The organism is Rhodobacteraceae bacterium IMCC1335, from assembly GCA_039640495.1.
Lineage (GTDB): Bacteria > Pseudomonadota > Alphaproteobacteria > Rhodobacterales > Rhodobacteraceae > Thalassovivens.
Genome location: CP046864.1, coordinates 3,093,686 through 3,150,881, shown reverse-complemented (window position 1 = coordinate 3,150,881; position 57,196 = coordinate 3,093,686). Strand labels below are relative to the sequence as shown.

The window sequence follows — 57,196 nt, the reverse complement described above, 5'->3', positions numbered from 1 at the left end:
CCATCTTGCCCATTTTTTTCATCATATCGCCCATTTGGCGCTGCATCTTGAGCAGTTTGTTCAATTCGCTCACTTCCAGACCCGCGCCGGCGGCAATTCGTTTTTTGCGGCTGGCTTGGAGAATTTGGGGATTGGCGCGTTCTTTTTTGGTCATGGATTTGATCAGCGCGATTTGCCGCTTGAACACTTTATCATCCATACCCGCTTCGCTGGCCTGCTTGGCCATTTTGCCCATGCCCGGCATCATGCCCATGATGCTTTCGATGCCGCCCATTTTCATCATTTGTTCGAGCTGGGATTTCATATCATTCATGTTGAATTGGCCCTTTTGGAACCGTTTCATCATGCGCTCGGCTTGTTCAGCCTCGATCGTTTCTTGGGCTTTTTCCACCAGCGCGACGATATCGCCCATGCCCAGAATGCGGCCCGCAACCCGTTCGGGTTCGAACAGCTCTAGCGCCTCCATTTTCTCACCTAAGCCCACAAACCGGATTGGTTTGCCGGTAACGGCGCGCATAGAAAGCGCGGCGCCGCCGCGGCCATCGCCATCCATGCGGGTCAATACAACGCCCGTGACGCCAATTTTATCATCAAATTCGGTGGCCACGTTCACAGCGTCTTGACCGGTTAAGCCATCGACAACCAATAATGTTTCGCGCGGCTGGGCAACATCGCGCACCGCGGCGGCTTGCGCGATCAATTCCTGATCGATATGCAACCGGCCTGCTGTGTCCAATATGTAAACGTCATAGCCACCTAAACTGGCTTGTGTTTTAGCGCGTTTGGCGATTTTTACAGGATCTTCGCCCTTTACAATCGGCAATGTGTCGACACCGATTTGCCGGCCTAAAATCTGCAATTGTTCCATCGCCGCGGGGCGGTTGACATCGAGCGACGCCATCAAAATGCGCTTGCCGTCTTTCTCTTTCAAACGCTTTGCGAGTTTTGCCGTTGTGGTCGTTTTGCCCGAGCCTTGCAACCCCACCATTAAAATCGGGGCTGGCGCGCTGTCAATTTTCAACGCACCGGGATCTTCGCTTCCGGCCAGCACGTGAACCAGTTCATCATGAACGATTTTTACGACTTGCTGGCCCGGCGTCACCGATTTTGTGACCGATTGCCCGGTGGCCTTTTCTTGGACGGCTTTCACAAAGTCACGCGCGATGCCCAACGAAACATCCGCTTCAAGCAGGGCAACCCTAACCTCGCGCAATGCAGTTTTAACGTCGTCTTCTGACAACGCACCCTGTTTGGTCAGCCGATCGAAAACACCAGAGAGGCGTTCGGACAGGTTTTCAAACATTGCGCGCTCCTTCATTGCTGCGCGGCTCAGGCCGGTCCTTTTACGTGTTCTAAAACCAAAATTGCCCCCGTGGGCGAAACCTCGCTGACGGGGGGCGATCCTGAACAAGCCTTGGACCGGAAGTATACCGCTTCCTATAAGTTGGGAGGGCATTAATCGTTAAATGCCGCAGTGTCAACCAAAGCTGCAGGTTGCGCATGAAGAGCAAACAAATTTTAGGCAAATCAAGATGCAGTTGGTGGATGGCCGACAATGCGCCTTTTTCCAAGCGTCAAAAATCGCTTGTGGGCAATTCTGATTTGAGAAACTGTTCGAACTGGTCAAGATCTACCGCGTCAAACTGCCCAAACCCTTGCAACCATATACTGGCAGCGCGCAGCGCATCTGGTTCAAGTTTGCACCATTTCACCCGGCCGCGTTTTTCTTGGCTTATCAACCCAGCGCGCGTTAAAATAGCCAAATGTTTGGATACGGCCGCCAAAGATATCGCGAAAGGTTCGGCGACATCGCTCACTGCCATGTCATCTTCGAGCAAAAGCGTTAGAATGCTGCGCCGCGTGGCATCCGCCATCGCTGCAAAGATCAAATCAATTTGTTGGTCCATACGCCTATTTAAAAGTTGCTGGTTAGGATCGTCAACCAAATGGTTGAATATGCAAAATCCATGTTTTTAGGCATTTTTCATTCAAAGTAGGCTCGCTAGGTGATGCGGGCTAAAAATAAAAATATGAATAATCAGTAGTTTAATGGCTATTTTCGGGCTTGAATCAGGCGGTTGACTCGGCGCTGCACCCAGACTACACCCAGCGGGAATTCTGCTGGAGTGCGAAGGTGACTGGCCCCGATGAGAAAGATCCGCTTGAAGCGCTGACGGCGCGTATAGAGGCGGCAAAATCGGGGAATAAACCGGAGAAGAAGGCAGAAGATCATCACAAGGCCGCGCAGCTTGCATGGCGAATGGTGATTGAGTTGGTGGCCGGTCTTGGGATTGGTTTTGGTATTGGGTACGGGCTGGATGTTCTAGTTGGAACGATGCCCGTGTTCTTGGTAGGTTTTACGATGTTGGGTTTCGTAGCCGGAGTGCGCACGATGTTGCGATCTGCAAAGGAAATCCAGGAAAAGCAGATGGCCGAATTGGCCAAAGATGAAGAAGAGGATTGATCGTGGCAAGCGAAGCGCAAAGTGAAGGCTCTGGTCTGGCGTTCCATCCGATGGATCAGTTTGTTGTGCAACCATTGTTTGCGGGCAATGAGGTGCATTGGTACACCATCACAAACGTAACCTTATGGATGGCTTTGACCGTGGTTGCGGTTTTGGCGATTATGGTTTTTGGCACCTCGCATCGCGGAATCGTCCCCAGCCGTAGCCAGTCAATCGGTGAATTGGCCTACGGGTTTGTCTATAAAATGGTTGAGGATGTCGCCGGAAAAGACGCGGTTGGTTATTTTCCCTACATTATGACGCTCTTTATGTTTATTGTGTGCGCCAACTTTTTGGGGTTGCTGCCGATGTCCTTTACGACCACATCGCACATTGCGGTGACAGCGGTCATGGCGATGGCGGTATTTCTGGCCGTAACCATCATTGGGTTTGTCAAGAATGGCGCGTCTTTCCTGTCGCTGTTTTGGATTTCTTCGGCGCCTTTGCCGTTGCGGCCGGTTTTGGCGCTGATCGAAATCATTTCGTATTTTGTGCGCCCTGTGAGCCATTCGATCCGACTGGCTGGCAACATGATGGCGGGGCACGCCGTGATAAAGGTTTTTGCAGCATTTGCCGGTATAGCCGCGATAGCGCCATTATCAGTGCTTGCCATTACGGCCATTTACGCGCTCGAGGTTTTGGTCTCATTCATCCAAGCCTATGTGTTCGCGATTTTGACATGCGTTTATCTGAAAGACGCACTTCACCCCCATCACTAATTTTTAACAACGAACCAAAATAAACACGAAGGAGAGAGCCATGGAAGGCGATATCGTACAAATGGGTGCTTACATTGGAGCCGGGCTTGCCTGTACAGGCATGGGCGGAGCCGCAGTCGGTGTTGGGCATGTAGTCGGAAACTTTCTGGCGGGTGCCTTGAGAAACCCATCAGCTGCAGCGGGGCAAACAGCCACGATGTTTATCGGTATCGCGTTTGCCGAAGCATTGGGTATTTTCTCATTCCTCGTTGCTTTGCTGTTGATGTTTGCTGTTTAAGCACACGACGCAAGAACCTAAGAGCGGGATGAACGCGAGGCGCGTTCATCCTATTGGTTTCGCGTAGGACGGAGAACGAGATGGCATCATCTACCACCACTGCCGCATCCAAAGCTGTCGAGGCATCCGAGGGCGGTTTGCCCCAACTGGATTTCTCAACATTTGGAAACCAGATTTTTTGGCTTCTGGTCACTTTAATTGTCATTTACCTGATCCTATCGAAGCTTGCTTTGCCACGGATCGCGGCCGTATTGGCCGAACGTCAAGGAACGGTCAGCCACGACGTTGCGATGGCAGAGGAACTGAAAGAAAAAGCAGTCTCAGCCGAAGCCGCTTATAATAAAGCTTTGAATGATGCGCGGTCTGAGGCAGCGCGGATTGTTGAGGCAACCAAAGCCGAAATCAAAGCAGAGCTTGATGCGGCGATTGCAACGGCCGATGCGCAAATTTCTGAAAAGGCAAAAGCCGGAGAAGAGGCGATCGCCGAAATTCGCAGCAATGCCCTTGCCAGTGTCAAGGAAGTCGCCGCGGCAACGACCGCCGATTTGGTCGTGGCATTGGGCGGCAAGTGCGATACGAAAGCCGTTACTGCTGCTGTGAAGCAAGAGATGAAGGGTTAAGAACATGCGTTATATTACACCTCTTCTCTTTGCGGTTCTGTCGAGCCCAGCTTGGGCTGCCTCTGGCCCGTTTGTGTCGTTGAAAAATACCAATTTCATCGTTTTATTGGCGTTTATTCTGTTCATTGCGGTTTTGATTTATCTCAAAGTTCCCGCGATGATCGGGAAATTGCTGGATCAACGCGCCGAAGGCATTCAAGCTGACTTGGATCAAGCGCGTCTGTTGCGCGAAGAAGCCCAAGGAATTTTGGCCGAATATGAGCGGAAGCAAAAAGAGGTTCAAGAACAGGCTGATCGTATTGTAGAAGCAGCCCGGGCAGAAGCTGCAAGCGCCGCTGAACAAGGCAAAGCGGACCTGCAAGCGTCAATTGAGCGGCGTCTGGCCGCTGCTGAGGATCGGATCACATCTGCGCAGGCTGCGGCCGAGCGGGAAGTGCGCGATCAAGCGGTCAGCGTGGCAATCGCGGCGGCGCGCGGTTTGATTGCTGAGCAGATGAGCGCGGCGCAAGCTAATAAATTGATCGATGGATCAATTGCGGAAGTCGGACAAAAGCTCCACTGATACGTTTTTAAGCTTCAAAATATGAAAAAGCCCGAAGCGCCTCTTCGGGCTTTTTTGCTTTTAAAAGCGTTTATGCGCTGAACAATCGCGCGCTTGTACAGCGCCAAGGCGCTGCCCGTGGGATCCAACGATAGGAGGCCGGCGCCCGGGAAAAGCCATTTGCGCTATGAAAGGTGCAGGAAGCTGGCTTTGTCTTGATGACGTCGCCTTTATAGTAAGGTCTAACGCTCCGACATTCTCCGCAAGCGCTTTTTGCAACCTTCAGCGCGGGTTAAGGCTGTCGTTCAACCTACCTTTGCAAGCTGGCCAACTTTGGGGATAGCGCGTGTTTTAAACTGCTGTGGCAGTCAGGCCCCCATAGTCAACTATCACGAGCTGATCTTATGCTTTAATCAAGATGTTATGCCCAACCTGCCCGATCAATAAATAACCCAGATGCGGGCATCCCAACAGCGGCGAAACCGGCGCTACATTTGGAGTTTGGGTTCCGGAACTATCGTTTTCCGTAATATAATCCAACAACATGTTCCGCCTGAGCAAAGAACAGCCAACGTGAGGTGAAAACACCCGCGATATGGGTTGCCACGGCGCCAAGCGCGAGCCAGTGGTTAAAGGGTAGCGATAGAAATAAGGTTGGCGTACCAATCATCAAAATAAGCGCGATGACGCGTAGCTTTGCGGCATGTTTGCGGCCCACGATATGGACAAATTCTCGGAGCAGATAATTGGTGCCGGTATGGGGTGGTTCAAAGGCTTTGACCGTTCCCATGGCACCCAACCCCGTGGCGCTGGCCATGTCGGTACCAGAGCGGGCCAAAGCTTGATCGCCGTTGATCCAATACACGATCTGAACGATACCGGCAGAAATTAACATTAAAAGCGCCGTATCCACAGATCCAGACAGGATCGCCCCTCCGGTTAAAGCCAGTGTGATAAACAGCAATGGCGTGAGAGCGGTGTTCCAGCGGGGTACAGTTTTTAATTGCGCATAAATCATCGCCGTTGAAAACACGGTGGCCAAGGATAAGGCCGAACCGATCGCGCCCAATATGCCCCAGCGCGTATCAAGAAACACCAAACCTGCGCCGTAAACGGCCATCACGAACAAAGAGGCGACTGCCAGCCACGCTTCGCGGCTCAACCAGCTGCTGCGCCATTGCGAAAAGGCTTTTATTGCGCGTTCGGGGCGCCCCAAATGGAATGTTGAGGAAATCAAACCGCCAATCGCCAGCAGATAAGCGATTGCAAAGAAGACAAAGGCCACCACTCCAGAAGTATCAGGCAGGCCAAGCCCTAAAAAGACCAAAAGCCCAAAGCCAAGGCCCGTCAGCGACGTGAAAATAATTACGGAAGGCGCTGGATGCATCAGATTTTCTCCAAAGTTTTATCGAGCCAAGCCATAAAGCCCGTGGTCTCTTTTGCCACGGGCTCTAAGAACGGGGCCAAAATATCAATTTCTTCCATCGTATCTTTTGGCCGCGGTGGCAGATATTTATTCACCGGCTTTGTTCCTTGTTCGGGCATTAAATCCATACCGCCGCGCGCCGAGCTCAGCTGGCTTACATGGCTGTTGGGATCGGCGAAATCACCAAAATGCCGGGCGCCTGCAGGGCAGGTGCGCACGCAAGCGGGTTCGCGATCTTCTTCGGGTAGGTTTTCATTATAAATCCGATCCACGCAGAGCGTACATTTCTTCATGATGCCAGCGGCCGCATCCAATTCGCGCGCGCCATAGGGGCAGGCCCAAGCGCAAAGGCCGCAGCCGATACAATCGCTTTCATTCACCAAGACAATGCCGTCTTCAACGCGCTTGTAGCTGGCACCTGTCGGGCAGACTGTAACGCAAGGGGCGTCTTCGCAATGCAGGCAGGATTTTGGAAAATGTACCAATTGCGCGGCGCCCCCCTGTTCGGGTTGCATTTCGTAGCTATGGACGCGATTCAAAAAGGTACCGCTTGGATTGCCGCCATAGGCATCTTGATCACTGAGCGGGGCGCCATAATTTTCAGTGTTCCAGCCTTTGCAGCTGATCACGCAGGCATGGCAGCCAACGCATGTATCAAGATCAATCACAAGCCCCAGCTTGCGGTTGGTTTGCGTGGGTAAGGTTGTCATTCTCCCACCTTCCATTCTAGATTTTTCGGTCCTTGCTGAACAGGAGAGTTCAGTGTGGGTAAAGCCGGTTGACTTTCACTTGGTGGCGGTGCTTTTTCAATTTTCACGCGCAAATCGAACCATGCGGCTTGCCCCGTGATCGGGTCTGAATTGGCCCATCGCAAACCATCGCCCTTGGGGGGCAATAGCTCGTGAATCAGATGGTTGAGCAAAAACCCTTTGGTGGCTTCGGGGGCTTTTTCATCCAGAGCCCAGGCCCCTTTGCGCTTGCCAATCGCGTTCCATGTCCAGACGGTATTTTCGTTTAACGCGGCCATTTCCATCACCGGGACGGTAATACTGCCATGGACTGAGCTTACTTTTGCCCATGCGCCATCAACCAAGTTATGTTCTTGCATCAATTTGCTCGGCACATATAGCGGGTTCATCCCATGGATCTGCCTTAACCAGGCATTTTGCGTGCCCCAGCTATGATACATCGCCATTGGGCGCTGGGTTAAGGCATGGATCGGATATTCTGTCAGGTCGATATGTGAATCCTCTGCGGGCGCGTACCAAATTGGCAGGGGATCCAGCGTTTCTTTGATCCGATCGCGCAGATGCTCTGGCGGTTGTCTGTCGCCATGGCCTTCTGCCGCGCGTTGGAATTTACGCATTGGCTCGACATAGAGTTGAAATAAATAGGGTTGTGGGCTGTCAATAAGGCCCATTTTCATAGCCCAATCCTGATAGGCGCTGTTCCAGGGCTTATAGTAATTGGCACCTTCGGGAACATGTTCGACGAAAAAGCCGCCATTTTCGATATAGCGCTCAAGCTGTTTGGGATTTGGCGCGCCGCGCCCGGCATCGCTGCCATCTCCGCGAAAGCCCGCCAATGGGCCAATGCCCGGTTTGCGCTCATGCGATACGATGTAATCTGCATAATCGGCATATTTCTGGCTGCCATCCTCATTCACAAAGCCTGGTAAATCCAGTTTTGCGCCAAGCTCGCAAAGCACGGATTGGAAGCCGCGCACATCGCGGTCCGGCTCGATCACCGGCCAACGGATTGCATCTGCCAATCCGTCGGCTTCACAAATCGGGCGGTCAAGCAAGCTGATGCAATCATGGCGCTCTAGATAAGTGGCATCGGGCAGGATCAGATCGGCATAGGCAACCATTTCAGAAGAATACGCATCCGAATAAATGATCCTGGGGATCACATAATCGCCGTTTTCATCCTGATCGGTAAGCATATCGATCACGCCACGGGTGTTCATCGAGCTGTTCCAGGACATATTGGCCATATACATGAACAAAGTGTCGATCTTATAGGGATCTCCGGCATGCGCGTTGGAAATCACCATATGCATCAAACCATGCGCGGACATTGGGTTTTCCCAGGTGAAAGCCTTATCAATCCGCGCCGGGCTGCCATCGTCTTTCAAACAAAGATCTTCTGGCCCATGCACAAAACCCAGATGCGGACCGTCAAGCGGTGCACCCGGAGTGGTTTTGCAATGCGGCTTTGGATGGATTGTTGCCGGCTTTGGATAGGGAGGTTTAAAGCGAAAGCCGCCCGGGGCTTCGACGCTGCCTAGAATGATCTGCAAAATATGCAGCGCACGGCATGTTTGAAACCCGTTCGAATGCGCCGAAATCCCGCGCATCGCGTGGAAACTGACGGGCCGCCCGGTCATTTTTGTATGGGTTTCACCGCGAAAATCGGTCCATTCTTGATCCAGCTCAATGGCTTCGTCAAAGGCCACCCGCGCCAGCTCATTCGCGATAGCACGAATTTTACCAGCTGGGATACCGACGTCTTTGGCCACCGCTTCGGGGGCATATTGCGGGTCAAGATAGCGTTCGATCATTGCATGAAAAACCGTCCGATGCGTGGTGCCGCCAATACGGCGGCTGCTGTTCAAATCGGGTTTCACGCCTTTTTGATCGAAGGGGGCGGGTTTTTTGGTGCTGCGATCAATGACCAGTTCTTTGCCATTTTCATCGCGCATCAAAAGCCCGGTTTCCGCATCCAGCAGAACCGGCGCATTTGTATATTGTGACAGATAATGCAGATCGATTCTGCCGGCTTTTAACAGCTCATGGATTAACGATAGGATGAACAACCCATCCGTGCCCGGGGTAATGCCCACCCATTCATCGGCAACAGCGTTATAGCCGGTGCGGATGGGATTAACGCCAATCACCTTGGCGCCGCGTTCTTTCAACTTGCCAAGGCCCATTTTGATTGGATTGCTGTCATGATCTTCAGCCACGCCAAAGAGCATAAACAATTTGGTATGGTCCCAATCTGGTTGACCAAACTCCCAAAACGCGCCGCCCATCGTATAGATGCCCGCAGCCGCCATATTAACGCTGCAAAAGCCGCCATGGGCAGCATAATTCGGGGTGCCAAAATTTTGAGCCCAGAAACTGGTAAAGCTTTGCGATTGATCACGGCCCGTAAAAAAGGCCAATTTTTCGGGATTTTCGTCGCGGATTGGCTTGAGCCAGCCCGCTGCCATATCGAGCGCCTCATCCCAGCTGATTTCCTCAAACTGGCCAGAACCGCGGGGTCCAACCCGTTTGAGCGGCGCGTTTAAGCGAGACGGGGCATTGACCTGCATAATGCCGGCACTGCCTTTGGCGCATAAAACGCCTTTGTTCACAGGGTGGTCACGATTGCCCTCGATATAGGCAACTTTCCCCTCTTTCATATGAACATTGATGCCGCAACGGCACGCGCACATATAACAGGTGGTTTTCCGTATTTCGTCTGAGACTTTTGGCGATGTGTCCAGATATGGTTGGTCTTTCATGTGACGCTTTCCTGATTTTACGCGATGAGTCTCACCAATCCTGCGCCTGACAAGATGATCAACAGAGTCAAACAAAAGGGTCGGTAAAAATGTTCCCACTTCGGGATAAAGAATTTCGTTCCAAGATGCACCCCGATTATTGCCGGAACAATAAAAAATATACCGCGAAACACGGCGATTTGGGTCATGACATCAAATAAAAAATAATTTGCCACGCTGAGGCCGCTGCTGAGCAGCAAAAATAAGATAACCGTTGCGCGCATGGTTGCGGGCGAGCCTTTGAAAGACAGCATGAAAATTGCGACCACCATGCCCCCCACGCTGGCCAAACCTGTGCCCAAACCAGCGCCGATTCCAGCAAAAACCGTTCCAAGGGGTCTGTGCAAAGCTTCAAGGCGCAGACCCATCAGCAGCAGCGTCGCAAGAACCATGATCAGCAATAAGGCGATATTCTGCGACAGCGCTACCGGCACATTTGTGGTGAGAACCAGACCCAAAGGCAGCCCAATCAATGTACCAATTGAAAGCAGTAAAACAGTTTTTTTCGCGCATTATACCAATTGCCTCGAATTAAAAGCGCGCTGGCTGCAATCTCCAGCCACCAACATAAAGGGATCAATTCGACCGGTGGGATAAAGCTTGCTGCAGAGGCCATGGCCACAGCCGAAAGCGCAAAACCAGAGAAGCCGCGCACCAGTCCTGCGGCAAAACAAATCAACGCCAGCGTGATTATATCTGACTTTGTAAGGGCCAGCGCGCTGCTTAAGGTTTCAAACATTTAAGCGTCTGACCTTACGAAGCTGGCAAGCCCCTCAAAACGTTGATATGATGAAGTTCTATCGATCATCGAGGCTCACATAGTCGCGCATTTCGGGGCCATTATACAAGGTAAGTGGGCGAATTAATATATTTCCCCGCAATTGCTCAACGCATTGGATTATCCATCCTGGCATGCGGCCAATGGCAAAAATTGGAACGTAAAGATCCATCGGAATACCGTGCAACTGGTAAATCACGCCTGAATAGAAATCGACATTCACGTTTAGGCCATGGCGTGCATAGGGTTTCATCGCGCCAACCACGCTTTGCAATATTTCATACCATTCCGGAGCGCCCATTTCTTCGCCCAATTTACGCACACCTTCGCGCATGTGACGCGCGCGCGGATCCTCGGCGCGATAAACGCGGTGGCCAAATCCGGTCACCGGCTCACGTTTGCCGCGTTTCTCTTTAACATAAGCGGCCGCATTCTCAGGCGTGCCAATTTCCTGCACCATTTTCATCACATCTTCTGCCGCGCCGCCATGCGCCGGCCCCGCCAGTGTGGAAAGCGCAGTGACGATGGCGCCATGCAAATTGGCTTCGGTTCCGATCGTGACGCGGGCGGCGAAGCTGCTGGCATTGCTGCCATGCTCAGCATGGAGGATGAAATCGACATCCGCCAATCTCGCCGCGTCTTCAGACGGCACTTCCCCCTTCAACATCCATAACCAATTGGCGGCGTGGCTCAGCGTTGGATCTGCCGCGATGGGTTGGCGCCCGTTGCGGATATTTTCATGCGCGGCGATGATCATCGGCACTTGTGAGGTCAGGCGGATACCATTTTCGATAAAATCTTCCTCGCTGACATTTTGGCTGTCGGGCTCTAACGCGGCCAAGCTTGAAACGGCGGTGCGCAACACATCCATCGGGTGCCCGGCGCTGGCGGCTTTGATGATGTCATATACTGCGGGGGGCAATTGGCGCGCCGCTTTCAATTTATGATCAAACTCTGCCAGTTGGGGCGGTGTCGGCAATTCCCCATAGATCAAAAGATAGCTGACCTCTTCAAATGTGGATTTGGTGGCCAAATCATGGATCGAATAACCGCGGTAACTGAGCTCGCCCTTCGCGCCGTCAATATGGCTCACGCCAGATCTTTCAAAATAAATACTTTTTAGACCACGGTTGATCTTGACGTCTGTGCTCATTTTAGGCTCCTTGCTCGACAGATGGAGGTCATCATGTCGGTTCTTGAAAATATATTTGACCGCGCGAAAGCGCGTGCCGCGCGGGTGGTGTTGCCGGAAATAGAAGATCCGCGGATTGCCGAAGCGGCGCAACAGCTGCGCGCAAAAGGGCTGGCGGATCCGGTTCCACTAAGCCCAGTAAGCGATGCGATGGTCGCGGGTTTGGTTGAACGCCGCGGGCTTAAAGAGGCGATTGCGAGGCGCATGTTGGCCAAGCCGATGTTCAGGGCTGCCGCGATGGTGGCCTCGGGGGCGGCGGACGCGATGGTGGCTGGCGCTGACAGTCCAACAAAACGGGTGATTGAAGCGGCCAGCATTGTGATCGGGCTGCGCCCTGGCGTGCGCACGCCTTCTTCATTCTTTCTGATGCTTTTCCCTGATGGCCGCGATATGATTTTTGCCGATTGCGCGGTGAACCTAGCGCCTGATGCGGGGCAATTGGCGGATATTGCGCGTGCTTCTGAACACTCGGCTAAGGCTTTGCTGGATCGCGTTGATATGGCGTTGCTCTCGTTTTCAACGGGTAAATCGGGCAGCGGAGAAAGCGTTGATATGGTTGCCGCTGCCGCCCAGGAAACGGGTTTCTTGGGCCCAATCCAAGCCGATGCGGCGTTAAACCCTGCGATTGCAGCGAAAAAATCATTGGGCCAAGGGCAGGCCAATGTATTGATTTTTCCCGATCTTAATGCTGGCAATATTGCATATAAATTGGCCCAAGAACTGGCCGGCGCGCAGGCGATTGGGCCAATGTTACAAGGGTTTTCAAAGCCGGTTTGTGATCTTAGTCGCGGGGCCAGCGTGTCGGATATTGTAGCCGCAACGGCGGTGACTGTGGCGCTGGGGTAAAACATCTATTGCGCCTGAATCAGCGCCAGTGCATCTGCCGCGATGGTTTCTTCTTCTCTGGCGGGTACAACCCATATTGATACTTTTGAACTTTCCGCCTGCAAGCGTGGCTTGTGGCTGTGATTGGCATCTGGATTCATCCGAACGCCAGCCCATTCCAAACCCCGCAAAATACGCGCGCGGACCCCGAGAGCGTTTTCACCAATCCCGCCGGTGAAAGCAATCGCATCAAGCCCCTCCATGGCCGCGATTAAGGATCCGGCATGGCGCAAAGACCAATAGCAGAAATGTTCGATGGCAAAGGCACTGTCAGCGCTTGGATCCAGCATCAAATTGCGCATATCTGATTTGCCGCCCGACAATCCAAGTAAGCCGCTTTCATGGTTCAGAATCGCTTTGGTTCGCAAAAGGCCATTATCTTCCACCAGGCGCAAAACCGCATTTGCATCGATCCCGCCTGAGCGGGTGCCCATGGTCAAGCCATCGAGCGGTGAATATCCCATTGTGGTGGCAACAGACTGGCCGTTTTTAATCGCGCAGAGGCTGGCACCATTGCCCAAATGAAAGGCCAGTAAACGCGAGGGAAGCTTTTCCCCTGATATATGCGGCAACTGACGCACCAATGAGGAAAAGGACAGCCCGTGAAACCCGTAGCGCCGGATGCCTTTGGTTTCGATCATGCGGGGAATCGCATAGCGCGTGGCGACTTCGGGGTTGCTTGCGTGGAACGAGGTGTCAAAGCTGGCATATTGGGGCAGGTCAGGCGCCAGTTCGGCCAAGGTGTTAATGGCGGCCAGATTATGGGGGTTGTGCAAAGGTGCAAGAGGTGTGCAATTGCCGATTTCAACGCGGATATCCGGGGTAAGGCGCACCGGTGCGGTCAGCTTGCGCCCGCCGTGAACCACCCGGTGCGCTGCCGCCGAAAATCGCTCTAAACCGTAATGATGTTCCGCCAAGGACGATAAGATACCGCTGAGCGCCGATTTGTGATCGATGAAGGGTATCGCGCGCGATTGATCGGCGATCTTAATCGTTGAGGCCCCACCGATCCCTTCAACAATGCCACCAATTTCTTGCCGAAGATCGGTATCAAAAACGGCGAATTTAATCGAAGAAGAACCCGCGTTCAAAACCAAGATCAAAGCGGTGTCTTTGGCTTTCGGCATGATCTGCTTCCTCTCAATAAAACGGCTCTCCGCCGGTGGAATTTGGTGCATGCCAAATCAGCCCATCGGCGAAAATTTTATCACAAAGGCCGGAGACGCCCCGCTGGGGGCGTTTCCTTTGATTTAGACGGTTTGTGGTCGCATATCCGAGGCGCTAATGCCCGCAACCGCAACCGGTTTCTTCATCGCATCGCGGCGGAACGGTTCGCCCAGCTCTTGGTTGATCATGGCTTCAATCAGGGTGGTTTTGCCATGTTTCATTTGATCCTCAATCGCCTTGTTCAATGCGTCGCGCAACTCATCCATCGTATGGGCTTGAACGCCTTGCAGAGCGCATGCTTGCGCGATGCCGGCATAAGACACTTGCGTATCAAGCTCGGTTCCCACGAAGTTATCTTCGTACCATAAGGTTGAGTTACGCTTTTCCGCGCCCCATTGATAATTCCGGAAAACGATCATGGTGACGGCGGGCCATTCTCCCCGGCCAATTGCGGTTAGCTCGGTCACTGCAATACCAAACGCGCCATCGCCCGAGAACCCAACAACGGGAACGTCTGGACATCCAATTTTAGCACCTACGATTGAAGGAAGCCCGTATCCACAGGGGCCAAACAAGCCCGGCGCAAGATATTTACGGCCGTCTTCAAAGCTGGGATAGGCATTTCCGATTGCGCAATTATTGCCGATATCAGAGCTGATCACAGCATCTTTGGGCAGAGCGCTTTGGATTGCACGCCAGGCCATGCGGGGGCTCATCCAATCGGGCTTGGCAGCGCGCGCGCGCTGGTTCCATGTGGTGCCGGGATCATCTTCTTCGTGATCCATGCTCGAAAGTTGTTGCGCCCAAGCAGATTTGGTTTGTGCAATGGTGGCTTTGCGTTCGCTGCGCCCGGCATCCCCGGCCGATCGCGAAAGTTGTTCAAAAATGCCCTCGGCCACTTTTTTCGCATCGCCAATAATTCCAACACTGACTTTTTTGGTCAATCCGATTCGGTCAGCATTGATATCGACCTGAATGATTTTTGCGTCTTTTGGCCAGTAATCAATGCCATATCCCGGCAGTGTGGAAAACGGGTTTAAGCGGGTGCCAAGGCATAAAACAACATCCGCTTTTAAAATCAGCTCCATCGCGGCTTTTGATCCGTTATACCCGAGCGGGCCTGCGAAAAGAGGGTGCGAGCCGGGGAAGGCGTCATTATGCTGATAGCCCACGCAAACGGGTGCATCGAGGCGCTCGGCAAGCTTTTTGCTTGCTTCAATCCCATCTGCCAAAATCACCCCTGCACCGTTTAAAATCACCGGAAACGCAGCTGAATCCAGAAGCGCTGCTGCCTGTGCGATGGCATCGCTGCCGCCATTGGGCCGTTCAAAGCTTACGATTTCGGGCAGATCAATATCAATCACTTGCGTCCAGAAATCACGCGGCATGTTGATTTGCGCCGGTGCAGAGGCGCGCTTGGCGTTCAATATCACCCGGTTTAGAACTTCTGCCACGCGGCTGGCATCGCGTACTTCTTCTTGATAGGCCACCATATCTTCAAACAGGGCCATCTGCTCCACTTCCTGAAACCCACCTTGTCCGATGGTTTTATTGGCGGCTTGCGGCGTTACCAAAAGCAAAGGCGTGTGATTCCAATAGGCGGTTTTTACGGCGGTTACGAAATTTGTAATACCGGGGCCATTTTGCGCGATCATCATCGACATTTTGCCAGAGGCGCGGGTGTAGCCATCCGCCATCATGCCGCCTGAACCTTCGTGAGCACAATCCCAGAAAGAGATACCTGCTTGGGGGAAAATATCCGAAATGGGCATGAAGGCCGAGCCGATAATACCAAATGCGTGCTCTATGCCGTGCATTTGTAGGGTTTTTACAAAGGCTTCTTCGGTTGTCATTTTCATCTTGCTGGGTCTCCTGAGGGAACGATTTCGAATCTGGCATCATAGCCATAATTTGCATCGCCTGTTTACAAAGGCGTCGTCGTGACTGTTAGGGCCAGTTTGGCGCACGAAATAGGTCCAGATTAGCGCAGGATTGCGGCTATTCCTGCGATACCCGCGTTAATTTTATCTGCGGAAATTGAAGAAAACGCCAAACGATAATAGTTTTTGGGTGGTGTGCTATCGTTAAAAAAAGCTTGCCCTGGTTCGATCAACACGCTTTGCTTTCTGAGCGTAATGGCCAATTCAGTGGTGTCACATCCATTTGGCGCGCGCATCCAGAAAGAAGAGCCGCCATGCATGCCTTTCCCGGCAATTTCAAGGCCATGGTCTGCGATTGCTTGCTCCATCATTTTGCTGCGCTGTAAATATGTTTTTCCCATGCGTTTGATCAGCGCATCATAATGGCCAAGGCGCAGAAAATAGGCCGCGGTTCTTTGAATATGGCCCGGGGGGTGGCGCAGAACGCTGGCACGCAGCGCCCGTGCTTCGCGGATAAAAGCCGCAGATCCGACCAAATATCCAAGCCGTAGCCCAGGAAAGAGCGATTTGGAGAAGGACCCAACGTAAATAACGCGGCCATCTTCATCCAATGATTTCAAGGCTGGAGATGGCGGCGTCAAAAACGACATTTCGAATTCGTAATCATCCTCGATGATTAAAGCGTCTAAGGCTTGCGCTTTGGACAATAGGGCTTTGCGGCGTTGCAATGGCATGGTGGCCGTTGTCGGACATTGGTGGCTTGGAGTCGTGAATATAACCGAGCTGTCATTTGGGATCCGATGCGGGGGCAGGCCATAATCATCCACATCCACCGCGGAAATATGGCAGCGCGACTGGTACAGAATATCGCGCAAGGCCGGGTAACAAGGGTTTTCGATCACGGCTTTGCGGCGCTGGTTGAGCAACACTTGGGTTGAAAGCCATAAAGCATTTTGCGCGCCCAAGGTGACTAAAATTTCGTCTGGAGCTGCAATAATCCCACGTCGGGGCAAGGTTTGCCGGGCGATAAATTCAATAAGCTCGGGATCATCGCGATCAAAGTAATCGGCGGTTAAAGATGGGAAGTCTTTCGCTCCAAGCGCTTTCATTGCGCAGGCGCGCCAATTTGCGTGATCAAAAAGCGAGGGATCGGTTTGGCCATAAATGAAGGGAAATTTATAGCGCGCCCAATCTTCGGGTTTTTCAAAAGTGGATGTTTCCGAGTAATGCTTGGCGATGGCGCGTGTCCAATCCACCTTTTCTTCCGATTTAGGCAGCGGTTTAAACTGGGGCGGTTCGGGCGCCTCGGGGGACACATAATATCCTGAGCGTCCTTTCGAGGTCAGGTATTCATTGGCCAGTAATTCGGTATAGGCCAATGTAACGGTAATGCGGCTTATGCCCAAATGCGTCGCAAGGCGCCGCGTTGATGGCAATTTTTCAAATTTTTGAAATCGCCCCGATAGGATGCCTTCCGCGATCATTTGTTGAATGCGGCCCTGCAGCGTGCCCTCGGCGTCTGGATCTAAAAAGAAAGTTTCTATTGGGATGGGCATAAGTCCAGTTTAGACTGTTTTTTTCAGAAAGGTAAACGCAGAATACTGCGCTTTCATATGGTGCATAAAAGGCGTGGGGTGGGCCTTTCGGTTGGCCTAAATGCGGGCCCAATGGCGCGCCTCTTGCCCCTTACCTGGGGCAAGAGAATGGCTTTTGGGGCTGGCTTAGCTTGCGAATACGCGCCCCAGCGCTTGATCAACCGCCTCGGTGATGTGGTTGATATCGTCTTTTGTGGCGATGAGCGCAGGGCTGAAACACAGCGAGTTGTTAAAGCCCGGCAAAGACCGGTTGGTGGCTCCGATGATCACGCCTTGGGCCATACAATCGGCTACAACAGCCTGTACTTTCTTCTCATCAGCAGGTTCTTTGCTGGCGCGGTCGGCCACCAGTTCGGCGCCGCAGAACAGCCCTTTCCCGCGCACATCACCGATCACAGGATGTTTTTCGGCCAACGCATTTAGGTTTTCGATCATATGCGCGCCCATCGCCAGCGTATTGTCGAGCAGCCCCTCATCTTCGATGATCCGCATATTTTCGATCGCCGCAGCCGGGCCGGCGGTACAGCCGCCAAAGGTTGAAATATCGCGGAAATAATTCATCTTATCGCCGGCGTCATCTTTGAACATATCGAAAACGGCTTCGGTGGTGACCATGCAGGCGATTGCGGCATATCCCGAGGCCACGCCTTTTGCCATCGTAACCATGTCGGGTTTGATCCCATAATTTTGATACCCGAACCAGGTGCCGGTGCGCCCGATGCCGCAGACAACTTCATCAATATGCAGCAAAATATCATATTTTATGCATATTTCTTGCACGCGTTCCCAATAGCCTTCCGGGGGGTGATAATACCGCCGCCAGCCGTCACGGGCTCAAGGCACAAGGCGCCAACGGTTTCAGGTCCTTCTGCCAAAATCACCTCCTCAATCGCGTCAGCGGCGCGTTTGCCGTAGGCTTCGCCTGTCAGATCCCACTGGGCGCGGTATTCCAAGCAATGGGGAACCCGGATGAATCCAGGCGCAAAGGGTCCGTATTGGGCGTTACGCTCATCTTGGCCACCGGCGGACAGCGTTGCGATGGTGGTGCCGTGATAATCGCGGTCACGATACAAGATTTTATGTTTTTTGCCGCCATAGCGCTTATGTGCGATCTGGCGCACCATTTTAAAGGCTTTTTCATTCGCCTCAGATCCAGAGTTGCAATAATAAACCCGGCTCATACCTGGCATTTTGCTAATCAGTTTTTCCGAGAACAGCGCCCCAGGAATCGACCCCGCAGAGCCAGCAAAATAGTTAAGCTTGATCAATTGGTCGCGTACCGCGTTGGCGATGCTTTCGCGCCCATAGCCGACATTAACCGTCCAGACGCCGCCAGAGACACCGTCAATATGTTCTTTTCCGTTTTGATCCCAAACCTTAATGCCTTTGCCTTCGACAATAATCCGGGGGTCATTGGTTTCAAAAGGTTTGTGCTGGATAAGGTGATGCCAGACATGGGCGCGGTCAGCTTCGACCACATGGGAAATATCGTTATCGTAAAGCGCTCCGTCCATTTGACGTCTCCTTGTTCTATATGCGCCCGATCGCTCGGCAGACTTTGTTTTCTCTTTGGTTCATTCAGCCTAATTCTTAGGCTTTCGATAGGGCCAGTTGATAACTGATTTTAGGTCCAAAATTGAAATTTTGGAAGTTTAGATCGCAAGGCTGGCTCCGAATCGAGTCAACAAAACCATAATATGCGGATTTTTGATGCAAAAAAGTTTTTAACCATCGCCCCGTTTGATCGGTCTTTTCATGGCGAGGCTAAGGTGGATTGGCGCTGGGATTTGCGCTTGAAATTTATTTTGCCTTTCTTTCTTTACCCTGTGCTGCCTTCAGGCTAGCAAATAAGCATGATACAAGATCCAAGAAACCTGTTTGAAACGCTGTTTGGGGTGGCGGTAGATGCTGCGGATGCCAAATCGGTGCTGAAACATCATTTGCCGAGCCCGCCGAAGGGCCGAACGGTTGTGGTGGGGGCTGGAAAAGGCGCCGCGCAATTGGCCGCTGCCTTTGAAGAGCTTTATGAGGCCCCGGTCACCGGCGTTATCGTGACCCGATATGGATACGCAACCCCCTGTCAGTCGATCACGGTTTTGGAGGCTGCACATCCTGTGCCGGATGCCGCGGGCGAGCGGGCCAGCGCCGCGCTGCTGAATGCGGTTGCGGGTTTGACGCCGGATGATTTGGTGGTGGCGTTGATCTGCGGCGGAGGATCCTCATTGTTGCCTTGCCCACCCGAGGGGTTCACCCTGGCCGATGAACAGGGTTTAAACGCAGCTTTATTGGCCTCGGGGGCGCCCATCTCTTCGATGAACGCGCTGCGCAAACAATTCAGCAAAATCAAGGGCGGGCGGCTTGCGGCGGCGGCTTATCCAGCGCCGGTTCTGTCTTTGGTATTATCCGATATTCCGGGCGATGATCTGGCGCAAGTGGCTTCTGGGCCAACCCTTCCCGATCAACGCGGGGCCGCAGAAGCCTTGGCGGCAATTGATAATTATCGCCTTGATTTACCAAAGCGCATGCGCGACGCGATTGCCACAGCGCAGGCCCCTTTGCCAGATGATCCTGTATTTAAAGGGCATGATGCGCGGTTGATTGGATCTGCGCGCTTATCGCTGGAAGCGGCGGCGCAGCGCGCCAGTGCGCTGGGCATACCCACAATGATTCTGTCTGATGCTATTGAGGGCGAGGCGGCGGATATTGCCCGCATGCATGCGGCCATGGCACGTGAAATTGCGCTGCGAGATCGGCCGTTTCGCAAACCTGTATTATTGTTGTCAGGCGGGGAAACCACCGTCACGTTAAAGGGCAATGGGCGCGGCGGGCGCAATACAGAGTTTCTTTTGGCTTTGGCCATTGCGCTTGATGGGATGGCAGGCGTCTACGGCTTTGCCGCCGACACTGATGGTATTGATGGTTCTGAAAGCAATGCTGGGGCCTTTATTGGCCCGGATACGTTGGTACGGCTGCAGAAACTGGGCCTTCAGCCAAGGGCCTCGCTTGCCAATAATGATGCGTTCAGCGCTTTTGAGGCCTTGGGTGAATTATTTTCGCCAGGGCCGACAGGCACCAATGTGAATGATTTCCGCGCGCTTTTAATCGTTTGACGCGGGCGGTTTTGTAAAGCGGTTGTCGCGCGGGAATCCGCGCGGTGCCATGCGGCCCGCGCTGGCCCGTTTTGAGGTCCATTCCAGCAGATCCGTTTCGGTGCGCGTGCGTCCTGCCGGATCTAGCCAGCTGAGACCCGCGGCCATATCAAAGGTGGTTACGTCTGACAGGCCGCCATCTTTATATTTTTGCAGCCGCACGCCTTTGCCGCGGTTCATTTCGGGAAGCTCTTCAATCGAAAATACCAAGACTTTTCGATTTTCACCCACAACCGCGACGTGATCCCCTGCAATCGGCAAGCAGGTCTTTGCCTTGATATCGCCGCGGACGTTCAGCACTTGTCTGCCGCTGCGCGTTTGGGCGATGATTTCGTCTTCTGGTACGATAAACCCATCCCCTGCAGAAGAGGCCACCAACAATCGGCGCCCGGGTTTATGAATTAAAATATCCAGTATTTCGCAGTCATTGGGCAAATCTATCATCAACCGTAGTGGCTCGCCCATACCTCGCCCTCCGGGCAGATTGGCGGCCGAGATTGTGTAGAAGCGGCCGTTGCTGGCAAAGACCAAAAGCCTATCGGTGGTTTCAGCGTGGAATATAAAGGCGCTTTCGTCGCCATCCTTGAATTTAAGCTCGCGGGCAAGGTCGATATGCCCGGTCATTGCGCGGATCCAGCCCATTTTACTGCAGACAACAGTGATTGGTTCGCGATCGATCATCGCTTCCATCGGCACATCTTCAACGTCTCGTGCTTCTGAAAAAACCGTACGCCGCGCGCCACCAGCATAGTCTTTGCCGAATTGTTTTTTTGTGGCTTTGATTTCTTCGGACACTTTCGCCCATTGCAGCGCCGTATCATCCAGCAGGGCCTGCAAGCCCGCACGCTCGAGGGTCAATGCCTCGCGCTCATTCACCAATTGCACCTCTTCCAAGCGCCGTAACGAGCGAAGGCGCATGTTTAAGATAGCTTCCGCTTGAACTTCGCTGAGGCTGCCAATTTGTTCAAGATTTGGGCCGCGATAATCGGCCTCAGAGGTGGCGCGGGGTTTTGAGGGATCCCAGATTTCGGCCATCAGCGCGGCTTTTGGATCCTCATCATAGCGGATAATATCGATCACCCGATCCAGATTCAAAAATGCGATGATCAAGCCGTTTAAAACTTCCAACCGATGATCTATTTTATCAATTCGGTATTTGCTACGGCGCAAAAGCACCTCTTGGCGGTGATCCAAAAAGGCCCGCAACACCTCTTTCATGCTGCAAACTTTTGGGGTCAGCCCATCGATCAAGACATTCATGTTCATCGCAAAGCGAATTTCCAGATCCGAGTTGCGATACATCATACCCATCAACATATCCGGATCGACGTTTTTCGACCGTGGCTCGATGATGAGGCGGATATCTTCTGCGCTTTCATCGCGCACATCACCCAAAATCGGTAGCTTTTTCAGTTGGATTAATTCAGCGATTTTTTCGATTAACTTGGATTTTTGAACTTGAAACGGAATTTCCGTTATCACAATTTGCCATTGCCCGCGCCCAAGGTCTTCGACATGCCATTTGCACCGCAACCGAAAGGAACCGCGGCCGCTACGATAGGCTTGCGCCATCGCTTCAGGGGTTTCTACGATCACGCCACCGGTAGGGAAATCGGGGCCTTTTACATAGGTCAAGAGCGTATCGTCTCGGGCGTCTGGTGTTTTGATCAAATGCAAGCAGGCATCGCAAAGTTCGGCAATATTGTGCGGTGGAATATTGGTTGCCATGCCAACCGCGATGCCGCTTGAGCCATTGGCCAGAAGGTTGGGGAAGCTGGCGGGCAGCACCACGGGCTCGCTCAAAGTGCCATCGTAATTTTCGCGAAAATCAACCGCGTTTTCGTTCAAACCTTCCAAAAGTGCTTCGGCAACTGCGGTCATGCGCGCTTCTGTATAGCGGCTGGCCGCAGGGTTATCGCCGTCAATATTACCAAAATTTCCCTGGCCATCGACAAGCGTGTAACGCACATTGAAATCTTGGGCCAAGCGCGCCATCGCATCATAGATCGCAGCATCGCCATGGGGATGATAATTGCCCATCACATCGCCGCTGATCTTGGCCGATTTACGAAACCCGCCAGTTGCGCTGAGGCGCAATTCGCGCATCGCATAAAGGATGCGGCGATGCACTGGCTTCAAGCCATCGCGGGCATCGGGCAGGGCGCGATGCATGATCGTAGAGAGCGCGTAGGTTAAATACCGATCGCCAATCGCCCGCCGTAGCGGTTCAGAGGTGATGCCATCTATATTGGGGTCGTCGGTTATTTCATCCATAGATGATGTGATAGCCGCTGCGTTCTGGCAGGTAAAGCGGCAGCGACATAATTTTTCAACCGGTCTGCTTTAAACATCCATTTCTGGTTGGTTAGCCGTAAGAACCGTAAAAACATTGCCTCCTTCTAGAAATTATGCGCAAGGGTGATCGCGTTAAAATCGGATAAAAAAATGATTCAGCAAAAATCGATTCTCATCACCGGATGTTCCTCCGGCATTGGCTATGATGCGGCGCATCGGCTGCAGGCGGAAGGTTGGCGGGTTTTTGCCAGCTGCCGGAAAGCGGATGATGTGGCACGTCTGCGTGCCGAGGGATTGGAGAGCGTGCGAATAGATTACAGCCTTGAAGCCACCATCGCATCGGGGTTACACGAAGTGCTCGAAAAAACCGATGGGCGCCTTGATGCCTTGTTCAACAATGGCGCTTTTGCCTGCCCCGGCGCGGTCGAGGATCTGCCGCGCGCCGCTTTGGCGGCTTTGTTTGAAACCAATCTCTTTGGATATCACGATTTAACCCGCCAAGTCATTCCAATCATGCGCGCGCAGGGTTCTGGACGCATTCTCAATTGTTCTTCAGTGCTGGGCTTCGTTGCCTTGCCATGGCGGGGGGCGTATGTGGCCAGCAAATTTGCGCTGGAAGGGTTGACGCATACTTTGCGGCTTGAAATGCGCGATAGTCCGATTGACGTGGTGCTTATTCAACCCGGGCCGATCACCAGTCATATCCGTCAAAACGCAATTCCACATTTTGAGAAATGGATTGATTGGCGCGGATCAGCCCGCGCGGCATTTTATGAACGTCACTTGGTAAAACGTCTGTATGAAGATGCGGGGCCAGATAAGTTTGAATTGCCGGCCAGTGCGGTCAGCGATACGCTGCTGCGCGCGCTCAGCGTTAAGAAACCAAGAGCCAACTATTATGTGACCGCTCCCACCTATATGGCCAGTTGGATGCGCCGCTTGCTGCCACAGCGCGCTTTGGATTATCTGCTGACCCGCGGTTAAGGGGCTGGGACGCATAATCATGGAGATTGGCCTTCGCTTTTTGGAAGAAGACGCCTACATAAAACTTGAGGCAGAATGGAAACACAGAATATGGCGCAAGATCCCCTTTTTATTATCGTTATTTTAGCTATGGCAGCAGTGGCAATCATCTTGATGATTGGCATTGGAGGTTTTGGTCGGGGTGGTGAATTCAATCGTAAATACGCAAATAAATTGATGCGCTTGCGTATTTTTGCGCAATTCATCGCAGTGCTGTTGATTTTGCTTTTCGTTTATTTTGCGGGTTAAGGAGACTGAGATGGTTGTTTTAAACAAAATCTACACCAAAACCGGAGATGATGGTGAAACCGCGTTGGGCAATGGCACGCGTGTGGCCAAACATTCCATGCGCGTGAACGCCTATGGCACGGTGGATGAGTTAAACGCCACGGTGGGCGTTGCCCGGTTGCATGCAGAGGGTGATATGGGGCAATGGCTTTCCTTGATCCAGAACGATCTGTTTGATTTGGGCGCGGATCTGTGCCGTCCCGAGATGGAACGCGATCATGAAGCCGAATACGCGCCCTTGCGCATGGCGGGATCGCAAGTGACGCGTTTGGAAAATGAAATTGATGTTCTAAATGCCAAGCTTTCACCCTTGCGCAGCTTTATTTTGCCCGGCGGCAGCGTGTTGTCAGCGCATCTACACGTGTGCCGCACCGTGGCGCGCCGTGCAGAGCGCCTTTGTGTTGAGCTTGCAACCATGGAAGCGATCAACCCGGATGCCGTGCGGTATTTGAACCGGTTGAGCGATTGGTTCTTCGTGGCAGGCCGCGTCGCCAATAATGCCGGCGCTGACGACATATTATGGGTTCCCGGTGCAAATAGATAAGATAAATTGCATTTTTTTATAAAAACGCGACGTCCTAGACCCCTACTGTGACGATTTTTTGCTGTCGTTTCCGGCCTCATAGGATTATCACGGGTGGGATTTTGGATGGGTGATACGCTGTAAAGCGTAAATTGCGAAGGAGATCTCCCCATGAAGGTATTGGTGCCTGTCAAACGCGTAATAGATTATAATGTGAAAGTGCGCGTGAAAGCGGATGGGTCTGGCGTTGATTTGGCCAATGTCAAAATGTCGATGAACCCGTTTGATGAAATTGCCGTTGAGGAAGCAATCCGGCTGAAAGAGGCGGGCAAGGCAGATGAGATTATCGCGGTGTCTGTTGGCGTTGAAAAAGCACAAGAAACCTTGCGCACCGCCTTGGCCATGGGCGCGGATCGCGCAATTCTTGTGGTTGCCGCCGAAGACGTACATCAAGATATCGAGCCTTTGGCCGTGGCAAAAATACTCAAAGCGATTGTGGAGGAAGAGCAGCCGGGTTTGGTGCTCTGCGGCAAGCAAGCCATCGACAATGATATGAACGCAACCGGTCAAATGCTGGCCGCGCTGTTGGGCTGGTCACAGGCCACCTTTGCATCTGAATTGAGCGTTGAGGGCGATGCCGCGGTTGTCACCCGCGAGGTCGATGGCGGTTTGCAAACGATTAAAGTAACCATGCCGGCGATCGTTACCGTTGACTTGCGGTTGAATGAGCCTCGTTATGCCTCGCTGCCCAATATAATGAAGGCTAAGAAAAAGCCTTTGGATCAAAAAACTGCGGCGGAATTGGGCGTTGATATCGCGCCGCGCCTGAGCATTGTGAATACGGGCGAACCCGAAGCGCGTTCGGCCGGGATTAAGGTGGGCTCGGTCGATGAGCTGGTGGAAAAACTTAAAGAAGCAGGAGCAGTATAATGGCAGTTCTTCTTTTGGCAGAAGTGAATGGCACTGAACTGGCCGTAGATGCCACTGCAAAAGCGGTGCGCGCGGCCACCGCTTTGGGTGATGTTACGATTTTATGCGCGTCAGCGGGTTGCGGCGCGGCTGCTTCGGCTGCCGCGCAATTGGACGGGGTAGGCAAAGTGTTATGCGCGGATGATGCGGCCTATGGAAATGGCCTTGCGGAACCGATTGCAGATCTTATTGTTTCATTGGCGGGCGATTATTCTCATTTCGTTGCTCCGGCAACAAATTCAGCAAAAAATATTCTACCCCGGGTTGCGGCCTTATTGGATGTGATGGTGATCACCGATATCACGGCTGTGGTCGATGCAGATACGTTTGAACGCCCGATTTATGCCGGCAATGCCATTCAACGGGTTAAAAGCGGCGATGCCAAAAAGGTGTTATCGGTGCGAACTGCAAATTTTGACGCAGTTGGTAGCACTGGTGCCGCAACGGTTGAGAATGTTTCAGCTGCGCCCGATCCTGGTTTGTCACAATGGATTGAAGATAAGGTGGCCAGCAGTGATCGGCCCGAACTGACTTCTGCGGGCGTGGTCGTGTCTGGCGGCCGCGGCGTTGGCAGCCAAGATGATTTTGCGATGATCGAAAACTTAGCCGATAAATTGAATGCGGCTGTTGGCGCTTCGCGCGCGGCGGTTGACTCTGGGTATGCTCCCAATGATTGGCAAGTGGGTCAAACGGGCAAGGTGGTTGCACCCGATCTGTATGTCGCGGTTGGAATTTCCGGTGCGATCCAGCATTTGGCCGGAATGAAAGACAGCAAAATTATAGTGGCCATCAACAAAGATGAAGAAGCGCCTATCTTCCAAGTTGCTGATTTCGGGCTTGTTGCTGATTTGTTTGAAGCAGTGCCCGAGCTAACTGAAAAGCTGGTATAAACCAAGCCTATAAATTTACATCAACAAGAAGCCCGCATGCGCGGGCTTTTTTATTGCGTGATGCGCCTCTGGCGATTTGGCGCAGCCTTGAGCCGCTGGTAGATTGATCTAAGCGCTTTGAATATATCCAAGTCGACATGCCAGTTGGTTAGGTTTTTTTTAGCGCGGTGAAGCGAAAATTCTAAGTTGGTTTTGGCGCATATTATTGGGCCTGATTTCAAATGCGCAGCGCGGCTGGGCATGCGTTTTAAAGGTTGGCAAAGCATTTGGCCCTTTCTTTTTGCAACTTTTAGAAAAGGCTTTAGAAAATTTTGATAAGAAAACCGCCAGCCCTTGCACCTCTTTGCTCTGAATGCCTATGCTCTGCCAAGCATCAAGAGGAGCGCGCGGCGTGGATATTCAAAAAGTCGGAGTGATCGGGGCCGGGCAGATGGGCAATGGTATTGCGCATGTTCTGGCGCTGGCCGGATATCAGGTGACGATAACGGATCTTAATCAGGCGGCTTTGGACAATGCGCGCATTGTTATTGATCGCAATTTGGCGCGTCAGGTTAAAGGCGCGAAAATAACCGCTGATCAGAAAGTTGACGCCATCGCGCGGATTTCTACCACATTGGCCCTGTCCGATTTGGGCGCTGCGGATTTGGTGATTGAAGCGGCAACTGAAAAAGAGGCGCTGAAACATAGCCTCTTTGAGGCGCTTGTGCCGCATTTGCAGCCTCATACCATTTTGACATCGAACACCTCTTCGATCTCAATCACGCGCTTGGCCAGCCGTACGGATCGGCCAGAAAAGTTTATGGGGTTTCATTTTATGAACCCGGTGCCGGTGATGGATCTTGTTGAGCTTATTCGTGGAATTGCCACGGATAAGGCGACCTATGATAGCTGCCTCGCGGTGGTTAATAGGCTTGGTAAAACAGCGGCCAGCGCTGAAGATTTTCCTGCATTTATCGTGAATCGGATTTTAATGCCGATGATCAATGAAGCCGTTTACACGCTTTACGAAGGCGTGGGGTCGGTTGAATCGATTGATCAATCGATGCGTCTGGGGGCCAATCATCCGATGGGACCACTCGAACTGGCCGATTTTATCGGGTTGGATACGTGTTTGGCGATTATGAATGTGCTGCATGATGGGTTGGCCGATACCAAATACCGGCCCTGTCCGTTAATGACCAAATATGTAGAAGCCGGTTGGCTCGGGCGTAAAACGCAGCGTGGATTTTATGATTATCGAGGCCCAACCCCCGTGCCGACGCGCTAAACGTCGCCGCCTCATAGCCGCTCTGGCTCAGCTTTTCTTATCGGCAAGCCCAAGCGTCTCGGCGCGCAGCCAATTTACAAAGCCGCGCGGATTAGACGCCCAGTCTTTAATCGCATCGCGCTCGATCACATCCCCAACCACCGGCGCTTGGGGCTTGTTCATCGCATGAACCACTTCATGCAGCAGTAACCCTTGGCGCAGCGTGGCAGAAATTTGGTTGGCAATTTGATAAATGCGCGAGTTTGCGCCGGGAAAAAAAATCGGTAAGACGCGCGCGTTTGAGCGCTGGATCATTTTCGAGGTAAATGGGTTCCATTCTGCCTCCATCGCGGGGCCGAACATCGTTTTAGACGCCGCCACGGCGCCAGAAGGGAATAGAACCACCACACCGCCATTTTTCAGATGCGACATTGCGCTTTTTCGCATTTCAAGGTTTTTTTCCAGTGCCTGGCTGTCATGCGCAAAGGGAACAGGAATCATAAAGTTTTCAATTTCGGCAATACCAGTGAGCAAGGTGCGGGTTAAGATTTTATAATCTGTGCGCACGCGCCCGATTAGTTCTCCAAGAATCATACCATCGACCAATCCATGGGGATGATTCGCGGTGATAACCAGTGGACCCTCTCTGGGAATTTTATCGATTTGGCTTTGCGGGGTTTGCAGCTCGACATTCATGATGTCCAAAGCTTGTTTCCAAAAGGCCTGGCCAACCGGAACGCCCCGGGCCTCAAATTTGCGTATGACCCGCAGCAGGCGCAGCTTGCCGGTTAAAAATTCAATGGTTTGGATGGTTCTGCGCTGGGCTGGGTTTTTAAAGGTTGTGGCATAGGACAGTTTGCGCCTGTCATAAGGAATATCCGGATCCACAGGTTTGGAGAGGGGCTGATCATCTCTTAACCCCCGGGTTTGTTGTATCTGCTCCACCACAGTATTTCCTTTTTTGTCTTCAGAAGTCTTCGCCGAATCTAGCGGCTATCAAGACGCCAATCGCTTCTGACAGATCCTTGGCTTGGTTTCCTTTGGTGTGCACGTCAATAGAGGTTCCGCGGGAGGCTGCCAACATCAAAAGGCCCATAATGCTATTGCCGCAAGCCTGTAAACCATCTTTGAAGATCTCTGCCGTAGCGTCATATCGTTCAACGGTTTCAACCAGCTTGGCTGCCGCGCGAGCGTGTAAGCCCTTTTCATTGATAATTTCAAAGCGTTCAGAATATGTATCTTGCATCAGAGTCCCGCGCCATCATGGCAATCAATATATTTGCGCCCGGCGTCCAAAGAGATATCCACTGCGTCTTGGACCGAGAGCCGCCGTGATTTTGTAAGCTTGATCAACATGGGTAGGTTTGCGCCGTAAATGATTTTACGATCCCGGGGCCTGCAAGCTTGCAACGACAGATTGCAGGGGCTTCCGCCAAACATATCGGTCACCACAACCACCCCATCACCGGTATCAACGTGATCGGCGGCGTTACAAATTTCGGCTTCCATGAAGGCCCTGTCATACTCGGCGCTGATGCCAATGGTGGCGATGCTTTTTTGTTTGCCCACGACATGCTCCACTGCGGCCAAATACTCTTTTGCAAGACCACCATGCGCGACAATTACAATTCCAATCACCTGACCGCCCTTACCTTCCGCCGCCTTTATCCCTACTCAATATAGCTCTTACTCGTCCAATTCCATATGCTGCGTCAACACATTCCAGCCACAATCTTCTAAAGCCTGTGCCATTAACTCCACGAGGGTTACGGATCTGTGTTGCCCCCCCGTGCAGCCAAAAGCCAATGTGAATTGGGTTTTTCCTTCTCTCTTATAGGCAGGAAGTAGGAATAGGATCAATGCATGGGTTTTTTGGAAAAATTCTGTAAAAGCTGGATCGCTGGCGACATAGTCTTGTACAGTCTGATCTCGCCCATCGCCTGCCCGCAAGGCTGGTTGCCAATGTGGGTTTTTTAAAAACCGCACATCGAGCACCATATCAGCGCCGACAGGTACCCCTTTTTTGTAGGAAAATGATTTCAAGATCACGGCCAAATCGGTATTTTCCCCGCCGTCAAAATGATGTTTGATCTGCGCGCGCAAGTCGTGTGGCGTCAAGTCAGATGTATCGATTAATAGATCCGCTTTGGCTTTGATGGGGATTAAGAGTTCGATCTCATGCGCGATCCCGTCTTGGATGGTTTCTCGGGGTGCAAAAGGGTGTTTGCGCCGGGTTTCAGAAAACCGCAGATTGAGCACTTTTGGATCACAATCAACAAACAGGACGGTTGCTTTGATTTTGGGCAGCGCTTTTAATTGGGCAATCGAGTTGATGATGGCTTGGATGGAAAAGTCGCGGTTTCGAATATCCAACCCAATCGCCAAGGGTTTGAATGTTTTTGAAGAAGTGGCCACCTTGTCTATTAAGGAAATTGGCAAGTTATCGATGGTTTCAAATTCCAGTTCTTCCAAAGCGTTGATAGCAGAGGATCGTCCCGCGCCCGACGGACCGGTTACAAGAACCAAGGTAATTTGGTCAGCTGTTGACATCGGACAGATTTTGATCATGCGCTAAACCGCTTTGCGCTAGGATATAGACTGCCGAGGCAAATCCGTCCATCTGTGTTGGATAAATTAATGAAAGTTTGACCCCAAATAAATCATGGTATTTTTGCTCAGGAAGGCGAGAGGTTTCGCGCTGGTTCAGGTCAATTATCAATTGAAGCCGTGTTTCTTGCACCAGCTTTGGTCTTAAAAAGCCAATTCCGCGCGCTTCGATCAGGCCTTTGATGGTGGCCGGGCACCGCGCGACCACGTGGTTTTCTACCCGTGTTACCAGCGTTTTATCATCTGTAACCAATGAGGCGCCGAGCGCGATCAACTGAATGGCGAGGGATGATTTCCCACTTCCGGATGCTCCCAAAATCAGGATGCCGCGCCCGTCGATATCGATGCAGCTTGCATGCAGTATCATGTTATCCCCATGTAATTCGTTGTTTCACTACATATTCGCGGCAGGCCAACCAAAAGCCTTGCCCCTAAAATATCACTCTCTTCGCCTGTTGAGAGCTTGGATGTGATATTTTCTGCCCAAATCACGCCGCCATGCGCCTCGACCACTTGTTTTGAAATGCTCAAACCTAAACCAGAATGCGCCCCAAAAGCGCTGTTCGGTCGATCAGAATAGAAGCGATTGAAAATTTTATCCAATGAGCCTTTCGGGAAGCCGGGCCCAGTATCCTCGATAACCGCCAAACAGGTATCAGTCTGTAATTTTACCCAGATACGAATAATACCACCGGCGTCGCAGAAACTTATCGCATTGGTGGCCAAGTTTTCAAACACCTGCGCAAGCCGCTTTTCTAAGCCATTTATGATGATTGTTTTTTGAGGCAGCTCCAATTCGATCGTGATATCTTTTTCTGCTGCTACCGGATCATATCTTTGCGCAACGTTGCGCAGCAACTGGCCTATGTCAAAACTGGCAAAGGTTTCTTGCTCGAGCTGGCCATCGAGCCTTCCGGCAGCTCTAATGTCATTTAGCAAGCGTTCCATCCGCAGCACATCTTCTTGGATTATTCCAAGAAGATGCTGGCGTTGGGTCTCTTCTTTTACCAATTCTAACGCTTTTGCAGCTGCGCGCAGCGAGGTGAGCGGATTTTTGACCTCATGTATCACGTCGCTTGTAAATCGGTTTTGCATATCTATTTGTTTGTAATATTTGCGGTTTATTTCACGTAAAACGGCGGTTAGATTCGCCACTTCGCTGCCCTCTGGTGCTAGAGACGCTTGCTCAAGTATGAGTTGGTGCCAAGGTAGGCTTGTTTGCGCATTCTTCTGCTGAAGTCGCCTTGTCAACACAGTGATTGGGTGGCTGACCCGATAAAAAATCAATAGACTGATCAGGGCGGAGGTTAAAACACCCCAGCCAACCGCTGTAACGGTTTGGACACGCAAATCAGAATAAATCTTTTGCCGCGCAGAATCTTCAATGAAAATGGCCAAAGCGCCGAGGATTTTGCCGTGATGTTCAATAATGCCAGTTTCTAAAAAATATAAATTGCCGATGTTTGATCGAATGTTGAAATCGGCGTGTCGATATGCGTTCTGCAATGTTTTATGGATTGCTGCAAAAAGCAGTTGCTCCAACGATACAAAATGTGAGGTCGCTTCTGCATCAGGTTGAATCGTTGCAAAACTTTGCTGAGAGATGTAATGGGTTTGAGGGTCATTATGCGACCCAGGATCTGGATGAAGAGACGCTTGCGCCAAGATTTCACCCCGCGTACCGAACAGCGTTATTTGTCCATTTACCTGTGCATCAATCTGATCTGTATAAGCCTTTAATTGGGCATTGTGATCGCGCCACGTATCCATCTGCAACAGCTTTGGTGTAAGCATTTGAAAAATGTGGTCAGCTGTGTGGTGAGGGTGTTTCAAATGTAGCGCTTCAATCAATGCCGGCCATCTATGCAGCGTTGCAGCGTTGAGTAGCAGCAAGATTATAACCAGAACCATATTTACCGAAATGATTAAAACTTTTGAGTTGTGCAAGCGCGGTGATAGCGCGCCCGATGCCTTTGCGATCCAATTTTGGTTCTGGGGTTCTTTGGATTGGTGCGCGCGAACCAGCTTAGGCCAGTGGCGCGCCCCAATACCCTCGGACTGATGCGTTTCGCGCTCCGCCTCTGCGGTTTCGGTTGCGCTGTGAGAACGATCGCCGGTAGTCATATCCTACCAAGTGTCATCATAGCGATACCCAATGCCATAAAGCGTTTCAATCGCCGCAAAGCTTTGCTCCGCCACGCGCATTTTTTTACGCAGGCGTTTTACATGGCTGTCAATCGTGCGGTCATCGACATAAACTTGATCCCCATAGGCCACGTCCATCAATTGATCGCGGCTTTTCACAAAGCCCGGACGGATTGCCAAGGCTTGCAGCAATAAAAACTCGGTGATCGTAAGCGCCACATGAATGCCTTTCCATTGCACCGTGTGGCGTTGGGGATCCATTGTTAAATTGCCTCGCTTCATGACGTTTGTGTCGCTTTTATCCGGTTCAATTTTTCCCGCGATAAGATCATTGCGGCGCAGTAAGGTTCGGATGCGTTCGATCAGTAACCGTTCTGAAAAAGGTTTGGTGATATATTCGTCCGCGCCCAACCGTAGACCCAAAATTTCATCAATCTCATCATCTTTAGAGGTTAGAAAAATGATCGGAAGCCAACTTTTCTGCCGAAGTTTTTGAAGCAATTCCAGACCGTCCATTCTGGGCATTTTAATATCTATTACGGCAAGGTCTGGTTTGACCCTGGAAAAGGCGTCGAGGGCCGCGGCGCCATCAGGAAAGGCCTCTACCTCAAATCCTTCCGCCTTTAGAATGACGGAAAGGGAGGTTAGTAGATGCCGGTCATCATCAACGGTTAATATCTTGGTCATAGAGGCACCCGTTTTCTCAATAAGCGCGCATTGCTCGCGTTTACACGCCTTGGTCAAAATTCTTAAAAATAAGTTTTTAATTTTTTTTATGCTCGGTCGGACATTAATCAAATATGATATTTAAAGCTATAATTTGTTTAAAATGTGGCAATTTATCTTCTTTTGTATAGAAAACTGATATTCTTTTGGACTTATTTCCGCGCGCATTGGGATGTTAATTTTCAGATAGTCTCGCTGTTAAGACAGGCGTTACCTGGCCGCTGCCGGGTGGTTTTTATGCTGGCGTTTGCATTAATATTTGGAAATGGGTGATCTCTTGCTTGGGTCTTGGCTCAGTGGAAACAATGGGGCAAGGGATATAAGTCACTGATTTGAATTTTAAATTTGGGGGTATGGTTGTGCAAGGCGGCCCGATTGCGGTCGTTTGTTTGCGCCGCGGGGAGGGTATGCAGCACATTACTCACAAATAAGATTGAGGTGGGTCTCAAACATCTGGGCGAACGCATGCAAGATGATTGCGAAGCGTTGCTATGCCATATTTCAGCGCGCCAATACCGTTTCAAAAGCTTTTTAAGGCTGGATAATGGCGAAAGCGTGATCTGATGACCGCTATTATTTGTTAGAAATCAAGCCGAGGATTGGGCTCTGCGTCGATTTTTTCAGTGGTGAGCCAAACGCCCCCCGCCGGGCGCAAGGTTAAAATCATTTCCGGCGTTGGATTGCGCCCTAAAACAGGATTGAAACGGAATGATTTAAGCAGGCTGGCCAAAATGATGATCGCTTCATTTATCGCAAAATTTGATCCGATACAAATGTGCGGTCCGTCTCCAAAGGGCAGATACGCGTAGCGTTCAAGTTTTTTGGCATCAGCAAACCGCTCTGGGGAGAAAGCGTTCGGATCCTGCCAAAGCAGGTGATGTCTGTGCAGCGCATAGATTGGAATGATCACAGTATCGCCTTTTTGAATGTTCCGCCCGCATAACATATCTGCGGCCATGGCGGTGCGCGAAACCAAAGCGGCAGGCGGATAAAGGCGCAGCGTTTCCTCAATGATTTGGCGCAGAAAAGGCAGGTTTTTCACGTCATCGCCTGTGGCTATTTTGCCGCTTACATTGTTTTGAATTTCGATTCTGGCTTGGTCTTGTCTCTGGGGATCATTGGCGATCAAATATAAAGCCCAGGCCAGCGTTAACGCCGTGGTTTCATGGCCTGCCACGATAAAGGTTAGTAAATTATCGCGTAATTCTGCAGTGTTCATTTTGCGTTGGGTTTTCGGGTCTTGCCCTGCAAGCAGCAGATCTAATAAATCGGGGGGTGATTTTTGCGCCTGTTGGCGGCGTTCATTGATCACATTATCCGCAAGGGATTTCATTGTTTTGAGCGCTGGGCCTGCGCGCAACCGATTCGGTCTGGGAATCCAATCTGGAAAGCCCAAAATGTCAAAAAGGGAGACGCGGCCGGCTTCGGCGATATAGCTGTCGATGGCGTGATGTACGGCCGAACGGTCAAATCCGCGATCTCCCGAAAACGTAACATCCGAAATAACATCAAACGTGGTTTTGACCATTTCATCCAAGAAATCAATCGCTTGGTGGGAGCTGTCGGCAAGGCGTTGGCAACAACGTTCGGCTGCAGAGGAGATTATTGGGCTTAGGTTCATCACGTTGCGCTGCGAGAACACCGGCGCTGCGGCGCGCCGTTGCCAGCGCCAATGCGCGCCTTCTGCGATAAATAATGATTCTCCGATTGCCGGCTTCAGCAAATTTTTGGTCACCTGCGATTTCGGATAGTTTTCTACGTTCTCCAGTAACATCCGGCGCAGCGCGGTGGGATCCATCACCATATGCCATCGCTTTCCCGTCTTTCCAGAAACCATAGGTTGCCGCGTGGCAATTTCGGGAATGATCGACAAAACGTTTTGCCGTGCGGCCAAGAGCGATTGCATAACGCCCATTGGCTCAGTCACAAGCGCGATGCGGGTCGGAAAGGCGTGCGTGCTGTTCATTATACAAATCTATTGCATTCGCAGGCAAAGGCAAAACCTTGTTGGGTTGACATCAACGTGAACCCGGCAAGGTTTTGCCGACCGCCAAGCAGTTTTTCTTTAAGCCGAAGGATCAGTCTTTTTGGAAGCATGTAAACCAAAGCGGGGAACAAAAACTCAGACTTGATTTTTTTTTAGGAAAGTCCTAAACGCCCGCCTCAGAGAGAAACAGGGCTGTTGCCCCAAAACACGAGGCGCCGGAGAACCATGGCAAAGGAAAAGTTTGAGCGTAGTAAGCCGCATTGCAACATCGGCACGATTGGTCACGTTGACCATGGTAAGACGACATTGACGGCTGCGATTACGAAGCAATTTGGCGAATTTCAGGATTATGATCAGATTGACGCTGCGCCGGAAGAGAAAGCCCGCGGGATCACGATTTCGACGGCGCATGTTGAATATGAAACCGAAAGCCGTCATTACGCGCATGTGGATTGCCCCGGCCATGCTGATTATGTGAAAAACATGATCACGGGTGCGGCGCAGATGGATGGCGCGATTTTGGTTGTGAACGCGGCCGATGGCCCTATGCCGCAAACGCGCGAGCATATTTTGCTTGGCCGTCAGGTTGGCATTCCTTCGATGGTTGTGTTCCTGAACAAAGTTGACCAGGTGGATGACGAAGAGCTTCTTGAGCTGGTTGAGATGGAAGTGCGCGAGCTTCTCAGCACGTATGATTACCCAGGTGATGATATTCCGATCGTTGCCGGCTCTGCTTTGGCGGCGCTTGAGGGCCGCGATGCGAATATCGGTGAAGAGAAGATTTCTGAGCTGATGGCCGCTGTTGACAGCTATATCCCGCAGCCGGATCGCGCGATTGATCAGCCGTTCTTGATGCCGATCGAAGATGTGTTTTCAATCTCGGGCCGTGGTACGGTTGTGACCGGGCGGGTTGAGCGCGGTGTGATCAATGTGGGCGATGAGATTGAGATCGTTGGCATTCGTGACACGGGCAAAACCACCTGTACGGGTGTTGAAATGTTCCGCAAGCTGCTGGATCGCGGTGAGGCGGGTGACAATATCGGCGCCTTGTTGCGCGGTGTTGATCGTGAAGGCGTTGAGCGGGGTCAGGTTCTGTGTAAGCCAGGTTCTGTGAAGCCGCATACAAAGTTTGAGGCTGAAGCCTATATTCTGACCAAGGAAGAGGGTGGCCGTCATACGCCGTTTTTTGCCAATTACCGCCCCCAGTTTTATTTCCGTACGACGGATGTGACCGGAACGGTGAACCTACCCGAGGGAACAGAGATGGTGATGCCGGGCGATAACTTGAAGTTCGAAGTGGAACTGATTGCGCCAATCGCGATGGAAGATAAGCTGCGCTTTGCGATCCGCGAAGGCGGCCGCACCGTCGGCTCAGGCGTCGTGTCAAAAATTATCGAGTAAGTTTTACGTTAATATCGCGGATGCGCGATGTGATAGTAAGAAAAGCGTCGTCCAGATGGGGCGGCGCTTTTTTACTGCCCGCTTCGACCTGGATTTGCCGTAATTTCATACGTTGGCTAGGCTGTTCCACTTTCGGCGCCGTCGCAGATCGTCGCCGAGATTTCCGCCACCTTTGAAATTTACTGCCACCAATGGATTCTGCGCTTGATCTTTTCCAGAGCATCCCGTATCGCTTTGGCCCTGTTAGGGGTATAGCTCAGTTGGTAGAGCGACGGTCTCCAAAACCGTAGGTCCCGGGTTCGAACCCTGGTGCCCCTGCCATAAAAGCATAAGTTTTACATGAGTTTATGAAAGCCCCCAATGTGGGGCTTTTTGTTTTTTCAGTGTTGCGGGGGTGATTGGGGGGGCAATCAGAAACTTTTTAGTAAAAGCTCACAACGCACCCTGCATAAAGCTCAGCATAAACTTACGAATCTGAGCCTCGTCAGCTCCAGCTCTTTTTGCTTTGCGCTCAAGAATACTTATTGCTGTGTTCTGTGCCTGACGTACAGTTCCAAGATCATCATAGGCATTTAGCTCTGCCTGGTCACAGCGCTTTAAGAACTCGCTAAGACCATCTTTGGGTAAGTATGGCAGCTGCCCTACAACACTGTTTGCCCATGCAATGTATTTTAAGCGGCGATCTAAACTCCAATCTTCGGGCGGTGAGTTTGCTATCGCGCCAATGTTTGAGGTTTTATCAGCCAGCTTCACTACGCAGGCCTCTTTGCTCTTTTTAGCAGCGTTGATGATTTGTAGATTTTTACGGTCTGCTTTGGGTAATGACTTGTCGTTTGTAAGCTCAGCTACGATGTCAGCTACGTTTTTGCCGAACATAGACTCTAGCTCGTCTACTGAGGTGGGTGGACCGTCCTCTACGGTATCGTGCAGCCAAGCCGCCGCTATGGCGCTCTCAGAGCCGTTCCAGCGCTCTACAAGCGCCGCTACTTCTACTAGATGATTGGTATATGGTTCTTTGGCTTTTCCTTTGCGGAATTGCCCTTCATGGCGCACACGCGCAAACCGCTCAGCGCGGCTGATTAGGTCACTCATTGACCCTCCTAAATGTTGTTGAAGTGTTTGTGGTAGGTTCTTTATATTGCCACATCTAAGACATGGGTATTGCGACAGTGACTTTCAATGCTTTCTATCGGCAAAACATTCAGTTGAGGGGCCTGAAAAAAGCCATTAGTAACCCATAACTGAGGACAGGTGCCGGAGTGGTCGAACGGGGCGGTCTCGAAAACCGTTGTAGGTGCAAGCCTACCCAGGGTTCGAATCCCTGTCTGTCCGCCACCACATCCTTAATAAGAGCCTTATATCAATTACTTAGTAATCTTGAGGTTTTTTTGCCCCCACATTTGCCCCCACAGATTTTGATTTTTGTTTAATACTTTGAGGTTAAGAAATGACTGTGGGCTTGTTTTTACGAGAATTGTTGTCTCGCAAGTACTTAAAACTGTAGATACAGCAGCGCGATGGGATGAAATTAAGGCTTCCATATCATCCGCAGACTTAAACTCTCCAATCGTTATCCTACCGACTTTCATCTTTTTCTCCCGTTATTGTGGGTTTTCATTATGCTTGTCTTGTTCGTGAAACAAAGAAGCCCAGTATTAAATAAAATAATCCACATATTGCTATAGAGCGTTATACTGTAGCAAATCAGTGGAGAGGTGAAATGAAGAAAAATTTCATGTGTACTCATACTTGGGCTAGCGATAAGGCCCGAATTGCATTCTTTGAGCAGAGTGCTGGATTAACTGATCGGCAACTTTTTGAAGGTATGCGAACTGATAGTGCTGAATTGTTGGCAAACTGGATGGGTAAAGAAGATTTTTTCTATTGTCATTGGTTGGCTGAAAGTGAAGATGCAATCTTTGAGGCGTTAGATCAGCTTGGTCTTAATGACGTTATGGTTAGTATGCCGCATGAAATGTCCCGTTTTGTTACTCATGATAATATAAAAGATGAAGTCCTTGATAATCCGTATGAGTAACCTGACTAAACTCATGCGCACGATATCCATTTAATTGATTATGACGTTTGCTAAAAAGTTAGCTGTAAGTCATGAACTGCTTTGTTGTAAGGACTTGTTAAAAGTTTACATTTCGGTTGGCATCGGAAGAATATGCCATTCATAAGCTTTCCCGTTACGAAGCTTTGCGAAAGCATAGACTTTCTCTACGTGTCCGTCATTCATGGTCACTGTATGTACAGAAGCAATAAAATCGTCGGTGTCTAGCGTAATTTGAAACTCATCAATACTTTTGAATTGCCCAGTTTCAAAAAAGTCTACTGTGCTGAAAAGATCTGTGTGAAGTCTGAAGTGGTGCTGAGAAAAAATGAAGTCATCGCTTAAAAGAGCACGCAAGGCTTCGCTGTCTTTTTTCAAAAGGCAGTTTCTCCAAGCAGCAAAAAACTTGTTAGCTGACATTGCTTAATCCCTTATCTATTGCAAAACTCATATGTTCGGATTGTTTGAAAAACATCAAAAAACCAGGACCAAATAACCCCACCCGATCCAATTTCTGACCGATAGCAGATAGAGAGCCAAGAACGAATAGGGCTTTTTACTAGTTCTCAACTGGTGTCATAATTCTTTCTCCATCAACACCAATTGCAACCACCAAAAGCTTCACAGGGACCGTTCCAGTGTTTTCGGAGCTATGAACTATCCCAGTATCTTCAATGAATGCATCACCAGCTTTGTAGACGCTTACTGTTCCATCTTCATAGGTTATAGTAGCTTCTCCCTCCTGCATCATTATTAAAACTGGGAAAGAATGGGTATGTGGAGTTATTGGTCCACCAACCGGAACAGTTAGTTCAAAAGCAGAAACCATAGCTTTTCCCTCAGGGTAAACCAAGTCGTTCCCTAATGCCGTTTTGTCAGTCCTAAGTAGTACGTTTAAGTGACCGTCTGCATGGGCTTGAGCAGTGAACCCCAAAAGACACATTAATAACATTATAAATCTAAACATTTTTCATCCTCATATTTGATTGCGAATATTTTTAGGCATTTGTTGAGATAGATCTGTCAAATGTGACGTTTCGGAACATAATACTTTTTTTTAATAAGAAAGGGTTTCTGCTCAATTTCTGCTCAATAACTCTCCCGCTCCAATATCTTAGAGCTCGCAGATAAGCCGCATGAGAAACTAAGTTTAAGACTCCACATATTTCTGCACCGCGTTATTCTGGGGCAAATCATTGGAGGTTGAAAAAATGGCAAAAGGTTACTGGATTAACCACGTTGAAGAAATAATAGATATGGAAGCTTTTGGTCGGTACGTCGCGAAATGGAATGCTCTTATAGAGCGAGGCGAGGCCAAAACAATTGCTATGGGGCCAGTAGCCAAAACACAAATTGGTGCCAAAGAGATGCAGTTTGCAGCTGTCACTGAGTTTGAAACCTTTGAAAAGGCCATGTCTTTCAAAGACCACCCTGACTACGTGGATGCTCTAAAAGAGTTAGGTGAGGATGAAACCAAGGTGGTGAAAAGAACTAGCTGTGTGATAAGCGGTTAACCCCATGCGCACATTCCTGATAGCTGTACTGATGACACTCGCTACGCAGGTGGGGGCTGAAGTGCAGGTTTCTGTTTCTAACGTTGTAAGCGATGCTCAACTAGTGAATGGAGATAACAAGTTTACCGGACAGGTGACGGGTTATTTAGTTCAAGTGAAAACGCAATTGTCTGAAGGTTATAGCCTAGGTGTGGCCTACAATAATGGCAGAGGGGATCTGGATACAGCGGTTAATAAGTACACTTTTTCTGAAGGTTTTGTCTTTGGTATGTATCAAAAAGTGCATGATAGATTGTCGTCTAAAAATTGGATATTACAGAGCGAAATCGGTTTCGGCTTTTTTGACAAAGCGGCAAATTTTAAGAATATAAATTATCGTCAATCGCAGTTTCCCATTTTGCTTGGATTAAATGTGACAAGCCGCAGCGGGATATCAGTTGGCGTTTCTGGATATGGACAATTAGACAATCTCAATAATAACAGAGTTGGGTCGTTGTTTTTGAATTATCCTTTAAGTAACGGGCTTAAGTTATTGGGTCGCTACACCAGCCATAAGTCAAAGGTGCGGAGTTTTCAGCACTGTGGCTCAGATTATTCTATAGGTCTATCTTCTGACTTCTAATTGCTAGGCTTTTTCCTAAAGCCTAGATCCGTAAGTTTTGGGATTTGCGCTATCATTGTGGTGGTACTTTTGCCGCCAAAAACGACTGTAATTATCCTTTCATTGCTTCTATCAGCCAACAAAACTCCATTAAAGCCGGCAGCTCGTGTGTAACCAGTTTTTGCCGCGACAGCGCCCTCATACGTTTTAAGTAACCGGCGGGCGGAATGAGTAATTTTTTTATCTGCTGCTTTATGCCGTATCAGTCCTAAGACGAATAAATAGTTGGGGAAATCATCTGCTATGGCTTTCATAAGAAAAGCCATGTCATTGGCTGTGGAGAGATGCCCCTTTTCGGTTAAGCCATGAGCGTTTTTAAAAGTGCTGCGCAATAACACTAATTTTTCTGCGGTTTCATCTAATCGTTTTGTGAAGTCTTGCTCTGATCCTGAAATTGCTTCTGCCAACGCCGTGGATGTATCGTTAGCGCCTTTAATTGCTGAAGCTCTAATCAAGTCCCTTATTGAAACACGCTGACCTTCTCGCATTCCAAGCGCTGCAAGTTCTTCATTTGCTGCCTTGAGGGATATTCTGGCTTTTGCCTCTAAGTCTATTTCACGGGTCTCTACTGCTTCAAATGCAGCATACAGTGTTGCTAGTTTTGTTAAACCTGCTGGATGAAGGCGGGTATTAGCATTTTCAAAGTGAAGAACTTTGCCGGTATCCGCATCAATAACAATAGCTGCGTATGGAGCAGCAAAACTTATGGCTGCGCTGCACCAGATTACAATGGCGATCAGGAATACTCTAATATTAATCATGGGAGGTTTTTAAATGAGATTTCGTCAAAACTCTAGCTTGTTAAATCTATTTAATGTCCCGCAAAGGATAGCCAATTCAGTCCCATCCGCCCATTTGATCATATAGCGGCTTTTTGTTATTGGCTTCAGCCCCTCTAGCCTTGAAATCCTTGCATTAAACCCCCGCATCAGCGTTCTCCAAGGCCGATAGGCGATGTTCTATTTCTGTAAGCTCAAGAGTGCGCCTGTAGCTGTCTATTAGGCCCATGACGCGTGTTGCTTCAATAGGAGTGATATCACCATTGCCTACGGCTCTTAAAACGCCTCCAGCGGCTTCTGAGGCGTCTCTGGCGCGGTGTATGTCAGGTAAGGAGAAACTAATTGGCTTATCTTTTGGAGAAGGCGCTATTCTGTCCATACAAAGCTTAAGAGCGACTGTATCTCCCGTAAGTGCTGCGGATATGGCTTTTTGCGTTAAGGCTTCTGCTTGGCCCTCTAGGAGGCTCTCAATAGCCACCGTGGCTTTGTTTCTAGAACCTTTTGGTTTTCCAGCATTGCCGCTAGTAAAAGAACCATCCGTATTTCTGCCGTATTTCATGCTTTGGACTATACCAAACTTGTCTAGCTCTTGGAATCCTTCCCGATTGCAAAAACACCAAATTTCCCGTATCACGATTAACAGGCAGTTAAACTTCAAATTGTGCGCCTTGGCATCCCGCCTAAAGCACTAAAGCGGAGGTTCAATCTCATGTTAAGTTCAAAGCAATTAGACGATCTCATCAGAGCATGGCCTGATGAAAATGGCGTCTCCAGTGATCCAGAGACCTATGCTGCGTGGATAAGAGCGCAGCGAGAAAATGCTGGAAAGTTCATTGGAATGGCGCTGGGCAAAAAGCGCTTAGAGAGCCTCACCGAAGAGCAATCTAAGCAGCTTTATGACGTTTACCAAAAGCTCCTTGAAGAACGGATTATTTCGGAAATCGGCGATGATGAAATCATAGCCCACTATGAAATTGTGACGCAGCAAAAAAAGCTACACTGATCACTTAAAAGGCGATCAGGTGGTTAAGGTCATCGGTATGATTGATCTACTAATAATTTGTACTATCTCCGGCCGGATTACTAATAGCAAAGGACGCTATCGGCCTCTAATGAGTGTTGAATTAGCTTATCTGGCATTGCAAACGAAGCATTAAAGCCATCAAGCAATGTCTGATCATAGCCGCGAGCTTTTGCTGACATACCAGAAACCATTATCTCAATATTAGCTTCCGCGAGCGCATCTAAATGTGCTTTTACATCGCCAGTGCCTTCTCCAACAATTTCCCCTTCAGCTTTACAGTTCAAAGCATGTACTGCATCAGCCGCTAAAAATAATTTGACGGTGTGACCTTCTTTGACGCCAGTCACAGCAACCAGCAGACCAAGTGTAAGTTTGTTTTTTAACTCTGGGCCGCTGTGAATATGTACTAGGATGCTTGGCATTTTAACCCTCTTCGTATGTTTGCTTTAGTAGATATCTCTTAAAAATGCCTTGAGGTATCTCGTTACGCTGCGTCAATAGCCAGAGCCTTGCTTTTCAACTGATCAGCAAAGATAAAAGATCGCTAATGATGAGACCAACCATTATTTGTATCAAATCAGAAAGTGGCAGAGAGTGATATGCAGGATATTAGGGCTTTGAGTAATTTTCTGGCTGCTGCTGGAAAAAAGTTTCAAACTCATCCCAGCGACATCGCTTAAGCGATCTATCAAGCTTTAGTCAGTGATCTAATATTACGACAAAGCCCTGTGGTTGAAGCTGCACCCGTAGACGTTTCGTTGTCTAGTTTTTTACAAGATGGACAATCAGATCTCATAAGTCTTTTGTTACAATGTTCAGATTTACTGTCATGGAGGGAGGCAGGCTTTGGGAAGCTATCCGAAGAGTTTTCTAAACGTATTTTTGCCAGTGAGATAATTGGCCCCAAAGGCATCATTGATAATCCGTCTATGAGGGTCGGTTTACTCCTTCAGCTAGATCATGTCCCATATCCAAAACACTGGCATTCAGCTGAGGAGTTATATTTGGTTCTGCTTGGAGAAGCCCATTGGAGTGTAGATGATGGTTCCCCTGAGGTGAGGTCTCCAGAAACCTTTGTACATCATAAGTCTAACCAACCTCATAGTATGACAACGATTGACGAGCCGCTTCTCGCTATGTGGGGCTGGACAGGTGATATAGACGGACAATCTTACTCTGTCTGAAATGTTGATAATTAATGTTTAGCACTCCGATAATTCATTCCGTTTAGAGAGATCACGTAATTTAAGGCATAGGACGACTAGCCCCACCATGTAGGTGAGGTAGTCCCCATGCGCTTGATACATTCCGTTCTGAGCCGACCGCCGCATCAAGGCCCAAAGGTCGCGCACATACGCCTTCAGTTGACCGCTACTTACGACACCTAGTGTGCTTGCCGTGGATCAGGGGTCAAGCAGATATGTGCGGGATGACGCGGGCGTTAATTTCAGACCCCGAGATGCCTCTCAAAGCCCGGTGCGGGGATCTGGAGGATATCCGGGCCTGCGTGGCCTGCAACCAAGCCTGTATCGAGCATATGCTGCAGGCTTGCCCAATCTCTTGCATTCAAAGACCTGAAACGGGCCGCGAATTGCAATATGCAAATCTGTCAAAGGCACCATCGAGAAAACGGATTTTAGTGGCAGGGGGTGGGCCTGCCGGTCTCAAAGCGGCCAGTATTGCGGCGCGGCGCGGGCATGAGGTGATTCTTTGTGAAAAATCAAATGCACTTGGAGGTCAGATTAATCTGGCGCAATCCCTGCCGGGCAGGGCTGAATTTGGGGGCATTACAGTGAACCTACAAAAAGAGCTTTCCAAAACCGCGGCTCGGCTGCAGCTGAATTGTTTTGTAAACCTTGATGTCATTGAAAATATCGCCCCTGACGTTGTTATTTCTGCAGCGGGTGCAACGCCCTACAGGGCGCAAATTGATGGGGCTGATGACGCTCATGTGGTGAATGCCTGGCAAGTTTTACAAGGTCAAACAAATATTGGCGGCCGCGTCGTTATCGCAGATTGGCGCTGTGACTGGGTGGGTCTGGGGCTTGCAGAATTGCTTGTCAAACAGGGCCGCCATGTTCGCCTTGCCGTGAATGGAATGGTGGCGGGCCAAAATATTCCGCAATATGCGCGGGATACCTGGATCGGCACGCTACACAAACTTGGTGTGGAGATTATTCCACATCTAAGAGTGGTCGGGGTGGATTCGGAAGATGCGTATTTTCAACACACGCTCAGCGGTGAACCGGTTATTTTAAATGCAGTCGATACTTTGGTCACCGCCCTGGGGCATTCAGCTGAAACGAAACTTGAGGAAGATTTGAGCGCGCATCGTATCTTGCATCATATCATTGGCGATTGTCTGAGCCCCAGAACGGTCGAAGAAGCAGTGCTTGAAGGTTTAACAATAGGAGCGACTCTGTGAAGGGCTAAAGCATTTGAAACATGGGCCAGGTTTGTCAGAGCGCGCCGATTGAGCCGGAAATTTCGATTGGGCGCGTCACTCGGGTGACGCGTCTATGATGAATAATTTACGCATATGCTCATGGATCACCCACTCGCCTGTCCAACCTTGGGGCAAAACTAACAGGTCGCCCGGTCCCACGTCACGCGTGCCTTTGCCATCTGCATTTGTAACCGAGGCCCGACCGGAAAGAATATGGCAATATTCACCAGCCGCGCGGCGATCGGCCGTAAAATGGCCAGGCTGACATTCCCATACGCCGATTTTGCAATGACCATCTGCAGAGGACCAAAGCAATGTAGATGCCTCTTTCTGTCCCTGGGTCAATGAGGTGGGTTTGTCTTTAAATTCCGACAACGTCGTTTCGGTAAGCTTGGCGTAAACTTCAAGTGCAATCATCTCTTTTTCCCGTGTGAGCTCTGCTTGTTTATGACATCGTTTTTATCAATCTGGGCAACATTAACCAGATATTGTTTTCCAGCCTATCAGCAATAGGCACAGTTAACATTCGCTTATTATCCCGGGGCAGAGTTTTCTTAAGATTTTTGCCTGAGGTGGGACAGGCCCCGCTTAGGTTGCGAAAACAAACAGGCTTTAGGTTCTGAAATCAATGATCTTTGGAGAGGTCAAGCTTATTTCTCTAATTTTTCAGAACGCCACCCTCATCGGGTTAGCAAAGCCGTTTTTCATTTTGCCCCTATCGGGGCCGCCGACGGGTGTTCATTGAATAATTATAAACGATATTGGGTTAAATTTCGGGTCAAACAATTCGAGATCAGGCCCTTTTCAAGCGGGCATCACAGCCAAATTGAGATCTGTTTCCGCAGAGAATAGAACAAATTGCGCCTTTGAAAGGCCAAGAAAAACGTTTGATATGGCAAAGGCTGAAACGTCGGGGCTGATGAACAGGCCCGAGACGGGCAAGCCTAGGGCGAAAAAGAACCGTGCGTAGCGCGCGTGTCTTTTGCTTTTGGAACATATGCACTACATCACGCCCGGGGAAGCAAACCTCTTTTGCTTTTGCCTTGAAACACAAACCCAAAGTCGGTGCATGGTCACCGCCTATTTTTCAAAAATGAGGTCAGAGTTCATGGAGCAAGACGAAAAATCGGAAAAACCAAAGCGCAAGCCCAAATCTGACGCAGCCATTGGTGGAATGGTCGCAACATTTGCGCTATTGTTTTTAGCCGTTTTCGTTGGTCTTTTTATTTGGCTTGGCGCTTAACTGACGGCCTTTCTGGGATCATTCGTGTCTTCATAGCTAAAAGTGGCCTTAATATTTTGGCCCCAGGGGTGACTACGAACATCCTTAAATTACCCTCGTAATAAAAATTGGCTTTCCCCGACGTTTAGGACCTCTTGATAGCGTTCCCGTCCCAGCATGTTTTTCTTGGTATCTTTATAGCGGGTAATATCGCCACTGACATTTGTGTCATGGGGCTGGTTGGAAGCTTTATGACCAGTTCAACATTGGGAAATATTGCCTGCATTTCGCATGGCCTCTTCCGACACCGATTTCATCATGGTCATTCTACCGATCGACATGTCTTCTTCTGCGATTGTTTTTTCTACTGTGACTCGTATGCTTTATCTGGAACAGAAAATTAAAGTTTTTGACAGGGCCGTTATTTTCAAAAGGCTCTTAGAAAAGACAGGCTGCGTTGCCTGAATTGTATTTAAATGCGTTCATGCCGAATTTATGCGCTGCCTGAAAAAGCATGTTTAACGCGCGTGCATCGAGTGGAAAATATTAGCGCTGCACAGCAATTGGTCCGATGTATAACCTGGCTTTGGAGATGACGTTGTCTGACAGCTTCATAGGCTTTGAAACTGCGCGTGGAAGGGCCAGATTAAACCGGGTGGGTTGGCAATTTTTTTTGGTGCCTTTTTGCAAAACAGTCTGTTCGAAAGATCTGACGTTCCAGAGATTTTTGTAGATATGTGTTCAGTATGGCCGCTTCAAGCCTAAGAAGTTTAGCGCGGCTAGAAGGATAAGAGCGCGCTATCCGATGTGATCATGGCTTGAAAGTTACCGCAAAGCGCATTATGTGCGGCGTAACTTTGAAAGGTCGTTCCATGGCAATCAGCAATCCATTGCAGTTTATTCAGCAAGTTCGTTCCGAAGTGTCTAAGGTTGTCTGGCCGACGCGGCGAGAAGTGCTTTTGACCACGGTCATGGTCTTTGTAATGGCGGCCTTGGCTGCGGTTATCTTTGCTCTGGTTGATTTAGGGATCCGCTCTGGGCTGCAGGTTTTGTTGGATGCTTTGAGATAATTTTTTTCGAAGGCTCCGCCAATCTTACTTGAAATACTAATGTTTCGAGGGTAGTTGGAGCTTTCAAAAGTCTGTTTGGCGTGCGGCGATTCGTGTTGCGCGCCGATTTTTTTGGTTGTTAAGAAGCTTAAAAAAGACTTAACGTTTTGAAATGGCGAGTAAATTCGCAGCATATGAAGGGCCTAAGACTCGATGGCAAAGCGGTGGTACTCGGTAAGCGTTCTTTCCAATTTCGAAAAGAAAATCGCCGAGCAAATAAAAACATCTGTGGTCGAAGCAAATCTCGAAAGTGAGATCGAAGAAGTTTTGGTGCCCACCGAAGAGGTGATTGAGGTGCGGCGTGGCAAAAAAGTCACGGCTGAACGCCGCTTCATGCCTGGATATGTTTTGGTGCGCATGGAGATGAGCGATCAGGGCTACCATTTGATTAATTCGATCAATCGTGTGACAGGGTTTTTGGGGCCGCAGGGCCGCCCAATGCCGATGCGGGATGCAGAGGTGAATGCGATTTTAAACCGTGTTCAAGAAGGCGAAGAATCGCCGCGTACATTGCTGCATTATGAGATCGGCGAGAAAGTGAAAGTGAATGACGGCCCGTTTGAAGATTTCGACGCATTGGTAGAAGGCGTTGATGATGAGAACCAGCGCCTGAAAGTCACAGTGTCGATTTTTGGACGCGAGACGCCGGTCGAATTGGAATATACTCAGGTGACCAAACAAGCCTGAGTTTAGCCCGTGGAAGGGCAGTCGGTCGCGGCCGATGTACCCGAACCACGACAACGAAAAGCTCCGCTGACGCGTCAGTGGAGTGTTGGTAAAAGGAGAGGCCAGATGGCCAAGAAACTGGTTGGCACGCTTAAATTGCAAGTGCCGGCGGGGAAAGCAAACCCCTCGCCACCCGTAGGACCTGCATTGGGTCAGCGCGGTATTAACATTATGGAATTCTGTAAAGCTTTCAATGCAAAGACGGCTGATATGGAGCCTGGAGCACCATGCCCGACAGTGATTTCCTATTATCAGGATAAATCATTCTCGATGGATATTAAGACGCCGCCCGCGTCTTATTATTTGCGTAAAGCGGCCAAGCTGAAGTCAGGCGCTACCAATCCTGGCCGCGAAACAGCCGGAACCGTGACCGCGGCGCAGGTCAAAGAGATCGCAGAAGCGAAAATGACCGATCTTAACGCAAACGACATCGAAGGTGCGATGCAGATCATTCTGGGATCAGCTCGTTCGATGGGCATCGAGGTGAAGTAAGATGGCGAAGTTTGGAAAACGGATGCGCTCTGTGCGCGAAGCAGCGGACGGCAAATTTGATTTGTCGGTTGAAGAGGCTGTGGCATTGGTGAAAGCCAACGCAAAAGCTAAATTCGATGAAACGATCGAAATTGCGGTGAATTTAGGGGTTGATACCCGCCATGCTGACCAGATGGTGCGCGGCGTTATCGGCCTGCCAAATGGCACTGGAAAATCAGTTCGGGTTGCAGTGTTTGCGCGCGATGCCAAAGCAGATGAAGCGAAAGCGGCTGGGGCTGATATTGTGGGCGCCGAAGACCTTATGGAAATTGTTCAAGGGGGCAAGATCGAATTTGATCGGTGCATTGCAACACCTGATATGATGCCGGTTGTTGGGCGTTTGGGCAAAGTGCTTGGGCCGCGCAATTTGATGCCCAACCCCAAAGTTGGCACCGTCACGATGGATGTCGCTGCGGCTGTGAAAGCGGCGAAGGGCGGCGAAGTGCAGTTCAAAGCTGAAAAAGGCGGTGTGGTGCATGCCGGCGTTGGCAAAGCCTCATTTGATGAAGCAAAATTGGTCGAAAACATCAAAGCATTCGTAGAAGCGGTGGCCAAAGCAAAACCATCGGGTGCTAAAGGCGCCTATATGAAAAAGATCGCGCTGAGCTCGACAATGGGCGCTGGCGTCACGATCGATGTGGGGGCTGCAAGCCAACGCTAAGAGGTTGGCTGCCTTTTGCGCGGTTGTGTGCAGGGGGCAGCGAATAGCGGATCCGCCAGGATCCGTTCTGTCCGAGACGGAGGGTGGAGCGCAGGCTCGTTAAATCCTTCCTGAGATGGGGAACGAGATTGGATTAGTCTGCGGCGCAAGCCTCGGGTGATTTTGGCCTCGGGACCCTGACCTAGGACCCGAACGCTGCCCTTTCGGGGTGGCAAACTTGAGCCGGGGAGAGATCCCCAAATTTGGAGTGAAACTGTGGATAGAGCACAAAAAGAGAAAGTGGTCGAGGAACTCGGCCAAATCTTTGAAAGCTCTGGCGTTGTGGTAGTGTCTCACTATGCAGGGCTTACAGTTGCTGAAATGCAAGATCTGCGCGCCCGTGCCCGTCAGGGCGGTAGCGCGGTTCGTGTAGCCAAAAACAGGCTCGCCAAGATCGCCCTTGATGGAATGCCATGCGCAGGCATAGCAGATATTCTGACAGGGATGACTGTTCTAACCTTTTCCGAGGACCCGGTGGCAGCAGCCAAAGTGGCCGAGGATTTCGCCAAAGAGAATAAGAAGTTTGAAATTCTCGGTGGCGCGATGGGTGAGAATGTTTTGGATCGTGCCGGCGTTGAAGCCGTGTCGAAAATGCCTTCACGCGAAGAACTTATTGCTTCGATCGTGGGCTGTATCGGTGCTCCTGCTTCAAACATCGCGGGCGCAATTGGCGCACCTGCTTCGAATATCGCCGGCATTTTGTCGAGCATCGAAGACAAGGCTGCTGCTTAAGCAACTTAAGATCTGCGTAGGGAAATACCCCATGCGTTGGAACACAACTTAGAAACGGAAAGAGTCGAAAATGGCTGATCTGAAGAAACTTGCAGAAGAGATCGTTGGTCTTACCCTGCTGGAAGCACAAGAACTGAAAACCATCCTGAAAGACGAGTATGGCATTGAGCCTGCTGCGGGTGGCGCTGTCATGATGGCAGGCCCTGCAGGTGGCGATGCTGCAGGTGGCGGCGCTGAAGAGCAAACAGAATTTGACGTAATTCTGAAAGCTGCAGGCGCTTCAAAAATCAACGTGATCAAAGAAGTTCGCGGCATCACAGGCCTAGGTCTGAAAGAAGCCAAAGAGCTGGTTGATGCAGGCGGCAAAGCCGTCAAAGAAGGCGTTGACAAAGCCGAAGCGGAAGACATCAAAGCCAAGCTGGAAGCAGCTGGCGCTGAAGTCGAGCTTAAGTAAACACTGCCAGGGTATCCTGGTAGGTATCGGCCGAGAGCGAGAATTCCGCTCTTGGCCATACCTGTCTTAGAAAGTGCCCACTCCACCGGGCATTTTGTTGGGCAGGATAAATAGATCGGGAGGCTTTCGTTGGGTGAAAGCCAGGCATTGATCTTATCTTGCGATCTCGTATGGGGGCGCGGCTGGTACCCGACAGCGCGCGCGTCCGGTGAGAAAACTGAAAGGTACTATATCCATGGCTCAATCATATCTCGGCCAGAAGCGTTTGCGTAAATATTACGGAAAAATTCGCGAAGTTCTTGACATGCCAAACCTGATTGAAGTGCAAAAATCATCTTATGATTTGTTTTTGCGCTCTGGCGAGGCGGAAATTCCCACTGATGGCGAAGGCATCAAAGGGGTTTTCCAATCGGTGTTTCCAATCAAAGATTTCAACGAAACCTCTGTGCTTGAATTTGTTGGCTATGATTTAGAAAAGCCCAAATATGACGTCGAGGAATGCCAGCAACGTGATATGACCTATAGCGCTCCGCTCAAGGTCACGCTGCGGTTGATCGTGTTTGATGTCGATGAAGGTACGGGCGCCAAATCGGTAAAAGACATTAAAGAGCAAGATGTGTTCATGGGCGATATGCCCTTGATGACACCGAATGGCACCTTTGTTGTCAACGGGACCGAACGTGTGATCGTGTCACAGATGCATCGCTCTCCTGGGGTATTTTTCGATCATGATAAAGGCAAAACGCACAGCTCGGGTAAGCTGTTATTCGCCTGCCGGATCATTCCCTATCGCGGGTCTTGGCTTGATTTTGAATTTGACGCCAAAGACCTGGTGTTTGCGCGGATCGATCGCCGTCGTAAATTGCCGGTAACCACGCTGCTTTATGCGCTTGGCCTGGATCAAGAAGGCATCATGAGCGCTTATTATGATACGGTGAATTTCCAGGTCGTGAAAGGCAAAGGGTGGAAGACGAAATTCTTCCCAGAGCGCGTGCGCGGCACCCGCCCAATTTATGATCTAATCGATGCGGCGACGGGTGAAGTGATTGCCGAAGCCGGTAAAAAAGTAACTCCCCGCGCGGTGAAAAAATTGATCGATGAGGGCAAAGTAACCGAGCTTTTGGTACCATTTGACCAAATCATTGGTAAATTTGTGTCTCAAGATTTGATCAATGAGGAAACCGGCGCGATTTACGTAGAAGCGGGTGAGGAACTGACCGCGGAATACGATAAAGAAGGCGAAATGATCGGTGGATCGTTGAAAGATCTGATGGATGCTGGTTTTGTCGATATTCCCGTACTCGATATCGATAACGTCAATGTTGGCCCCTATATGCGCAACACCATGATGCAGGATAAAAACCTCAGCCGTGATACCGCACTGATGGATATTTACCGCGTCATGCGCCCGGGCGAACCGCCCACCGTAGATGCCGCTTCTGCTCTGTTTGACACTCTGTTTTTCGATAGCGAGCGCTATGATTTATCTGCGGTTGGCCGCGTGAAAATGAATATGCGTCTGGCGCTTGAGGCAGAAGATACGCAGCGCACATTGCGCAAAGAAGATATTGTATCTTGCATCAAGGCGTTGGTTGAGCTGCGCGATGGCAAGGGTGATATCGACGATATTGATCACTTGGGCAATCGGCGGGTACGTTCGGTTGGCGAGTTGATGGAAAACCAATATCGGGTCGGATTGCTGCGGATGGAGCGCGCGATTAAAGAGCGTATGTCATCGGTCGAAATCGATACTGTGATGCCCCAGGATTTGATCAACGCGAAACCGGCTGCTGCCGCCGTGCGCGAATTCTTTGGGTCAAGCCAATTATCGCAATTTATGGACCAAACCAACCCTCTTTCTGAAGTCACTCACAAACGCCGCCTATCGGCGCTTGGCCCAGGCGGGTTAACGCGCGAGCGGGCCGGTTTTGAGGTGCGCGACGTGCACGCAACACATTACGGGCGCATGTGTCCGATTGAAACGCCCGAGGGGCCAAATATTGGCCTAATCAACTCATTGGCAACCTTTGCACGCGTGAACAAATATGGTTTTATCGAAACGCCCTATCGGATCGTGAAGGATGCCACGGTGACGGATGAGGTACATTACCTCTCTGCCACAGAAGAAATGCGCCATACGGTGGCGCAAGCCAACGCGAAATTGGACGAGAACGGACGCTTTGTGAATGATCTGGTGAGCACGCGGCAATCTGGCGATTACACGCTTGCGCCCGTTGAAAATGTTGACCTGATCGATGTGAGCCCAAAGCAGTTGGTATCGGTTGCGGCCTCGCTAATTCCGTTTTTGGAAAATGACGATGCGAACCGCGCTTTGATGGGCTCGAACATGCAACGTCAGGCAGTGCCTTTGCTACGGGCCGAGGCGCCTTTGGTTGGCACGGGCATCGAAGAAATCGTAGCGCGAGATTCCGGTGCGGCGATTATGGCGAAACGCGCCGGTGTCGTGGATCAGGTTGACGCGCAGCGGATCGTTATCCGGGCGACCGAAGATCTGGATCTTGGCGATGCGGGTGTTGATATTTACCGGATGCGTAAATTCCAGCGCAGCAACCAAAATACTTGCATCAACCAGCGCCCACTCATTAAAGTGGGGCAAGCGGTGTCTAAAGGCGAAGTGATCGCTGACGGGCCGTCAACTGATTTAGGTGAATTGGCTTTAGGTAAAAACGTGGTGGTCGCGTTTATGCCTTGGAACGGCTATAATTACGAAGATTCAATTTTGATTTCAGAGCGCGTGGCGCGCGATGATGTGTTTACGTCGGTTCATATTGAAGAATTTGAAGTGGCGGCGCGCGACACCAAGCTTGGCCCTGAAGAAATCACGCGTGATATTCCAAATGTTGGCGAAGAAGCGCTGCGCAATTTGGATGAGGCGGGGATCGTTTATATTGGTGCTGATGTAGAGCCAGGTGATATTCTGGTGGGAAAAATCACTCCCAAAGGCGAAAGCCCAATGACGCCTGAAGAAAAGCTTCTCAGAGCGATCTTTGGTGAGAAAGCGTCGGATGTGCGCGATACATCTTTGCGCGTTAAGCCGGGCGATTTTGGTACGGTTGTCGAAGTGCGCGTGTTTAATCGCCATGGTGTTGAAAAAGATGAGCGTGCTTTGCAAATTGAGCGTGAAGAGGTTGAGCGTTTGGCGCGAGACCGCGATGACGAGCTGGCGATTTTGGATCGCAACATCTATGCCCGTCTGCGCAGCATGATCATTGGCAAGACGGCTCTTAAAGGTCCGAAAGGCGTGAAAGCCAATGCGGTGATTGACGAAGATTTGCTTGAGAGTCTGAGCCGTGGCCAGTGGTGGCAATTGGCGTTGAGCGAAGAGGGCGATGCGAAGATCGTTGAGGCCTTGCACGAGCAATATGAAGTGCAAAAGCGGATTCTAGACGCCCGCTTTGAAGATAAAGTTGAAAAAGTGCGCCGCGGTGATGATCTGCCCCCTGGCGTTATGAAAATGGTAAAAGTCTTTATCGCGGTGAAGCGTAAGCTGCAGCCAGGCGATAAAATGGCCGGCCGTCACGGCAATAAAGGGGTGATCTCAAAGGTTGTGCCAATGGAAGATATGCCTTTCTTGGCAGATGGAACGCCTGTTGATTTCTGTTTGAACCCTCTGGGCGTGCCTTCGCGTATGAATGTGGGCCAAATCTTAGAAACCCATATGGGGTGGGCGGCGCGCGGTCTGGGCGTGAATATCGATGAATCCTTGAATGATTATCGTCGTTCGGGTGATTTGACGCCGGTGCGTGAGGCAATGCGTCTGGCATATGGTGATGATGTCTACGAAGAAGGCATTGCCAGTATGGATGAAGACAGTTTGGTTGAAGCGGCGGGCAATGTCTGCAATGGCGTGCCGATCGCGACACCGGTATTTGATGGCGCCAAAGAAGGCGATGTGAATGACGCGCTGGTGCGGGCTGGTTTTGATCAATCGGGCCAATCGATCCTGTTTGATGGCCGCACAGGTGAGCAATTCACCCGTCCGGTCACGGTTGGGATAAAATACCTGCTGAAGCTACATCACTTGGTGGATGATAAAATCCACGCACGCTCAACTGGGCCCTACAGCTTGGTCACGCAGCAGCCATTGGGTGGTAAAGCCCAATTTGGCGGCCAGCGCTTTGGTGAAATGGAAGTTTGGGCTTTGGAAGCTTACGGCGCGGCTTACACATTGCAAGAAATGTTGACGGTTAAATCCGATGACGTTGCAGGGCGGACGAAAGTCTATGAAAGCATCGTTAAAGGTGAAGATAACTTCGAAGCGGGCATTCCGGAATCCTTCAATGTTTTGGTGAAGGAAGTCCGTGGTCTCGGCCTGAATATGGAACTCTTGGACACGGAGGATGATGCGTAGGGCTTTTGCCCACGCCTCCACCTTTCTGTCTCCAATTAGAGGAATTAAAATGAACCAGGAACTGACAAACAACCCGTTTAACCCGTTAACCTCACCTAAAGTTTTCGATGAGATCAAAGTCTCTTTGGCCAGCCCAGAGCGGATACTTTCATGGTCTTTCGGTGAGATTAAAAAGCCCGAAACGATCAATTACCGGACTTTTAAGCCCGAGCGTGATGGCTTATTCTGCGCGCGAATTTTTGGCCCAACCAAAGATTACGAATGTCTGTGCGGCAAATATAAACGAATGAAGTATCGCGGCGTTGTTTGCGAAAAATGTGGCGTTGAAGTGACGCTGCAAAAGGTCCGCCGGGAGCGTATGGGGCATATCGAACTGGCCTCACCCGTCGCGCATATTTGGTTCTTAAAGTCGCTGCCATCGCGGATTGGCTTGATGCTGGATATGACGCTGCGTGATTTGGAACGCGTGCTGTATTTTGAAAACTATGTGGTGATCGAACCTGGTCTGACCGATTTGACCTATGGTCAGATGATGACCGAAGAAGAGTATATGGACGCGCAAGATACGTTCGGTATGGATGCGTTTACCGCCAATATCGGCGCGGAAGCGATCCGCGAAATGCTCGCGGCGATCGATTTGGAATCCGAAGCAGAGCAATTGCGCGCGGATCTCAAAGAAGCCACGGGTGAGTTGAAACCGAAAAAAATTATCAAGCGCTTGAAAGTGGTTGAAAGCTTTTTGGAATCGGGCAACCGTCCGGAATGGATGATCCTCACTGTCGTGCCGGTGATTCCGCCGGAGCTGCGCCCCTTGGTGCCTCTGGATGGTGGCCGGTTTGCAACGTCGGATTTGAACGATCTTTATCGCCGTGTGATCAATCGGAATAACCGTTTGAAGCGGCTGATCGAATTGCGCGCGCCCGATATTATCGTTCGCAATGAAAAGCGGATGCTGCAGGAATCTGTGGATGCGTTATTTGACAATGGCCGCCGGGGACGCGTGATCACCGGTGCCAATAAGCGGCCGCTGAAATCGCTGTCGGACATGCTGAAAGGCAAACAGGGCCGTTTCCGTCAAAACTTGCTTGGAAAACGCGTCGATTTTTCTGGCCGTTCGGTGATCGTGACGGGCCCTGAGCTGAAGCTGCATCAATGTGGCTTGCCTAAGAAAATGGCGCTCGAATTGTTCAAACCGTTTATCTATTCGCGCCTTGAGGCCAAAGGGCTGTCAAGCACGGTGAAGCAAGCTAAGAAACTTGTTGAAAAAGAGCGTCCTGAAGTATGGGATATTCTGGATGAAGTGATCCGCGAACACCCGGTGATGTTGAACCGCGCGCCCACCTTGCACCGGTTGGGCATTCAAGCTTTTGAGCCGGTTTTGATAGAAGGCAAAGCAATTCAGCTGCATCCGCTTGTCTGCTCTGCTTTCAACGCCGATTTTGACGGTGACCAAATGGCCGTACATGTGCCGCTCAGCTTGGAAGCCCAGCTGGAAGCCCGCGTGTTGATGATGTCCACCAATAACGTGCTGTCACCGGCCAATGGAGCCCCTATTATCGTGCCTTCGCAGGATATGATTTTGGGTCTGTATTACACCACGATCATGCGAGAAGGCATGAAAGGTGAAGGCATGATGTTCAGCTCGATCGAGGAAGTGCAATACGCACTCGACAATGGCACTGTGCATTTGCATGCCAAAATCACTGCGCGTATTCCACAAATAGATGAGCATGGCAGCGAAGTGATGCAACGCTTTGAAACCACACCGGGGCGCGTGCGCCTGGGCGCTCTTTTACCGGCGAATAACAAAGCACCGTTTGGTTTGGTGAACGGTTTGCTCAGAAAGAAAGATGTCCAAAAGGTGATCGATACCGTCTATCGCTATTGCGGTCAGAAAGAATCGGTTATTTTCTGCGATCAAATCATGACCATGGGCTTCAGAGAAGCGTTCAAAGCCGGTATCTCATTCGGCAAAGACGATATGGTTATCCCTGATGATAAATGGGGGATCGTTGATACGACGCGCCAGCAAGTCAAAGATTTCGAACAGCAATATATGGATGGCCTGATCACACAGGGCGAGAAATATAACAAAGTTGTCGATTCCTGGTCAAAATGTAACGATAAAGTCACTGAGGCGATGATGAATACGATTTCGGCGCCGCGCTTGGATGATGACGGATCTGAAAGCGAGCCGAACAGCGTTTATATGATGGCTCATTCGGGCGCGCGTGGATCGGTTACCCAGATGAAGCAATTGGGCGGCATGCGTGGCCTGATGGCCAAGCCGAACGGGGATATTATTGAAACGCCGATCATTTCAAACTTTAAAGAAGGTTTGACGGTGCTCGAATATTTCAACTCGACCCACGGTGCGCGTAAGGGCTTGTCGGATACAGCGTTGAAAACAGCGAACTCTGGATATTTGACCCGGCGTTTGGTTGATGTTGCACAAGATTGCATTGTGCGCATGAATGATTGTGGTACC

At 50.5% G+C, this 57,196-nt stretch carries 56 protein-coding genes, 2 tRNA genes and 1 pseudogene (2 of these 59 cut by a window edge); 30 read left to right on the top strand and 29 right to left on the bottom strand.

Annotated features, from left to right (window positions below):
* On the bottom strand, window positions 1-1,303 hold the 5' portion of the coding sequence (locus GN241_15365; GenBank protein XAT58615.1) for a signal recognition particle protein. The gene continues 215 nt to the left of window position 1, outside the view; only the first 1,303 of its 1,518 coding nucleotides appear in the window; the start codon lies at window positions 1,301-1,303; its stop codon lies off the left edge, out of view.
* A gap of 271 nt (window positions 1,304-1,574) precedes the next feature.
* Window positions 1,575-1,907, bottom strand: a complete 333-nt coding sequence (locus tag GN241_15360) for a metalloregulator ArsR/SmtB family transcription factor (GenBank protein XAT58614.1) — start codon at window positions 1,905-1,907, stop codon at window positions 1,575-1,577.
* A gap of 227 nt (window positions 1,908-2,134) precedes the next feature.
* On the opposite strand from GN241_15360, the gene GN241_15355 reads away from it, so the two are divergent.
* The 5 genes from GN241_15355 (at window position 2,135) to GN241_15335 (ending at window position 4,681) form a co-directional block, all read left to right on the top strand.
* A complete protein-coding gene (locus GN241_15355; GenBank protein XAT58613.1) occupies window positions 2,135-2,464 on the top strand; it encodes a F0F1 ATP synthase subunit I in 330 nt (109 codons plus the stop codon).
* A gap of 50 nt (window positions 2,465-2,514) precedes the next feature.
* Complete coding sequence (locus GN241_15350) at window positions 2,515-3,222, top strand: F0F1 ATP synthase subunit A (protein ID XAT59316.1); 708 nt, start codon at window positions 2,515-2,517, stop codon at window positions 3,220-3,222.
* 40 nt (window positions 3,223-3,262) lie between these two features.
* Window positions 3,263-3,499: a F0F1 ATP synthase subunit C gene (locus GN241_15345; protein XAT58612.1), complete on the top strand. Its 237-nt coding sequence runs from the start codon at window positions 3,263-3,265 to the stop codon at window positions 3,497-3,499.
* An 80-nt stretch (window positions 3,500-3,579) separates the two neighbouring features.
* Window positions 3,580-4,119 carry a F0F1 ATP synthase subunit B' gene (locus GN241_15340; GenBank protein XAT58611.1) on the top strand — a complete coding sequence of 180 codons (540 nt, stop codon included), beginning with the start codon at window positions 3,580-3,582 and terminating at the stop codon, window positions 4,117-4,119.
* Window positions 4,120-4,123: 4 nt separating this feature from the next.
* A complete protein-coding gene (locus GN241_15335) occupies window positions 4,124-4,681 on the top strand; it encodes a F0F1 ATP synthase subunit B (protein XAT58610.1) in 558 nt (185 codons plus the stop codon).
* A gap of 493 nt (window positions 4,682-5,174) precedes the next feature.
* On the opposite strand, the gene GN241_15330 is transcribed toward GN241_15335, so the two are convergent.
* Genes GN241_15330 through GN241_15305 form a run of 6 tightly spaced genes read right to left on the bottom strand, consistent with a single transcriptional unit; the run spans window position 5,175 to window position 11,567 of the window.
* Window positions 5,175-6,047, bottom strand: coding sequence for a dibenzothiophene desulfurase (locus GN241_15330; GenBank protein ID XAT58609.1), 873 nt, complete (start codon window positions 6,045-6,047; stop codon window positions 5,175-5,177).
* Window positions 6,047-6,796, bottom strand: a complete 750-nt coding sequence (locus GN241_15325) for a 4Fe-4S dicluster domain-containing protein (protein XAT58608.1) — start codon at window positions 6,794-6,796, stop codon at window positions 6,047-6,049. Before GN241_15325 ends, GN241_15330 begins: the two co-directional genes overlap by 1 nt.
* Window positions 6,793-9,597, bottom strand: coding sequence for a molybdopterin-dependent oxidoreductase (locus GN241_15320; protein ID XAT58607.1), 2,805 nt, complete (start codon window positions 9,595-9,597; stop codon window positions 6,793-6,795). Before GN241_15320 ends, GN241_15325 begins: the two co-directional genes overlap by 4 nt.
* Window positions 9,598-9,614: 17 nt before the next feature.
* Window positions 9,615-10,127, bottom strand: coding sequence for a TSUP family transporter (locus GN241_15315; protein XAT58606.1), 513 nt, complete (start codon window positions 10,125-10,127; stop codon window positions 9,615-9,617).
* Window positions 10,106-10,375, bottom strand: coding sequence for a hypothetical protein (locus GN241_15310; GenBank protein ID XAT58605.1), 270 nt, complete (start codon window positions 10,373-10,375; stop codon window positions 10,106-10,108). Before GN241_15310 ends, GN241_15315 begins: the two co-directional genes overlap by 22 nt.
* Before the next feature lie 58 nt (window positions 10,376-10,433).
* On the bottom strand, window positions 10,434-11,567 hold the full coding sequence (locus tag GN241_15305) for a citrate (Si)-synthase (GenBank protein ID XAT58604.1): 1,134 nt from the start codon (window positions 11,565-11,567) through the stop codon (window positions 10,434-10,436).
* 33 nt (window positions 11,568-11,600) lie between these two features.
* Here GN241_15305 and GN241_15300 point away from each other — a divergent pair, with 33 nt between their 5' ends.
* Window positions 11,601-12,452, top strand: coding sequence for a phosphate acetyltransferase (locus GN241_15300; protein ID XAT58603.1), 852 nt, complete (start codon window positions 11,601-11,603; stop codon window positions 12,450-12,452).
* A 5-nt stretch (window positions 12,453-12,457) separates the two neighbouring features.
* On the opposite strand, the gene GN241_15295 is transcribed toward GN241_15300, so the two are convergent.
* The 4 genes and pseudogenes from GN241_15295 to GN241_15280 all read right to left on the bottom strand — a co-directional run bounded on the left by GN241_15295 (window position 12,458) and on the right by GN241_15280 (window position 18,647).
* Window positions 12,458-13,618 (bottom strand): acetate/propionate family kinase, encoded by a 1,161-nt coding sequence (locus tag GN241_15295; protein XAT58602.1) that lies wholly within the window; start codon window positions 13,616-13,618, stop codon window positions 12,458-12,460.
* Window positions 13,619-13,741: 123 nt separating this feature from the next.
* A complete protein-coding gene (gene xsc / locus GN241_15290; protein XAT58601.1) occupies window positions 13,742-15,517 on the bottom strand; it encodes a sulfoacetaldehyde acetyltransferase in 1,776 nt (591 codons plus the stop codon).
* Window positions 15,518-15,639: 122 nt separating this feature from the next.
* Window positions 15,640-17,094 carry an aminotransferase class I/II-fold pyridoxal phosphate-dependent enzyme gene (locus GN241_15285; GenBank protein ID XAT58600.1) on the bottom strand — a complete coding sequence of 485 codons (1,455 nt, stop codon included), beginning with the start codon at window positions 17,092-17,094 and terminating at the stop codon, window positions 15,640-15,642.
* 165 nt (window positions 17,095-17,259) lie between these two features.
* Window positions 17,260-18,647, bottom strand: a pseudogene (locus GN241_15280) (aminotransferase class III-fold pyridoxal phosphate-dependent enzyme).
* A 339-nt stretch (window positions 18,648-18,986) separates the two neighbouring features.
* On the opposite strand from GN241_15280, the gene GN241_15275 reads away from it, so the two are divergent.
* On the top strand, window positions 18,987-20,243 hold the full coding sequence (locus GN241_15275) for a DUF4147 domain-containing protein (protein XAT58599.1): 1,257 nt from the start codon (window positions 18,987-18,989) through the stop codon (window positions 20,241-20,243).
* On the opposite strand, the gene GN241_15270 is transcribed toward GN241_15275, so the two are convergent.
* Entirely contained in the window at window positions 20,232-22,556 is a 2,325-nt protein-coding gene (locus tag GN241_15270; protein ID XAT58598.1) for a DNA topoisomerase 4 subunit A, read from the bottom strand. The two genes, GN241_15275 and GN241_15270, sit on opposite strands and share 12 nt — an antisense overlap.
* A gap of 174 nt (window positions 22,557-22,730) precedes the next feature.
* On the opposite strand from GN241_15270, the gene GN241_15265 reads away from it, so the two are divergent.
* The 6 genes from GN241_15265 to GN241_15240 all read left to right on the top strand — a co-directional run bounded on the left by GN241_15265 (window position 22,731) and on the right by GN241_15240 (window position 27,537).
* A complete protein-coding gene (locus GN241_15265; GenBank protein XAT59315.1) occupies window positions 22,731-23,561 on the top strand; it encodes an SDR family NAD(P)-dependent oxidoreductase in 831 nt (276 codons plus the stop codon).
* A 90-nt stretch (window positions 23,562-23,651) separates the two neighbouring features.
* Window positions 23,652-23,849, top strand: coding sequence for a twin transmembrane helix small protein (locus GN241_15260; protein XAT58597.1), 198 nt, complete (start codon window positions 23,652-23,654; stop codon window positions 23,847-23,849).
* Window positions 23,850-23,859: 10 nt separating this feature from the next.
* Entirely contained in the window at window positions 23,860-24,432 is a 573-nt protein-coding gene (locus GN241_15255) for a cob(I)yrinic acid a,c-diamide adenosyltransferase (GenBank protein XAT58596.1), read from the top strand.
* A 150-nt stretch (window positions 24,433-24,582) separates the two neighbouring features.
* Entirely contained in the window at window positions 24,583-25,341 is a 759-nt protein-coding gene (locus GN241_15250) for an electron transfer flavoprotein subunit beta/FixA family protein (GenBank protein ID XAT58595.1), read from the top strand.
* The gene (locus tag GN241_15245) at window positions 25,341-26,270 is read left to right on the top strand and encodes an electron transfer flavoprotein subunit alpha/FixB family protein (GenBank protein XAT58594.1); all 930 of its coding nucleotides are present in this window, start codon (window positions 25,341-25,343) and stop codon (window positions 26,268-26,270) included. Before GN241_15250 ends, GN241_15245 begins: the two co-directional genes overlap by 1 nt.
* 391 nt (window positions 26,271-26,661) lie before the next feature.
* Window positions 26,662-27,537 carry a 3-hydroxybutyryl-CoA dehydrogenase gene (locus tag GN241_15240; GenBank protein ID XAT58593.1) on the top strand — a complete coding sequence of 292 codons (876 nt, stop codon included), beginning with the start codon at window positions 26,662-26,664 and terminating at the stop codon, window positions 27,535-27,537.
* 27 nt (window positions 27,538-27,564) lie between these two features.
* Here the strand turns inward: GN241_15240 and GN241_15235 are convergent, their stop codons facing one another.
* The 8 genes from GN241_15235 to GN241_15200 form a co-directional block, all read right to left on the bottom strand.
* Window positions 27,565-28,452: an acyltransferase gene (locus GN241_15235; GenBank protein ID XAT59314.1), complete on the bottom strand. Its 888-nt coding sequence runs from the start codon at window positions 28,450-28,452 to the stop codon at window positions 27,565-27,567.
* A 31-nt stretch (window positions 28,453-28,483) separates the two neighbouring features.
* Entirely contained in the window at window positions 28,484-28,762 is a 279-nt protein-coding gene (locus GN241_15230) for an HPr family phosphocarrier protein (GenBank protein ID XAT58592.1), read from the bottom strand.
* A complete protein-coding gene (locus tag GN241_15225) occupies window positions 28,762-29,154 on the bottom strand; it encodes a PTS fructose transporter subunit IIA (GenBank protein XAT58591.1) in 393 nt (130 codons plus the stop codon). The genes GN241_15230 and GN241_15225 overlap by 1 nt, the downstream gene beginning before the upstream one ends.
* Before the next feature lie 48 nt (window positions 29,155-29,202).
* Entirely contained in the window at window positions 29,203-30,066 is an 864-nt protein-coding gene (gene rapZ, locus GN241_15220; protein XAT59313.1) for an RNase adapter RapZ, read from the bottom strand.
* Window positions 30,053-30,490 carry a serine kinase gene (locus tag GN241_15215; protein ID XAT58590.1) on the bottom strand — a complete coding sequence of 146 codons (438 nt, stop codon included), beginning with the start codon at window positions 30,488-30,490 and terminating at the stop codon, window positions 30,053-30,055. The genes rapZ and GN241_15215 overlap by 14 nt, the downstream gene beginning before the upstream one ends.
* Complete coding sequence (locus tag GN241_15210) at window positions 30,487-32,247, bottom strand: hypothetical protein (GenBank protein ID XAT58589.1); 1,761 nt, start codon at window positions 32,245-32,247, stop codon at window positions 30,487-30,489. Before GN241_15210 ends, GN241_15215 begins: the two co-directional genes overlap by 4 nt.
* A gap of 3 nt (window positions 32,248-32,250) precedes the next feature.
* Window positions 32,251-32,955, bottom strand: coding sequence for a response regulator (locus tag GN241_15205; GenBank protein ID XAT58588.1), 705 nt, complete (start codon window positions 32,953-32,955; stop codon window positions 32,251-32,253).
* A gap of 619 nt (window positions 32,956-33,574) precedes the next feature.
* Entirely contained in the window at window positions 33,575-34,909 is a 1,335-nt protein-coding gene (locus GN241_15200) for a cytochrome P450 (protein XAT59312.1), read from the bottom strand.
* A 297-nt stretch (window positions 34,910-35,206) separates the two neighbouring features.
* Here GN241_15200 and tuf point away from each other — a divergent pair, with 297 nt between their 5' ends.
* Both tuf and GN241_15190 read left to right on the top strand, forming a co-directional pair.
* Window positions 35,207-36,382 carry an elongation factor Tu gene (gene tuf, locus GN241_15195; protein XAT58587.1) on the top strand — a complete coding sequence of 392 codons (1,176 nt, stop codon included), beginning with the start codon at window positions 35,207-35,209 and terminating at the stop codon, window positions 36,380-36,382.
* A 245-nt stretch (window positions 36,383-36,627) separates the two neighbouring features.
* Window positions 36,628-36,703: transfer RNA gene (locus GN241_15190), tRNA-Trp, on the top strand.
* 111 nt (window positions 36,704-36,814) lie between these two features.
* On the opposite strand, the gene GN241_15185 is transcribed toward GN241_15190, so the two are convergent.
* On the bottom strand, window positions 36,815-37,474 hold the full coding sequence (locus GN241_15185) for an HD domain-containing protein (GenBank protein ID XAT58586.1): 660 nt from the start codon (window positions 37,472-37,474) through the stop codon (window positions 36,815-36,817).
* A gap of 153 nt (window positions 37,475-37,627) precedes the next feature.
* Between GN241_15185 and GN241_15180 the strand changes: the two genes are divergently transcribed.
* A tRNA-Ser gene (locus GN241_15180) sits at window positions 37,628-37,717 on the top strand.
* A 29-nt stretch (window positions 37,718-37,746) separates the two neighbouring features.
* Here the strand turns inward: GN241_15180 and GN241_15175 are convergent.
* Window positions 37,747-37,971, bottom strand: a complete 225-nt coding sequence (locus tag GN241_15175) for a hypothetical protein (protein ID XAT58585.1) — start codon at window positions 37,969-37,971, stop codon at window positions 37,747-37,749.
* Window positions 37,972-38,102: 131 nt separating this feature from the next.
* Here GN241_15175 and GN241_15170 point away from each other — a divergent pair, with 131 nt between their 5' ends.
* On the top strand, window positions 38,103-38,420 hold the full coding sequence (locus GN241_15170; GenBank protein ID XAT58584.1) for a hypothetical protein: 318 nt from the start codon (window positions 38,103-38,105) through the stop codon (window positions 38,418-38,420).
* 105 nt (window positions 38,421-38,525) lie between these two features.
* Here GN241_15170 and GN241_15165 read toward each other — a convergent pair whose 3' ends face one another.
* Entirely contained in the window at window positions 38,526-38,858 is a 333-nt protein-coding gene (locus GN241_15165) for a hypothetical protein (GenBank protein XAT58583.1), read from the bottom strand.
* A gap of 139 nt (window positions 38,859-38,997) precedes the next feature.
* Complete coding sequence (locus GN241_15160; GenBank protein XAT58582.1) at window positions 38,998-39,405, bottom strand: cupin domain-containing protein; 408 nt, start codon at window positions 39,403-39,405, stop codon at window positions 38,998-39,000.
* 229 nt (window positions 39,406-39,634) lie between these two features.
* Here GN241_15160 and GN241_15155 point away from each other — a divergent pair, with 229 nt between their 5' ends.
* Window positions 39,635-39,952: a DUF1330 domain-containing protein gene (locus GN241_15155; GenBank protein XAT58581.1), complete on the top strand. Its 318-nt coding sequence runs from the start codon at window positions 39,635-39,637 to the stop codon at window positions 39,950-39,952.
* 31 nt (window positions 39,953-39,983) lie between these two features.
* Window positions 39,984-40,574: a hypothetical protein gene (locus GN241_15150; protein XAT58580.1), complete on the top strand. Its 591-nt coding sequence runs from the start codon at window positions 39,984-39,986 to the stop codon at window positions 40,572-40,574.
* Here the strand turns inward: GN241_15150 and GN241_15145 are convergent.
* Window positions 40,571-41,374 carry a hypothetical protein gene (locus GN241_15145; protein ID XAT58579.1) on the bottom strand — a complete coding sequence of 268 codons (804 nt, stop codon included), beginning with the start codon at window positions 41,372-41,374 and terminating at the stop codon, window positions 40,571-40,573. The genes GN241_15150 and GN241_15145 overlap by 4 nt on opposite strands.
* A 154-nt stretch (window positions 41,375-41,528) precedes the next feature.
* Window positions 41,529-41,951, bottom strand: coding sequence for a hypothetical protein (locus GN241_15140; GenBank protein ID XAT59311.1), 423 nt, complete (start codon window positions 41,949-41,951; stop codon window positions 41,529-41,531).
* Window positions 41,952-42,101: 150 nt separating this feature from the next.
* Here GN241_15140 and GN241_15135 point away from each other — a divergent pair, with 150 nt between their 5' ends.
* On the top strand, window positions 42,102-42,395 hold the full coding sequence (locus GN241_15135; protein XAT58578.1) for a hypothetical protein: 294 nt from the start codon (window positions 42,102-42,104) through the stop codon (window positions 42,393-42,395).
* Between the two features lie 80 nt (window positions 42,396-42,475).
* On the opposite strand, the gene GN241_15130 is transcribed toward GN241_15135, so the two are convergent.
* Window positions 42,476-42,838 carry a multidrug transporter gene (locus GN241_15130; GenBank protein XAT58577.1) on the bottom strand — a complete coding sequence of 121 codons (363 nt, stop codon included), beginning with the start codon at window positions 42,836-42,838 and terminating at the stop codon, window positions 42,476-42,478.
* A gap of 261 nt (window positions 42,839-43,099) precedes the next feature.
* Here GN241_15130 and GN241_15125 point away from each other — a divergent pair, with 261 nt between their 5' ends.
* Both GN241_15125 and GN241_15120 read left to right on the top strand, forming a co-directional pair.
* The gene (locus tag GN241_15125) at window positions 43,100-43,600 is read left to right on the top strand and encodes an ABC transporter substrate-binding protein (protein XAT59310.1); all 501 of its coding nucleotides are present in this window, start codon (window positions 43,100-43,102) and stop codon (window positions 43,598-43,600) included.
* 236 nt (window positions 43,601-43,836) lie between these two features.
* A complete protein-coding gene (locus tag GN241_15120; GenBank protein ID XAT58576.1) occupies window positions 43,837-44,841 on the top strand; it encodes an FAD-dependent oxidoreductase in 1,005 nt (334 codons plus the stop codon).
* 75 nt (window positions 44,842-44,916) lie between these two features.
* On the opposite strand, the gene GN241_15115 is transcribed toward GN241_15120, so the two are convergent.
* Entirely contained in the window at window positions 44,917-45,279 is a 363-nt protein-coding gene (locus GN241_15115; GenBank protein ID XAT58575.1) for a DUF861 domain-containing protein, read from the bottom strand.
* 1,677 nt (window positions 45,280-46,956) lie between these two features.
* Here GN241_15115 and secE point away from each other — a divergent pair.
* From secE to rpoC, 8 genes are all read left to right on the top strand, one after another.
* Window positions 46,957-47,154 carry a preprotein translocase subunit SecE gene (gene secE, locus GN241_15110; protein ID XAT58574.1) on the top strand — a complete coding sequence of 66 codons (198 nt, stop codon included), beginning with the start codon at window positions 46,957-46,959 and terminating at the stop codon, window positions 47,152-47,154.
* Window positions 47,155-47,346: 192 nt separating this feature from the next.
* Window positions 47,347-47,880 carry a transcription termination/antitermination protein NusG gene (gene nusG / locus GN241_15105; GenBank protein XAT58573.1) on the top strand — a complete coding sequence of 178 codons (534 nt, stop codon included), beginning with the start codon at window positions 47,347-47,349 and terminating at the stop codon, window positions 47,878-47,880.
* A gap of 105 nt (window positions 47,881-47,985) precedes the next feature.
* On the top strand, window positions 47,986-48,411 hold the full coding sequence (rplK, locus tag GN241_15100) for a 50S ribosomal protein L11 (GenBank protein XAT58572.1): 426 nt from the start codon (window positions 47,986-47,988) through the stop codon (window positions 48,409-48,411).
* 1 nt (window position 48,412) lies between these two features.
* Window positions 48,413-49,111 (top strand): 50S ribosomal protein L1, encoded by a 699-nt coding sequence (gene rplA / locus GN241_15095; protein ID XAT58571.1) that lies wholly within the window; start codon window positions 48,413-48,415, stop codon window positions 49,109-49,111.
* A 255-nt stretch (window positions 49,112-49,366) separates the two neighbouring features.
* Window positions 49,367-49,882 carry a 50S ribosomal protein L10 gene (gene rplJ / locus GN241_15090; GenBank protein ID XAT58570.1) on the top strand — a complete coding sequence of 172 codons (516 nt, stop codon included), beginning with the start codon at window positions 49,367-49,369 and terminating at the stop codon, window positions 49,880-49,882.
* 70 nt (window positions 49,883-49,952) lie between these two features.
* Window positions 49,953-50,336, top strand: a complete 384-nt coding sequence (gene rplL, locus GN241_15085) for a 50S ribosomal protein L7/L12 (protein ID XAT58569.1) — start codon at window positions 49,953-49,955, stop codon at window positions 50,334-50,336.
* 235 nt (window positions 50,337-50,571) lie between these two features.
* Window positions 50,572-54,708, top strand: a complete 4,137-nt coding sequence (gene rpoB, locus GN241_15080; protein ID XAT58568.1) for a DNA-directed RNA polymerase subunit beta — start codon at window positions 50,572-50,574, stop codon at window positions 54,706-54,708.
* Between the two features lie 49 nt (window positions 54,709-54,757).
* Window positions 54,758-57,196, top strand: partial view of a DNA-directed RNA polymerase subunit beta' gene (rpoC, locus tag GN241_15075; GenBank protein ID XAT58567.1) — the 5' portion only. The gene runs 1,779 nt beyond the window's last position; 2,439 of the gene's 4,218 nt are visible here — the first part of the coding sequence; it begins with the start codon at window positions 54,758-54,760; the stop codon falls past the right edge of the window.

Excerpts from the sequence above, each read along its gene's own strand:
- GN241_15360 (XAT58614.1), bottom strand. The coding sequence starts at position 1,907 with ATGGACCAACAAATTGATTTGATCTTTGCAGCGATGGCGGATGCCACG.
- GN241_15350 (XAT59316.1), top strand. The coding sequence starts at position 2,515 with ATGGATCAGTTTGTTGTGCAACCATTGTTTGCGGGCAATGAGGTGCAT.
- GN241_15345 (XAT58612.1), top strand. The coding sequence starts at position 3,263 with ATGGAAGGCGATATCGTACAAATGGGTGCTTACATTGGAGCCGGGCTT.
- GN241_15340 (XAT58611.1), top strand. The coding sequence starts at position 3,580 with ATGGCATCATCTACCACCACTGCCGCATCCAAAGCTGTCGAGGCATCC.
- GN241_15335 (XAT58610.1), top strand. The coding sequence starts at position 4,124 with ATGCGTTATATTACACCTCTTCTCTTTGCGGTTCTGTCGAGCCCAGCT.
- GN241_15330 (XAT58609.1), bottom strand. The coding sequence starts at position 6,047 with ATGCATCCAGCGCCTTCCGTAATTATTTTCACGTCGCTGACGGGCCTT.
- GN241_15325 (XAT58608.1), bottom strand. The coding sequence starts at position 6,796 with ATGACAACCTTACCCACGCAAACCAACCGCAAGCTGGGGCTTGTGATT.
- GN241_15320 (XAT58607.1), bottom strand. The coding sequence starts at position 9,597 with ATGAAAGACCAACCATATCTGGACACATCGCCAAAAGTCTCAGACGAA.
- GN241_15310 (XAT58605.1), bottom strand. The coding sequence starts at position 10,375 with ATGTTTGAAACCTTAAGCAGCGCGCTGGCCCTTACAAAGTCAGATATA.
- GN241_15305 (XAT58604.1), bottom strand. The coding sequence starts at position 11,567 with ATGAGCACAGACGTCAAGATCAACCGTGGTCTAAAAAGTATTTATTTT.
- GN241_15300 (XAT58603.1), top strand. The coding sequence starts at position 11,601 with ATGTCGGTTCTTGAAAATATATTTGACCGCGCGAAAGCGCGTGCCGCG.
- GN241_15295 (XAT58602.1), bottom strand. The coding sequence starts at position 13,618 with ATGCCGAAAGCCAAAGACACCGCTTTGATCTTGGTTTTGAACGCGGGT.
- xsc (XAT58601.1), bottom strand. The coding sequence starts at position 15,517 with ATGAAAATGACAACCGAAGAAGCCTTTGTAAAAACCCTACAAATGCAC.
- GN241_15285 (XAT58600.1), bottom strand. The coding sequence starts at position 17,094 with ATGCCCATCCCAATAGAAACTTTCTTTTTAGATCCAGACGCCGAGGGC.
- GN241_15275 (XAT58599.1), top strand. The coding sequence starts at position 18,987 with ATGATACAAGATCCAAGAAACCTGTTTGAAACGCTGTTTGGGGTGGCG.
- GN241_15270 (XAT58598.1), bottom strand. The coding sequence starts at position 22,556 with ATGGATGAAATAACCGACGACCCCAATATAGATGGCATCACCTCTGAA.
- GN241_15260 (XAT58597.1), top strand. The coding sequence starts at position 23,652 with ATGGCGCAAGATCCCCTTTTTATTATCGTTATTTTAGCTATGGCAGCA.
- GN241_15255 (XAT58596.1), top strand. The coding sequence starts at position 23,860 with ATGGTTGTTTTAAACAAAATCTACACCAAAACCGGAGATGATGGTGAA.
- GN241_15250 (XAT58595.1), top strand. The coding sequence starts at position 24,583 with ATGAAGGTATTGGTGCCTGTCAAACGCGTAATAGATTATAATGTGAAA.
- GN241_15245 (XAT58594.1), top strand. The coding sequence starts at position 25,341 with ATGGCAGTTCTTCTTTTGGCAGAAGTGAATGGCACTGAACTGGCCGTA.
- GN241_15230 (XAT58592.1), bottom strand. The coding sequence starts at position 28,762 with ATGCAAGATACATATTCTGAACGCTTTGAAATTATCAATGAAAAGGGC.
- rapZ (XAT59313.1), bottom strand. The coding sequence starts at position 30,066 with ATGTCAACAGCTGACCAAATTACCTTGGTTCTTGTAACCGGTCCGTCG.
- GN241_15215 (XAT58590.1), bottom strand. The coding sequence starts at position 30,490 with ATGATACTGCATGCAAGCTGCATCGATATCGACGGGCGCGGCATCCTG.
- GN241_15210 (XAT58589.1), bottom strand. The coding sequence starts at position 32,247 with ATGACTACCGGCGATCGTTCTCACAGCGCAACCGAAACCGCAGAGGCG.
- GN241_15205 (XAT58588.1), bottom strand. The coding sequence starts at position 32,955 with ATGACCAAGATATTAACCGTTGATGATGACCGGCATCTACTAACCTCC.
- GN241_15200 (XAT59312.1), bottom strand. The coding sequence starts at position 34,909 with ATGGGCGTTATGCAATCGCTCTTGGCCGCACGGCAAAACGTTTTGTCG.
- tuf (XAT58587.1), top strand. The coding sequence starts at position 35,207 with ATGGCAAAGGAAAAGTTTGAGCGTAGTAAGCCGCATTGCAACATCGGC.
- GN241_15185 (XAT58586.1), bottom strand. The coding sequence starts at position 37,474 with ATGAGTGACCTAATCAGCCGCGCTGAGCGGTTTGCGCGTGTGCGCCAT.
- GN241_15175 (XAT58585.1), bottom strand. The coding sequence starts at position 37,971 with ATGAAAGTCGGTAGGATAACGATTGGAGAGTTTAAGTCTGCGGATGAT.
- GN241_15170 (XAT58584.1), top strand. The coding sequence starts at position 38,103 with ATGAAGAAAAATTTCATGTGTACTCATACTTGGGCTAGCGATAAGGCC.
- GN241_15165 (XAT58583.1), bottom strand. The coding sequence starts at position 38,858 with ATGTCAGCTAACAAGTTTTTTGCTGCTTGGAGAAACTGCCTTTTGAAA.
- GN241_15160 (XAT58582.1), bottom strand. The coding sequence starts at position 39,405 with ATGTTTAGATTTATAATGTTATTAATGTGTCTTTTGGGGTTCACTGCT.
- GN241_15150 (XAT58580.1), top strand. The coding sequence starts at position 39,984 with ATGACACTCGCTACGCAGGTGGGGGCTGAAGTGCAGGTTTCTGTTTCT.
- GN241_15145 (XAT58579.1), bottom strand. The coding sequence starts at position 41,374 with ATGATTAATATTAGAGTATTCCTGATCGCCATTGTAATCTGGTGCAGC.
- GN241_15140 (XAT59311.1), bottom strand. The coding sequence starts at position 41,951 with ATGAAATACGGCAGAAATACGGATGGTTCTTTTACTAGCGGCAATGCT.
- GN241_15135 (XAT58578.1), top strand. The coding sequence starts at position 42,102 with ATGTTAAGTTCAAAGCAATTAGACGATCTCATCAGAGCATGGCCTGAT.
- GN241_15130 (XAT58577.1), bottom strand. The coding sequence starts at position 42,838 with ATGCCAAGCATCCTAGTACATATTCACAGCGGCCCAGAGTTAAAAAAC.
- GN241_15120 (XAT58576.1), top strand. The coding sequence starts at position 43,837 with ATGTGCGGGATGACGCGGGCGTTAATTTCAGACCCCGAGATGCCTCTC.
- GN241_15115 (XAT58575.1), bottom strand. The coding sequence starts at position 45,279 with ATGATTGCACTTGAAGTTTACGCCAAGCTTACCGAAACGACGTTGTCG.
- secE (XAT58574.1), top strand. The coding sequence starts at position 46,957 with ATGGCAATCAGCAATCCATTGCAGTTTATTCAGCAAGTTCGTTCCGAA.
- nusG (XAT58573.1), top strand. The coding sequence starts at position 47,347 with ATGGCAAAGCGGTGGTACTCGGTAAGCGTTCTTTCCAATTTCGAAAAG.
- rplK (XAT58572.1), top strand. The coding sequence starts at position 47,986 with ATGGCCAAGAAACTGGTTGGCACGCTTAAATTGCAAGTGCCGGCGGGG.
- rplA (XAT58571.1), top strand. The coding sequence starts at position 48,413 with ATGGCGAAGTTTGGAAAACGGATGCGCTCTGTGCGCGAAGCAGCGGAC.
- rplL (XAT58569.1), top strand. The coding sequence starts at position 49,953 with ATGGCTGATCTGAAGAAACTTGCAGAAGAGATCGTTGGTCTTACCCTG.
- rpoB (XAT58568.1), top strand. The coding sequence starts at position 50,572 with ATGGCTCAATCATATCTCGGCCAGAAGCGTTTGCGTAAATATTACGGA.